This is a genomic window from Leclercia sp. GLN_9 (assembly GCF_043105735.1).
In the GTDB taxonomy this organism is placed as follows: Bacteria; Pseudomonadota; Gammaproteobacteria; order Enterobacterales; family Enterobacteriaceae; genus Enterobacter; species Enterobacter adecarboxylatus.
Window position 1 is genome coordinate 57,672 of sequence record NZ_JBICLV010000015.1, and the last position, 56,024, is coordinate 113,695.

Sequence of the window (56,024 nt, forward strand, 5' to 3'; positions counted from 1 at the left end):
CATGTCGGACAAAAATTCGAAGATGTTCACCGTGGAAAAGGGTAAAATAACGGATTAACCCAAGAATAAATGAGCGAGAAACGTTGATGTCGAATTCTTATGACTCCTCCAGTATCAAAGTCCTGAAAGGGCTGGATGCGGTGCGTAAGCGCCCGGGTATGTATATCGGCGACACGGATGACGGCACCGGTCTGCACCACATGGTATTTGAGGTTGTGGATAACGCTATCGACGAAGCGCTCGCGGGTCACTGTAAAGACATCGTGGTGACGATCCACGCCGACAACTCCGTCTCCGTAACCGATGATGGCCGTGGCATCCCGACCGGTATCCACCCGGAAGAGGGCGTATCTGCAGCGGAAGTTATCATGACCGTCCTGCACGCAGGCGGTAAGTTCGATGATAACTCCTATAAAGTATCCGGCGGTCTGCACGGTGTGGGTGTCTCTGTGGTTAACGCCCTGTCGCAGAAGCTGGAACTGCTGATCCGTCGCGAAGGCAAAGTGCATCAGCAAACCTACGTGCACGGCGTACCGCAGGCTCCGCTGGCGGTTACCGGTGAAACTGACGTAACCGGGACTCAGGTCCGTTTCTGGCCAAGCCATGAAACCTTCACCAACGTCACCGAGTTTGAATACGATATCCTCGCCAAACGTCTGCGCGAGCTGTCATTCCTGAACTCCGGCGTCTCTATCCGCCTGCGCGACAAGCGCGACGGCAAAGAAGACCACTTCCACTACGAAGGTGGCATCAAGGCGTTCGTTGAGTATCTCAACAAGAACAAAACGCCAATTCACCCAAATATCTTCTATTTCTCTACCGAAAAAGACGGTATCGGCGTGGAAGTTGCGCTGCAGTGGAACGACGGGTTCCAGGAAAACATCTACTGCTTTACCAACAACATCCCGCAGCGCGATGGCGGTACACACCTGGTTGGCTTCCGTACGGCGATGACCCGTACCCTGAACGCCTACATGGATAAAGAAGGCTACAGCAAAAAAGCGAAAGTCAGCGCCACCGGCGACGATGCCCGTGAAGGCCTGATTGCTGTTGTCTCCGTGAAGGTGCCGGATCCGAAATTCTCCTCTCAGACCAAAGACAAGCTGGTCTCCTCCGAGGTGAAATCGGCGGTTGAACAGCAGATGAACGAACTGCTGAGCGAATACCTGCTGGAAAACCCATCCGACGCCAAAATCGTGGTCGGCAAAATTATCGACGCGGCGCGCGCCCGTGAAGCGGCACGTAAAGCCCGTGAAATGACCCGTCGTAAAGGCGCACTGGACTTAGCAGGCCTGCCGGGCAAACTGGCAGACTGTCAGGAACGCGACCCGGCGCTGTCCGAACTGTACCTCGTGGAAGGGGACTCCGCGGGCGGTTCTGCGAAGCAGGGCCGTAACCGTAAGAACCAGGCGATCCTGCCGCTGAAGGGTAAAATCCTTAACGTTGAGAAGGCGCGCTTCGACAAGATGCTCTCTTCTCAGGAAGTGGCGACGCTGATCACCGCCCTGGGCTGCGGCATTGGCCGTGACGAGTACAACCCGGACAAACTGCGCTATCACAGCATCATCATCATGACCGATGCGGACGTCGACGGCTCGCACATCCGTACGCTGCTGTTGACCTTCTTCTATCGTCAGATGCCGGAAATCGTTGAGCGTGGCCATGTCTACATTGCCCAGCCGCCGCTGTACAAAGTGAAGAAAGGCAAGCAGGAACAGTACATCAAAGACGACGAAGCGATGGATCAGTACCAGATCGCTATCGCCCTTGATGGCGCGACCCTGCACGCTAACTCAAGCGCCCCGGCGCTGGCGGGTGAACCGCTGGAACGTCTGGTCTCTGAGTACAACGCTACCCAGAAGATGATTGGCCGCATGGAGCGTCGCTTCCCGCGCACACTGCTGAAAGCGCTGGTCTATCAGCCGACGCTGTCCGAAGCCGACCTCAGCAGCGAGCAGGCCGTGACCCGTTGGGTGAACACCCTGGTGACCGATCTGAACGAGAACGAGCAGCACGGTAGCCAGTGGAAGTTCGACGTGAACGAGAACAGCGAACTGAATCAGTTCGAGCCGGTGATCCGTGTGCGTACCCACGGTGTGGATACCGACTACCCACTGGATCATGAGTTTGTGACCGGTGCGGAATACCGTCGTATCTGTACTCTGGGCGAGAAGCTGCGCGGTCTGATTGAAGACGATGCCTTTATCGAGCGTGGCGAACGCCGTCAGCCGGTTGCCAGCTTCGAGCAGGCGCTGGATTGGCTGGTGAAAGAGTCCCGTCGTGGCCTCTCCATTCAGCGTTATAAAGGTCTGGGTGAAATGAACCCGGATCAGCTGTGGGAAACCACCATGGATCCAGAGAGTCGCCGCATGCTGCGCGTTACCGTAAAAGACGCGATTGCAGCGGACCAGCTGTTCACTACCCTGATGGGCGATGCGGTTGAACCACGTCGTGCCTTCATCGAAGAGAACGCGCTGAAAGCGGCGAACATCGATATCTAAGTCTGCCTCCGCGCTTTCCTTACGGGAAGGCGCGGATTAGCTTGCTTCACACTATCATCGGGTTGAATTGTCGGTTTTTTATAGGCGTAAGCATGGAACAGGCGATCACTAAAAGGCGCTATTATGATGTTGGTCTCCAGATAGAGGAGCTGCTCTATTCTGGGGTGTTTAAAGCAGGAGAGCGGCTTCCTTCGGAAAGAGAGCTCGGAGAACGTTTTAACACCAGTCGAACCACAATCCGTGAAGCTATTATCATGCTTGAGCTGAAGGGCGTGGTGGAAGTTCGTCAGGGCGCTGGCATCTATTTCATTGATAGCCCTGAAAAGTTAAATCAAAAAGCTCTTTTGCCCTATTCTGATATCGGCCCTTTCGAACTGCTTCAGGCCCGGCAGGTTATCGAGAGCAATATTACCGGTTTTGCCGCAACGCAGATCAGGCTGAATGAGCTACGCGAGCTTAAGCGAATCATTGCCCAGCAGGTTAAGCTGATTGACGGTGATAGCGACAAATTCGAAGAGCTGGATCGGCAGTTCCACAATATTATTGCCGAGGCGACGCAAAACCGCGTGCTGATGAAGCAATCCGCAGAGCTCTGGCGAGCCGTCAGAACGGAAAACCCCCGCTGGAAACGCCTGAATTACCACTACCTGCATAAAAAAGAGTTACGCATGATGTGGGTTGAGGATCACCGCTCTATCTTCCTCGCTCTACAGAAGCGTAATGCTGAACAAGCCCGTCAGGCATCCTGGAACCACCTTGAAAACAGCAAAAACGAACTGGTGAAAATCTTCCATCAGGACGAGTCGCTGGATGATTTTGACGACTTTTTCTTTGCCACCTGATTCTGCGCCGGGCCTGCATGGTGGCAGGCCCGGCAACCATCAGACTTCATATGGGTTGAGTTTATCCCAGTCAAATTCAACGCCAATTCCGCATTCATCTGGGGCGACGGCCCGGTAGTTCTCTACCACTAACGGACGTTTCGTATAGCGATCGATAGGGAAACTATGTACTTCCAGCCAGCCGGTATCAAAAGCGGATACCAGGCTAACGTGTAATTCCTGCATGCCGTGCGAGCAAATCGGCAGACCATAATTGGTCGACAATCTGGCAGCTTTCAGCCAACCGGTGATCCCACCACAGTTCGAGGCATCTGGCTGAATGAACCCTAACCTGGCGCGATCCAGCGCGTACCCAAACTCATGAATAGTATGCAGATTTTCCCCCATCGCCAGTGGGATAGTGGTGTTTTCAGCAATGCGGGCGTAGCCGTCGTAATCATCAGGAATGGTTGGCTCTTCAAACCAGCTAATATCGCACGACTCAACCGCCTTCGAGAGCGCAATAGCCTGTTCAACAGAGAGCGAGTAGTTAGCATCAATCATAAAGGTTACGTCAGGGCCAATAAACTGGCGAACCGCCTTGATACGGTCGATATCATCCTGTGGATTTTTCTGTCCCACCTTTATTTTCACGGCGTTAAAGCCGCTGTCCAGATAACCCTGGATGCTACGCAGCAGCTTATCGAGTGGAAACGCCAGATCAATGCCACCGCAGTAGGCCTTACAGCTGTTATTGGCACCGCCTGCCATTTTCCAGAGCGGTAATTGCTCACGTTTGCCCTTCAAATCCCATAACGCAATATCGACCGTTGAGGTTGCAAACGAGGCAATTCCTCCCCGTCCAACATAGTGAATATGCCACTCCATAAAGTCGTAAATGGCATCGATCTCCGCCGCGTCTTTACCTACAAGGACCGGAGCCAAATCGTGATCAATCATCGCCTTAATGGCATAACCCCCTTTACCGCCGGTATAGGTATAACCGGTGCCGGTCGCGCCATTTTCCAGGGTAATCGTGGTCGTGATGAGTTCAAAATGGCTGTGATCGCCATGTTTCGCATCCACCAGTATTTCCGCCAGCGGCACTTTGAACAGTCGGGTTTGAACGTGTTTGATAAGCGTATTCATTTCTTGGTCCTCTTAATTCCCATTATTCAATTCATTTGCTCAATGCTTTGGTATGCCTGTTTTGCTAATTCTGTAAACCAGATTGACGCGTTTTGATGAACGACTTTGGTTTAAACCATTTAAATTCAATGGATTGCTCATGTTTAGCTTGTAACTTATTTAATGGTACACCAATTTTTCTGACGGCTCATTCGATGCTTATCACACTTTTAAATAAGCATGCTCTTTTCTTGTCTCTTATTTTAACTATCTTATTGATATTAATGGTATTTGGTTTGAGGTCTGAATTTAATTAGGATTTTATTCATGTTCTTTGTTTACCATTTGAGATCATTATCACTGTTTTGGTAAACCTGTTTGGCATTATTGGTCGACGATTTGTGGAGGGTTTCTAATGGAAAAGACAACGTACGACAGACAAGCGCTGAAAGCCGATATCGTACATATCGGACTCGGGGCGTTTCATCGCGGGCACCAGGCGGTTTATACCGATCTCTGCAATGAAAGCATGGAACAACGCTGGGGAATTTTTGGCATTAATATGTTTGGCAGCGCGGAGCTGGTGGATGAGTTGAATGCCCGGGAATGCCTGTTCAGCGTGGTGGAAAAATCCGCTACCTCAACCACCTGCCGCCAGGTGCGGTCGATGGCTGGCGCACTTCATACGCCTGCGAGCGGTATTCAGGCCGCGATCGATAAACTGGCTGAACCGCAGGTAAAAATCGTCTCGCTGACCATCACTGAAAAAGGGTACTGCACCGATCCGCAATCACGCAGACTGGACCTCGGCAATCCGCTTATTCACCATGATGTCACATCACCCCGCACGCCTCAGTCGGCCATCGGTTTGCTGGTGGAAGCGTTGCGTATACGGCGCGAACGAAAACTCTCACCCTTTAGCGTTCTTTCCTGTGACAACATTCCGGAAAACGGCTTGCTGACCAGACACGCGGTGCTCGACTTCGCGCGGCAGATTGATAGCGATCTGGCTGAGTGGATCGAAAGCAATGTGACCTTTCCCGGTACCATGGTTGACCGCATCGTTCCCGCCATGACGGCAGAACAGTTTGCCGTTATTGAAGAAGAAATGGGTTATGCCGATCCCTGCGGCGTGGTCTGCGAAGATTTTCGGCAGTGGGTGATCGAAGACAACTTTGTTGCCGGAAGACCAGAATGGGACAAGGCCGGAGCAATGTTCGTCAGCGACGTATTGCCCTACGAAGAGATGAAGCTGCGGATGTTAAACGGCAGCCATTCGTTTCTGGCCTATAACGGCAGCCTGGCAGGCTATGAATTTATCTATCAATGCATGGCCGATCCCGTTCTTAATGCCGCGGTATTCCATCTGATGGTGGAAGAGCAAGCCAAATCCCTTAACCCGGCATTAAACCTGGATGTGGAACAGTACGCCCGGCTGCTGGTTGCCCGCTTCAGCAACCCGCATATCAAACACAGAACCAGCCAGATCGCCATGGATGGTTCGCAGAAGCTTCCGCAACGCGCCATAGATCCATGGCGTACGCTACAGGCGCGCAAGGTAAAAGGGACGGCACTGGCGGTGCTGATCGCCGGTTGGCTTCATTACATTATTGGTGCTGTTTCTCGCGGCCAGGCCATCGCCGATCCCCTGAATGCAGAGTTTCATGCGCGGGTGAGCCAGTTTGACTCCTCATGGAAACAGGCCCACGCCTTGCTACAGATCGAAAGCATCTTCGGCACGCTTGCCTGTGACAACACCTCATTTTTGCACGAAATCCGTCTCGCTTTTCTTACCATCGAATCTGAGGGCGTTCGTGACGCCATCAAAAATCTATTGCTGCAGGAAAATCCATGAAAACGCTTATTTGCCAACAACCGCACCAGATTGAGTACATCGAAAGAGACATTCCTTCATTAAAAGAGGGTGAGGCGCTTCTTAAAACCCGCGCGGTGGGGATTTGCGGCACCGATATCCATGCTTTTGCGGGCCGGCAGCCCTTCTTTTCCTACCCACGGGTACTGGGCCATGAAATTTGCGGCGTAGTAGAAGAGACAGGCAGCGCATGCACTCGCGTCAAAAAAGGACTGCGCTATAGCGTTATTCCGTGCATTCCCTGCGGTAGCTGTGCCGCCTGCCAGGAGGGCAAGACTAACTGCTGCGAAAACGTCTCTTTGTATGGCGTGCATCAGGACGGCGGTTTTAGCGAATATCTCGCTGTTCGCGAAGAGAATCTGGTCGAGTTGCCGTCCAGCCTGAGTGATAACGCCGGGGCGCTGGTAGAGTGTTTTGCCATTGGCGCCCATGCGGTTCGTCGGGCCGATATCAGGCCGCAGCAAAATGTGCTGATTGTGGGTGCTGGCCCGATTGGACTGGCGGCGGCTGCGATAGCCAAAGCGAAGGGCGGGCGCGTGGTGGTTGCCGATATTGATGCGGGCCGCCGTCAGCAAATCAGTGAAAAACTGGCGGTAGCCACCCTGGATCCGACCCTGCAAAGCTATCCAGAAGATCTGAAAGCCTGCTTTGACGGCCAGTTAGCCTGTGTCCTGATGGACGCTACAGGAAATAAAGCGTCAATGTCACGTTCGGTCGACCTTATTCGACACGGTGGGAAAATTGTCTTTATTGGACTCTATATTGGCGAACTGCAGCTTGATGACCCGACATTCCATAAAAAAGAGACCACGCTTTTAGCCAGCCGTAATGCCACGCGCGAAGACTTCGAGTGCGTTATCGCATTAATGGCGGACGGGGTATTACACGAAGGTTTAATGGTTAATAAAGAATATGACTTTTACAGCTTCGGTGACGGTTATAAAGAAGACGTTGTCGAAAATAAAAAATTAGTTAAAGGCGTCATTAAATTTTAAGGAAGATTTCGATGTCCAGCGTATTAATTAAAGAAGATGAATTAAAAGCGTTAGTCTTAACAAAATTAACTCGTGCCGGTCTGGATGACAACACGGCAAGAGAGGTCACCGATGTACTGGTGCATGCCGACATGACGGGTGTCCATTCGCACGGCGTTATGCGAGTTGAACACTACTGCACGCGCCTGCAGGCGGGGGGGTTAAATCCGGCTGCCGTAATGGCATTCCAGTCGATTTCACCTTCTGTCGCCGTGCTGGATTCAGATGATGGTATGGGGCATTCAGCGCTGCTCGCCGCCACGGATCGTGCGGTACAGCTGGCAAAAGAGACTGGGGTAGGTTTTGTTGGCATCAAAAACACCTCTCACTGCGGCGCGCTCTCCTATTTTGCCGAACGTGCGACCCGCCAGGGGGCTATCGCCATTGTGATGACGCAGACAGACACCTGCGTAGCGCCTTATGGCGGTGCGGAACGTTTTCTGGGGACCAACCCTCTGGCCTTTGGTTTTCCGGTAAAAGATGAAGCGCCAATGATTGTCGACATGGCCACCAGCGCCGTTGCCTTTGGCAAAATTTTACATGCCAAGGAGACCGGACAGCCTGTTGGTGAAGGGCTGGCGCTGGATAAAGAGGGCAACGTGACAACTGACCCGCACAAAATAGAAAACCTCCTGCCTTTTGGTAAGCATAAAGGCTCCGGGATTGCGCTGGCGATAGATGCCCTGACCGGCATCTTAATGGGGGCCAACTTCGGCAACCATATTGTACGTATGTACGGTGACTACGACAAAATGCGTAAGCTGGCGAGCCTGGTCATTGCCATCGATCCAGACAAACTGGGTAATGCCTTTTTTGCCGCGACGATGAAGACCATGAGGGATGAATTGCGGGCGGTAAGACCGGTTCCTGGTGTGGAAAAAGTCCTTGCTCCGAACGATCCGCAGATGGCTTATAAAGCCAAATGTCAGCGCGAGGGCATTCCGGTAGCTGAAGGTATTTACCAGTATTTAACCAGTGAGAATTAAAAACGATACAATCGACAACATGGAGAGGATGATATCTATCTTATTTATTATTAATCCTGAATAAATATAACTGGACGTACCCTACATCATGGAGAGAAATATGTATACCAATAGAAGGTATTTTATACTCGTTCTGCTTTTTATTGCATCGATGATAAATTATATCGATAGGGCGGCTTTATCTATTCTCGCCCCTTATATAACCGCCGATCTCAATGTCAATAAAGCTGAGCTGGGCCTTATTTTCAGTAGCTTTGCTATTGGTTATGCTGTTTTTTGTTTTATTGGCGGCTGGCTGGCTGATAAATATGGCCCACGGCGCATTTTTGCTGGAGCCATGGGGCTATGGTCGCTTTTTGCAGGCTTAACCTGCATGGCGTTCAATTTTGTTTCGCTGTTTGTCATCCGCGTGATATTTGGTGCCGCTGAAGGCCCGATGGGGTCAGTCACCAATAAAACGATTGTTAAATGGTTCCCTGCGAAGGAGCGCGCCCGCGCCGTGGGCGTCTCTTTTTCCGGCAACCCAATGGGTGGGGCAGTATCAGCGCCTATTGTTGCTGCCGCTGCGCTGGCATTTGGATGGCGGATGACCTTTATCGGCATGATGCTGATCGGTTTTGTCTGGGTGGTGATCTGGCTGGCTGCGACAAGAAACCGTACCGGCGATCAGAGCGATACGCAGCACCAGGCTTCCCCCGTTGATAGCGAAGAGAGCTGTCTGCCGGATGAAAAGCTCTCTTATTATCTGAAGCAGCCGATTATCCTCTTCACCGCGCTGGCCTTTTTCGCTTACAGCTACATACTCTTTTTCTTTATGACCTGGTTCCCCAGCTATCTGCTGGATGCGCGCGGGCTGAATATGCACGATATGAGTATCGCTAACGTCCTGCCGTGGTTGTTGGGGTTCGTCGGGCTGATCTCGGGTGGTTTTATCTCTGATTATATTTATAAAATCACCAATAATCTGCTGTTTTCCCGAAAGGTTATTATTGTCGTTGGGCTGATTATCGCTGCTGTCTGTATTACCGCGTCGGCGCTGGTGGCCAGCCTGTATAGCGCAATTGGTCTGATGTCCGTCGGTATGTTTGCCATGTATGTCACCACCTCCTGCTACTGGGCCATTGTGCAGGATACGGTAAAAGGCAACAACGTTGGTGCAGTCAGTGGATTTATCCATTTTCTGGCGAACCTGGCCGGGGTGTTTGCGCCTATGTTGACTGGTTTTATTGTCCAGGGCACCGGGCAATATTATTCGGCTTTCTATCTGGTTGGAGCGCTGGCCATTATTTCAGCCGTGCTGTTAATGTTTGGCGGTCGAAAGAAAGCGGCAATCTAAATAAAGACGTAGCAATCCGGTAGCCAAAGCTGCCGGATTGCTGCCGCCTAAACGGGGAATATTTCCTGTGCTTTCAGCCCCGTTTTCCTTCTCCGGTGTTGCTGTTTTTTGAGCGGAATCGCGTTAGCATGAAGTCAGACTCATTCCAACCGGGGATCCCATGGCTATCAAACTCATTGCAATCGATATGGACGGCACGCTGCTGCTGCCAGACCACACTATCTCTGCTGGCGTTAAAGACGCAATTGCCGCAGCCCGTGCGAAAGGCGTGAACGTGGTGCTGACCACCGGTCGTCCATACGCAGGTGTTCACAGCTACCTGAAAGAGCTGCACATGAATGAACCGGGTGATTACTGCATTACCTACAACGGCGCACTGGTCCAGAAAGCAGCCGATGGCAGCACGGTGGCGCAAACGGCGCTGAGTTATGACGATTACCGCTATCTGGAACAACTCTCCCGCGAGGTCGGCTCGCACTTCCACGCTCTCGACCGTAATACGCTCTACACCGCCAACCGCGACATCAGCTACTACACGGTTCATGAATCCTTCGTCGCCACCATTCCGCTGGTGTTCTGCGAAGCGGAGAAGATGGACCCCGCCACTCAGTTCCTGAAAGTGATGATGATTGATGAACCAGAGATCCTGGACAAAGCCATTGCCCGTATCCCGGCAGAGGTGAAAGAGAAGTACACCGTGCTGAAAAGTGCGCCGTACTTCCTCGAAATCCTCGATAAACGCGTCAATAAAGGCACTGGCGTGAAGTCGCTGGCCGACGCGCTGGGGATCAAGCCGGAAGAGATCATGACCCTGGGCGATCAGGAAAACGACATTGCGATGCTGGAATATGCCGGCTTAGGCGTGGCGATGGAAAACGCGATCCCGTCGGTGAAAGAGGTGGCTAACTTCGTCACCAAATCCAACCTCGAAGATGGCGTGGCTTACGCTATTGAGAAGTTTGTTCTGAATTAAGACCCGGCAAAACCCGCGCTCTCCTACATCCTGCTGGTGGGCGACGTGAAACGGGTAGGCTAATTCCCGGCAATGCTATACCCTGATGCGACATCCGCGCATCAGGGTATCCTCATGAAACAAATCACCTTCGCTCCCCGCAACCATCAGCTCACCAACACCCGCACCTGGACTGCAGACAGCCAGTGGCTGGTCTTTGACGTCCGCCCGTCCGGGGCATCGTTTACCGGCGACACCATTGAGCGGGTTAACGTCGAAACGGGTGAGGTAGAGGTGATTTATCGCGCCACAAACGGCGCGCATGTTGGGGTCGTGACCGTACATCCTGCGGAAGATAAGTACGTCTTTATCCACGGCCCAAACCATCCTGATGCCCACTGGCAGTACGACTTTCATCACCGTCAGGGGGTGATTGCTGCACAGGGGCAGATAAGCAATCTCGATGCAATGGATATCACCGCGCCCTTCACCCCCGGCGCGCTGCGCGGCGGCAGCCACGTGCACGTCTTCAGCCCGAACGGCCAGTTCGTCAGCTTTACCTATAACGACCATGTTCTGCATACGCTCGACCCGAAGCGCGATCTGCGCAACGTGGGCGTGGCCGCGCCCTATGGTCCGGTGACGCCTGCTGGCAACCATCCGCGTGAATATGGTGGAACGCACTGGAGCGTACTGGTCAGCCGTACGACCCCCACGCCGCAGCCGGGCAGCGATGAGATCAACCGCGCCTATGAAGAGGGCTGGGTCGGTAACGACAGGCTGGCCTTTATCGGCGATACCCTTTCCGCTCAGGGTGAAAAAGTGCCGGAACTGTTTATCGTGGATCTGCCGAAAGAGGAGCAGGGCTGGAAACAGGCCGGGGATTTACCGCTGCAGGGCACGGCGGAGTGCATGCCCGCCCCGCCAGCCGAGGTGGTGCAGCGCCGTTTAACCTTCACTCATAGCCACTCCTTCCCGGGCCTGGTGAACGTGCCGCGACACTGGGTGCGCAGCAACCCGCAGGCGACGCAAATCGCGTTCCTGATGCGTGATGATAAAGGTGTGGTGCAGCTGTGGCTCATCGCGCCGGAAGGGGGAGAGCCTCGTCAGCTCACCCATAATCAACGCGATATTCAGTCGGCGTTTAACTGGCATCCGGCAGGCCATTCGCTGGGGTTTGTGCTGGATAATCGCCTTGCCAGCTGTGATGCCGCCACGGGCGAAGTAACCTTTTTGACATCCGATCACGGCAACCCGCCGTCAGGTGATGCTGTGGTTTACTCGCCTGACGGGCATTATCTTGCCTGGATGGAAGAGATCGACGGCTTCCGTCAGCTCTGGGTGACAGAAACCGGGCGCTAATTAGCGAGAAGGCATCGCAGCGGGCGGGATGACGGCGTTGGTGGCCAGCGTCTTCTCCTCGCTTTGCTCCACGCGGGAGCGAACAGAACTGTCCTTACGAAAGAGATCCCACGGCAGCAGCAGGGTATCAACAACAGCAGTAAACGGCATATCCAGCACCACCAGGGATTTAGTCCCCCAGTTGGTGTCGTCATCCGCGATCATTTTCGCGCTGGCGCGCGTCCCGGGCCATGTCCCTTCTTTACCGCCGGTGTGAGACATCACGCTCGAACACCCGCAAAGCAAAACCACCGTGCTAAACATCGTCAGCTTTATCAGAACATTTTTCATTATCAGTCAGTCATCATCAATGGCCCAATACAGACCCGCAACCGGGTTTATAACGGGCCATGATCAAAATGAATAGTTGAAAAGTACCGCTCTGTGGTACCTATCGCATTTTAACCTTACGTGCTGTAGTCCCAGTCTATTCCAGTACCCGCAAAGTGCAAAAAATTCTCGCTACGTTGCTCTTGAAAAGGACGGAAGCAGACCCATTTTAAGAGTGTATCAATGAACAAACGTGCCTGAGGGGCGTTTGGGATACCCCAGCCTGTCCACGGTGGAAGGCGACAATTCTTGCTGATTTCAGGAGTTTTAACTGTATGCGTAACTTTGATCTTTCTCCGCTTTATCGTTCAGCCATTGGCTTCGATCGTCTGTTCAATCATTTAGAAAACAACCAAAGCCAGAGCAATGGCTACCCTCCATACAATGTTGAATTGGTTGACGAAAACCACTACCGCATCGCAATTGCTGTTGCCGGCTTTGCTGAAAGCGAACTGGAGATCACCGCGCAGGACAACCTGCTGGTGGTAAAAGGCGCTCATGCGGGCGAGCAGAAAGAACGTACCTACCTCTATCAGGGCATCGCAGAACGTAACTTTGAACGTAAGTTCCAGTTAGCTGAGAACATTCACGTTCACGGCGCGAACCTGGTAAACGGCCTGCTGTATATCGATCTGGAACGTGTGATCCCGGAAGCGAAAAAACCGCGCCGTATCGAAATTAATTAATTGTCCGGGTCGCATCTGCGGCCCATACCTGAATGCTTGCCGATATCGGGAGCATATGTGAATCCATCAGGATTTGCAGGAACAACTGCGCACAAAATTAAACTGTGCCGAACTCGCTTCTCAGAAGGAGATTTAGTATGCGTAACTACGATTTATCCCCCCTGCTGCGTCAGTGGATTGGTTTTGACAAACTGGCTAGCGCGCTGCAAAGCACCACCGAAAGCCAGACCTTCCCGCCGTATAACATTGAAAAGAGCGACGATAACCACTATCGCATTACGCTCGCGGTGGCAGGGTTCAGCCAGCAGAACCTTGATATCCAGCTGGAAGGCACGCGCCTGACGGTTAAAGGTACCCCGGAAAAACCGGAGACCGAAACCAAATGGCTGCATCAGGGGCTGGTCACTCAGCCGTTCAGCCTGAGCTTTACCCTCGCTGAACATATGGAAGTGACGGGCGCCACCTTTAACAACGGGCTGCTGCATATCGACATTACCCGCAACGTGCCGGAAGAAATTGCTCCGCAGCGGATCGCCATTAGCGAACGCCCGGCGTTGAACAGCTAATACCCGTGTATCGGGTGATGCGGCCTGATGTCCTCACCCCAACCCTTTCCCACAGGAGAGGGTAAAAACTCAAACGGTCACCTTCGGGTGGCCGTTTTGCTTTTAGCGCGGGCTTTTTGTGCGCCATCGCCCATACAACCCGCCTGCGCTCTGCGAAAATCCCTTCTGATAATAATGTTATTCACAGGGATGCCGTCATGAGTGATATAGCGTTAACGGTCAGTATTCTGGCATTGGTTGCGGTGGTCGGGTTGTGGATAGGCAATATCAAAATCCGCGGCGTCGGGTTCGGCATTGGCGGCGTGCTGTTTGGCGGAATTTTTGTCGGTCATTTTGCTGACCAGCTGGGCATCGTGCTCAGCGCGCAGATGTTGCATTTCATTCAGGAATTTGGCCTGATCCTCTTCGTTTACACCATCGGCATTCAGGTTGGGCCGGGGTTTTTCGCCTCGCTGCGTGTCTCGGGCCTGCGCCTCAACCTTTTTGCGATGGGGATTGTGGTGATGGGCGGGCTGGTGACCGCCTTGCTGCATAAACTCTTCGCCATCCCGCTGCCGGTGGTGCTGGGGATTTTCTCCGGTGCGGTCACCAACACCCCCGCGCTGGGAGCCGGGCAGCAAATCCTGCGTGATCTGGGTATCGAGCCAGGCATCGTGGATCATATGGGCATGAGCTACGCCATGGCTTATCCGTTCGGCATCTGCGGCATTCTGCTCACCATGTGGCTGATGCGTGTTTTGTTTCACATTAACGTAGAGCAAGAAGCTAAGCAGCATGAATCCACCCTTACTCAGGGTCAGGCGCTGATAAAAACCATCAACATCCGCGTCGATAATCCCAATCTCAACAACCTGGCGATCCAGGATGTGCCGATCCTTAATAGCGCCAACATTATTTGTTCCCGCCTGAAGCGCGAGCAGACCCTGATGGTGCCTTTGCCCGGCACCCTGATCCAGACCGGCGATCTGCTGCACCTCGTCGGTCAACCGGTCGATCTGCACAACGCCCAACTGGTGATCGGCCAGGAGGTCGATACCTCGCTCTCGACGCGCGGCACCGACATGCGCGTCGAACGGGTAGTCGTGACTAATGAGCAGGTATTGGGCAAAAAAATCCGCGATTTGCAGGCAAAAGAGCGTTATGACGTCGTGATTTCGCGCCTGAACCGCGCCGGGGTTGAGCTGGTGGCCAGCCCGGACGCCAGCCTGCAGTTTGGTGACATCCTCAACCTTGTCGGGCGTCCGGCCTCCATTGATGCCGTTGCCAATATGGTAGGCAACGCGCAGCAAAAACTGCAGCAAGTGCAGATGCTGCCGGTCTTTATCGGCATCGGTCTGGGTGTCCTGCTCGGCTCCATTCCGCTGTACGTGCCGGGGTTCCCGGTGGCGCTCAAGCTGGGGCTGGCAGGCGGGCCGCTGATTATGGCGCTGATCCTCGGGCGCATCGGCTGCGTGGGCAAGCTCTACTGGTTTATGCCCCCGAGCGCCAACCTCGCCCTGCGCGAGCTGGGGATTGTTCTGTTCCTGGCGGTGGTGGGGCTAAAGTCGGGTGGGGAGTTCATCGAGACCCTGGCCCGCGGCGATGGCATCAGCTGGATTGGCTATGGCATCCTCATTACTGCCATCCCGCTGATCACCATGGGCATTCTGGCGCGGCTGCTGGCGAAGATGAACTATTTAACCCTGTGCGGCATGCTGGCCGGTTCGATGACCGATCCGCCGGCACTGGCCTTTGCCAACAACCTGCACGCCACCAGCGGTGCGGCGGCGCTCTCCTACGCCACGGTCTATCCGCTGGTGATGTTTATGCGCATTATCACACCGCAGCTGCTGGCAGTGCTGTTCTGGGGGATGGGTTAAGGCGAGAAATACTGCCCTGGATACGTTAACATTGCCGCAGTTTTGTACAACGGGCAGTCAGACAGGAGTGGTCATGAAAATTTCCCGCCTCGGCGAAGCGCCGGATTATCGCTTCTCGCTGGCAAACGAGCGTACCTTTCTGGCGTGGATCCGCACCGCGCTCGGTTTTCTGGCGGCGGGTGTCGGCCTTGACCAGTTGGCCCCCGACTTTGCCACGCCGGTGATCCGCCAGCTGCTGGCGCTGCTGCTGTGCCTCTTTTCCGGGGGGCTGGCGATCTACGGTTACCTGCGCTGGCTGCGTAATGAAAAAGCCATGCGCCTGAAAGACGATCTGCCCTACACCCATAGCCTGCTGGTTATCAGCCTGATCCTGTTGTTCGTCGCGGTAATTGTGATGGGGCTGGTGCTGTATGGCGGATAGCCGTAAGGCGCGTCGGGTGGCCGATCCGGGGTTGCAGCCGGAGCGCACCTCGCTGGCCTGGCTGCGCACGCTGTTTGGCTACGGCGCGTTGATGGTGCTGGCGGTCAGGCACAACTGGCAACAGGCTGGCCCGCTGTTCTGGGTGGCGCTGGGCGTGCTGGCACTGGTAGCGCTGATCCTCTGGCATTACACCCGCAACCGCGCGCGGATGGACGTTTCGCTGTACGACTTTTCAGCATCCCGACCTGTATGTATTAAATTTTTGATCTCCCTCGCAGTGTTATCCCTCGCATTATTGTTTGCTGCTAGTCATGTTCACCATCTCATTATTTTTATCAGGGATTTTGCATGACAGGATGTCAGGCCAAAGTGCTCGTAACGCTCATCAACCGCCAGAACTGTTGCCAGCCGGAGCGGTTGTACCGCGATCTGCGCAGCCAAGGTTCGCGGTATCTACAGTTTATTCCCTTGCAGGCATGCGATAACCCGGCGTCCATCACCGACCAGCAGTGGGCCGCGTTCCTGACGGCGGTGTTTGATGTCTGGGTACGGGAAGATATCGGTCGTATCTCTGTACAACTCTTTGACTCGGCGCTGGAGATCTGGCGCGGCAATCCACCGCCGATCTGCGCTTTCCCCCTTCCCGACGAATGCCAGGCGTGCCCGGTTCGTTATCTGTGCAACAGTGACACCCCGCAGCCGTGGGTTGAGGGCAAAAACGCCCTCTGCGCAGGGTATCAGGCGTTCTTCCGCCACTCCGCCCCGCACATGCGGGTGATGCGCGATTTAATGCGTTATCGCCGTTCACCTGTCGAGCTGATGGCTCTGATGCGCCAGAGCCAACGGGTGAATTAACGTCCTTTCGCCAGGTACTTCGCCATTTCCTCTTCCGGCACCATGCCGCCGCCGGTTGCCCACACCAGGTGGGTGGCGTTATTCAGCGGATAGTGGCCGGAAGCGGCGATGCGTACCGGCCCGGCCATGCCCGCCAGCGCGGATGGCTCAAGACGAATATTTTCTTCCTGCGCCAGCCAGCCCAGCATGTCGTACATGCTCTGATCGGAGAGGGTATAGAACCCGTCGAGCAGACGCTCCATGGCACGGCCAACAAAGCCGGAGGCGCGACCCACCGCCAGGCCATCCGCCGCGGTAAGGTTATCGATCCCCAGATCCTGTACCGCAATCTCATCGTGCAGACCGGTATATACCCCCAGCAACATGCACGGGGAGTGGGTCGGTTCGGCAAAGAAGCAGTGTACGTGGTCGCCAAAGGCCAGCTTCAGCCCAAACGCCACCCCGCCAGGGCCACCGCCCACGCCGCACGGCAGATAGACAAAGAGCGGGTGATCCGCATCCACCACACGACCCTGTTCGGCAAACTGCGTCTTCAGGCGCTCGCCTGCCACGGCATAACCTAAAAACAGGGTGCGGGAGTTTTCATCGTCAATAAAGAAGCAGTTCGGATCGTTTTCCGCCGCTTTGCGCCCTTGCTCCACCGCCACGCCGTAATCCTGTTCATACTCCACTACCGTCACGCCGTGGCTGCGCAGTCTGGATTTTTTCCACTCGCGGGCGTCGGCAGACATGTGCACCGTCACCTTAAAGCCGATGCGGGCGCTCATAATGCCGATAGACATCCCGAGGTTGCCGGTAGACCCCACGGCGATGCTGTACTGGCTGAAGAACGCTTTGAAGCGCGGCTCAAGCAGGATGCTGTAATCGTCGTTGAAGTTGAGCAGTCCGGCGTCCAGGGCCAGTTTTTCGGCGTGGGTCAGCACTTCATAGATCCCACCGCGGGCTTTAATCGAGCCGGAGATCGGCAGATGGCTGTCTTTTTTCAGCAGCAGGGTGCCGGGAAGGGGTGCGCCAGATTCCTTCTCCAGCCGTCGGTGCATCGCCGGAATGGCAACCAGCTCAGATTCGATAATACCGTTGGTGGCTGCCGTCTCCGGGAAGGCTTTCGCGAGATAGGGCGCAAAGCGGTTCAGGCGCGCCCGGGCATCCTCCACATCGGCTTCGGTCAGCCCGACATGGGGAAGCCCTGCGGCCAGAGTGGTGGCTTTTGGGTTAAGCCAGGTGGTCTCTTGCAGGGCGATCAGCGCATTGAGCAGAGGGTATTGTCCGATTAACTTCAGGGTTTGTGGCGTCATAGGATCCTCACAGGCGTATTCCCTTAAGAAAACAGGAAACTGGCCTGGGGGCAAGATCCGCTTACACCGCCTGCTCGTGATGTGACGCGCGGGAGGCCAGCGGCAGCCAGCAGAGCAAAATCAGCAGACCCATTAGCGTCATCAGCAGCCCGAGGCTCGCCTGTCCGTTTTGCGGCAGCATTGCCGAAAGCCAGGCCAGCGCGCCGGAACCGATATTTTGCAGCCCCCCCACCAGTGCCCCGGCGGTGCCTGCGAGGAACGGGAACGGCTCCATCGCACCGCTGGTTGCCAGCGGGAACAGCATCCCCGCGCCAAAGAAGAACAGTGCGGCCGGGACGAGCAGGGTCCAGACGTTCATCACCCCGAACAAGCCCGGGATCCACATCATCAGCCCCGCCAGCAGGCAGCTCACCACCGACTGCCACATCAGGGTGGTGAAGCGTTTATTGGCGCGCCCGGCGAACCAGGCGCCGAAAAACGCCGCCGGGATCGGCAGAATAAACAGAATACTCACCACCATACTGCTGAGGCCCAGCCCGGCGCCCAACAGTACGCCCGAACTGGCTTCGAATACCGCGATCCCCGCCAGGCCACCCACCAGCATCAGCACGTAGCAGTTAAAGGCTCCGTTGCCGAAGAGGATTTTGTAGCTGGTGAGCAGTTTGGTGCGCGGCGCTTCCGCGGGCCGGGTTTCCGGCATCCAGCGCGCCATGCTGAAGGTGACGATAACGCACAGCACCAGCAGAAAGCCGTAGCAGGCGCGCCAGGACCACATGGTATCCAGCAGGCCGCCAATCAGCGGGGCCAGCAGCGGGCTGACCAGAATGCCCATATTGAGCAGGCTGTTGGCATGGCGCAGCTGGCTGCCTTCATACAGATCGCGCGGCAACGTACGCGCCATCACTCCGCCGACCCCTGTGCCGACGCCCTGTAATGCGCTGGCGGCAATCAGCACGCTCAGGCTGTGGGTGGTCATCGCGATCACCGTGGCGATCATAAAAATCGTCATCCCGGCCAAAATTACCGGACGGCGACCAATGCGATCCGAGAGCGGGCCGTAGAATAATTGCGACACACCATAGGTCAGCAGGTAGGCTGCCATTACGCTCTGGACGGCACCCTCACGCACCTGGAGTGCGTTTGCCATGTCGGCAATGGCCGGAATATAGATGGTTTGCGCCATCTGACCGACGGCGACCAGCAATACCAACATCAAGAGTAAATTAACGTTCCGTTGTCTTTTCATGTTGCTGAATACTTCTGCCAAAGTGATAAATAAAGAATAAGTGACTACGCATTCCCATAAATGCGCGTGGAATCTACCACAGTGAGATGACAAGTTAAGTATTGCGGTGATGAATGAATCGCGGCAGAAAGGCAGGATTAATAAACAACAACGGCAACTAAAGTTGCCACGGGATCGGGCCTGGCGCAGCCGCGATCCGTCGTGCCGCAAACCGATATGGCCCGCCCGTTACACTGCGCAGAATAACCGGTGCGTGACGCGCGGTTCATCCACAACCAGCGTGAAGCCAGCACGCTGGTAGAAGGGCCAGGCAGCCTCAGGCGCGTGGGTATTGAGAAAATCAAACCAGACGCTGGCATCGGCCATCACGACGGCGAGCAGTTGCTTGCCGATACCCAGCCCACGACAGCTTTCGCTGATATAGAGATGGCGGATGCGACCGGCCCGCGGCTGCTGGCTGAACGGATCGCGGTTTAACCCGCAAATCCCTACCAGTTTGCCGTTCAGAAACGCACCCAACAGTTTTTCACCGGGAGCGTTAAAGCGATTTTCACCCCGTTCCCAGCTCTCTTCCAGCCTGCGCAACATATTGAAATTGAGCGCGGTGCTCTCGGTTTTAAGCGCGATATACCCCGGTTCGTCCGGCGTGACAGGCTCAATTAACAAACGCAACATAGCATTCCCTCGTTATTAAAGAGGGGCGGTTTCCCGCCCCTCTTTGGTGCGGCTTGAACCTGAGTTACTTAACGTATTTCAGGACAGCATCAAGCAGTTGCAGTGCTGCAACAATGAGTTTGAGGATAAGTACAACCATATCCACTACGCTCATACGCGTCTCCTCTGGTTAAGGAGCACGATGCTGGCGTACCTTTCCGCCGCCTGTGACCAGCACCTTTGTTGACGTAACACAGTGTGCTCAGGTGGGGAGTGGAGGCGCTGACGGCACCACCCGTTTCAGCCAGGACTTCGTTGCGCCGGTGTACTACGAGCGGCTCCCCTCACACCCTGTGAACACACCCAGTATAGATAAATACTGTATATATGAACAGTAATTTATGGACAAAACGTGAAGCGGGAGCCATACTCAAATGCGTCAAAATCCGTGCCGTAAATTGCGCGTTCCTGTGCGATCGCGTATACTTCGTGCGTTGACGTAACACAGTGTGCTCTGCGGTCACCAGCCGCAAACACTGAAAAAAAACCTCGCTCCGGCGGGGTTTTTTGTTTTGTGGTCTCAAAAACATCTGTCTACTTATTAGCCACGCACACGGCTGGTATGCAGCATGTTTAAACCATCCATTTGATAATTGTTATATATAAATTTGATATAATTATAATATTCAACCAACCGCTGGAAAGTAGTGGTTCCGCTGTTTAGCCCCGCTGCTGATTGGTTAGGATCGCTTAAGGAACACTATTTTTATGAAGAGGTAGGTGTCTAATTTTTCATGCCAACGCCACTAAGTTCGTAAATTAATATAAGTCATCCATACCCCATGAAAAATTAAAAGTGCATCACGTATTATCATAATAAATAGTAATGAACCAAATTATGTTTTATGTGAATATCTATGTGAATCAATCTCACTAATTTGAATTGCTCGGCTTTTCAATGTATACCTATATAATCGCAGTAATCGTATGGATACATTATGCAAGCATCTGATTATTTAAAGATGAAGTTCCAGAGCGACAGGCAGTTGGCTATTTATGGACAGCAAGGCGTTGCAGGGACATGGCAAGTATTAAAGGGGATCGGCTCTGATATTTACTCAGGAATGGAGCGTGTAAGTTGGTACTCATCATGCTTAATTCCCATCTATCATGATGCATGTGATGAGCTTCTCTCAGAAGAAAAGAGGATGTATCTCTCTATTATGTCTATTTATCGTTATCGCGATGTAATAGCCTATATGCTCTATCTTTATTTCGAAAGTGTTATAGCTGATTCTGAAAATGGAAATGAACAAAATCGTGTTCGTAAGATGGATTCAAAAGTAACCGGCCTTGTTAAAAATATACCTACAAGTAAGGCTGCACGTTTAACAATAGCTTGGGGACTGGCAAAATCCCTTTCCGAATCTGGCTTACTCTCAGAAATCGTCATCGAACGGCTTGCACGTCGCGTACCTAACGTCGTCATGGCACTGCAATTGATTGGCACAGAACAGAAGTGCGCTCTTGCTGCCCGTCGCCTGAAAACTCTGGATCCTGAGTATTACGCGACTCTCTATGCCGCACAATTAGAAATGCTTTACTACTTTTTTGAGCCTTTTCTGTCTGAACTTATTAAGAAGGTGCGAATGGGATTCTACAAAGATTTCGAGTCAATTTCTAATGACTTAAAGGACAAGGGGTATGTTTAAGAGTCTGCTATCAATTTTATTTTCGGATGTTTTATTCCCTATTTATATTTTTGCGTGCGCCTCTTTGTTACTGTGGTTGGTGCCCGACTACTGGGTATTACTAACATTTATTGCTATCGTGATATTTATTATCGTTCATCCGATCATTTTCGGTCGCTTTGATAAGTACGATTGAATTTTATAAAAAGGAGTTTTTATGTCAAACCCGGCTTATTTATTTCTAACTGATGAAAATGGTTCTCCCATGGTTGGCCCTTGCCTTGTGTCAGGGCGTGAAGGTGCAATTGAACTTAAATCTTTCACGCATAATGTAAACATCCCCGTCGACGGGAACACCGGGAAATTGACGGGTACGCGCATACACATGCCCGTCATGTTTCAGAAGGAATTTGATCGCGTAACTCCGCTTTTATTTCGGACGTTGAGTATGGGGAAAACACTCCAGTCTGCCACCATTAAGATGTATCAGATTAATCAGGCTGGTTTAGAACAGGAGTATTTTAATATCCTCTTGGAGAATGTAAAAATAACCTCAATCACACCAGATCTGTATCCAGGTGCAAACACCGGAACACACCTTGAAACGGTTCTCATACGTTATGAGAAAATTACCTGGAAGCATTGCGAGGGCAATATTATTTATAGTGACTCCTGGAATGAGCGAGCAACATACTGAAACGGGATTTACAACAAAGCTATCTGGCAAATTTTAAAGTTCCACCTGATAGGTTTATGTCATACACATGCAGTAAGTCTTTGGAATGCATATAAAACCACCAAAATAAGCGGTGGTTTTTGCTTTTGTTAACATTGCGAAGTAGTCAGATGTCGCTTATCAGAGTAATAAAACGCGACTAATTTCTAAGAAAGCTGGTTTATATGCGGTACCCAACCTTCCGCAGCACACGCAAGAACGCCATTTTTAGGCGAACCATAGCAAAAGGTCATTTTCCGTACCCTGCAGCATTGAAAATTTTTTCCGACGCTGGATACCTTACGTGCAAGAATTAGTCGCTATGAAGCATATAGCCCCGACATGGTTGCGTTACGCCTGTAAATGGAATCCGTTCTTGTAAGTATTGCGGCTGTAAAACCTTGATGGATTCTCAACCATATCAAAACATTGGTGACCAGATTCGGTGTAACACCTGCACTGTTGATTGGGTGAGTTACATTCCCCTTTTGAGCGTCATCACTCGACAAGCGAAACGTGATCTTTGACGCATTTTCGGCCAGATGAAAATAATTCCGTTGTCACGCCTCAAAACCTGTGCTTGTATAAATCCACTTAATGATTCCAGAAACAGGTTCCTAATGAACGCTTCCATGCTGACCTCGACCCTACTAAAAACTGCGCACCCAGCCGCAGTGGTCGTCGTGCGTGTGGTGGTGGTCGTCGGCAATGCGCCGTAGGGACTGAATCAACACACGATTCCAAACCCCGCCGGCGCAAACCGGCGGGGTTTTTGTTTAAAGGCCCCCCGGAAACCTGGCTCAGAATAAAAGGACTGGAGCATGGCAAGTTCGGGCACAACATCACACAAGACGCGTTTTACTGGCGCGCAGTTAATCGTTCATTTGCTGGAACGTCAGGGCATTACCACAGTAGCGGGTATTCCCGGCGGGACGGTACTTCCGCTGTATGACGCTTTAAGCCAAAGCACGCAGATCCGCCACGTGCTGGCGCGTCACGAGCAGGGCGCAGGCTTTATCGCTCAGGGCATGGCGCGTACCCAGGGCAAACCGGCGGTCTGTATGGCCTGTAGCGGGCCGGGGGCCACCAACCTGGTGACCGCCATCGCCGATGCCCGTCTCGACTCTATCCCGTTGGTCTGCATTACCGGCCAGGTGCCTGCCTCGATGATCGGCACCGATGCGTTTCAGGAAGTGGACACCTACGGCATCTCTATCCCCATCACCAAGCACAACTATTTAGTGCGCGATATCAGCGAATTACCGCAGGTTATCAGCGATGCGTTCCGTATCGCCCAGTCCGGCCGCCCTGGCCCGGTGTGGATAGACATTCCTAAGGATGTGCAGACCGCTGAAATTGAGATCGACGTGCTGCCAGAACCCGGCACGCGTGCACCATCGCCTGAATTCAGCGTTGAGAGCGTGCGCGAGGCGGCGGCGATGATAAACGCTGCACAACGTCCGGTGCTCTATCTGGGCGGTGGAGTCATCGATGCGCCTGATGCGGTGCGCGCCCTGGCCGAAAAAGCCAGCCTGCCGACCACCATGACCCTGATGGCACTGGGCATGCTGCCAAAAGCGCACCCCCTGTCGCTGGGAATGCTCGGCATGCACGGCGCGCGCAGCACCAACTTTATTCTGCAGGAAGCGGATCTGCTGATTGTTCTTGGGGCGCGTTTTGATGACCGGGCGATTGGCAAAACCGAGCAATTCTGCCCGAACGCCAAAATTATCCATGTGGATATTGACCGCGCAGAGCTGGGCAAAATCAAACAGCCGCACGTAGCGATCCAGGGAGATGTTAACGAGGTGCTGGCGCAGCTGCTGCCGCACATTGATGCTACCCCGCGCACCGCGTGGCATCAGCAGGTGACCGGCCTGCAACAGGAGTTCCCGGGGGCTATTCCGACCGGGGGCGATCCGCTCAGCCATTACGGGCTGATTAACGCCGTGGCCGCCTGCGTGGACGACAGCGCCATCATCACCACCGACGTGGGCCAGCATCAGATGTGGACCGCCCAGGCCTATCCGTTGAACCGTCCACGTCAGTGGCTGACCTCCGGCGGATTGGGAACGATGGGCTTTGGTCTGCCTGCGGCAGTGGGCGCGGCGCTGGCAAACCCGGACCGGAAAGTGATCTGCTTCTCCGGCGACGGCAGCCTGATGATGAATATTCAGGAGATGGCCACCGCGGCGGAAAACCAGCTGGATGTGAAAATTATCCTTATGAACAACGAAGCGCTGGGGCTGGTGCATCAGCAGCAGAGCCTGTTCTACAAGCAGGGCGTCTTTGCTGCCACCTATCCGGGGATGATTAACTTTATGCAGATTGCCGCCGGTTTTGGCCTGCACACCTGCGATCTGAATGCCGAGGAAGACGCGCACGCGGCGCTGCAGGCGGCGATCTCACGCCCTGGCCCGGCGCTGATCCACGTGCGTATCGATCCACAACAAAAAGTCTATCCGATGGTCCCACCCGGTGCGGCCAATACTGAAATGGTGGGGGAATAAGCCATGCAAAAACAAAACGATAACGTCATTCTGGAGCTTACTGTCCGCAACCACCCCGGCGTCATGACCCACGTCTGCGGGCTGTTTGCCCGCCGCGCTTTTAACGTGGAGGGCATCCTCTGTCTGCCGATTCAGGGAAGCGAACACAGCCGCATCTGGCTGCTGGTGAATGACGATCAGCGACTGGAGCAGATGATGGCCCAGATCGACAAGCTGGAAGATGTGGTGAAAGTGGTGCGTAACCAGTCCGATCCGACCATGTTTAACAAAATTACGGTGTTCTTCGAGTAAATCAGTCCCCGGCAGCGTCCGGGGTTATGATCTTCACAAAGCCGTTCCGGCAGTGGGCCGGATAGTCTGCCGGAAGCGGGCGGTCGCTGATCAGCACATCAAAGGCCGACAGCGGCCCGATGCTGGCGGGGGCCACTTCATCAAACAGGGCGTAGCGGGCCAGCAGGATTTTGCGGATGCCGTGCTGCATGGCTTTGCGCTTGGTGGCCAGGTCGTCCAGGTTAAACCAGGTCACGCCGTAGTGCTCATGCACGCCGCTGGCGGATATAAACACCTTACGCGGGTTCAGGGAGTCCAGCACCGAGGGATTGCTGGTGTCATAAAACGCATCGCTTTTTGCCCGATAGGTGCCGCCACACAGAATGGCGGTGGCGTTGGGCTTTTCATTGAGCGCCATAAATACGCGATGTGAATAACAGATACCGGTAAAGGTGATGTCGTCGGGGATCATGCTAATCACCAGCGGCATTTCCGGGCCGTTATCGAAAAAGACCAGATCGTTTTCTGCCACCATGCCAGCCGCCAGAATGGCGATGGGCAAGTCGTCAGGATGGTGTGTCTGGCTGCGAACGACGGGGGTCGCAGGCGCGGAGGCCGGTTTGTTGACCATCACGATATAGCCGCCCAGCAGGGTCAGGGGGAGCACGGTTTCATGGTTATCCGGGCTGAGATCGCGACGGATGGTCATGACGGAGACTTCAAGCATCCTGGCGGCATCTTTCAGGTGAATGCGGTCGGTTTTCTTTAATAGCTCCACCAGACGCCGGATTCGTTCTTTTTGCTTCGTCTCCATTCACCCTCTCCGCACTTTATGATGTTCCGATAAACACATTTATGATGCGTCAGGAACATTCTTGTTGCGCCATACTATACTGCCGCCCGGCAGGAAAGAAAAGTCACTTCTCAAACTGTTTACCCATCTCAACTCATTGTAATAAATGATTTAATTAACAAGCATCAATCCTGGATCACATTTCTATCGCCGCATAACGCTTAAACAATAAACAGCGGGAGGGATCCTGTAATCGCGATCACAGTCACAAATGATACGAAAATAACATGATAATGTTACGATAATATCATTGTTGTGTGATTGTTTCAGAGAGGTAGTAAAGATGGATATCGCGGTTATCGGCTCCAACATGGTGGATCTCATCACCTACATTAATCAGATGCCGAAGGAGGGCGAAACCCTCGAAGCCCCGGCATTTAAAATTGGCTGTGGCGGCAAAGGCGCGAATCAGGCGGTGGCGGCGGCCAAGCTCAATTCGAAGGTGATGATGCTGACCAAGGTCGGTGACGATATTTTTGCTGATAACACCATCCGCAATCTGGAGTCCTGGGGTATCAATACCACCTATGTGGAAAAAGTGCCCTGTACCAGCAGCGGCGTGGCACCGATCTTTGTTAACGCCAACTCCAGCAACAGTATTCTGATTGTGAAGGGCGCCAATAAATTCCTCTCACCAGAAGATATCGACCGCGCGGCAGACGATCTGAAAAAGTGCCAGTTAATTGTTCTGCAACTTGAAGTGCAGCTGGAGACGGTTTATCACGCCATCGAGTTTGGTAAAAAGCACGGTATTCAGGTGCTATTAAATCCAGCCCCTGCATTACGTGAATTAGATATGTCCTATGCCTGTAAATGTGATTTCTTTGTGCCGAACGAAACCGAGCTGGAAATTCTGACCGGCATGCCGGTGAATACCTACGAAAATATCTGTCTCGCGGCGCGATCGCTGGTAGAGAAAGGGCTGAATAATATTATCGTCACCATGGGTGAAAAAGGCGCGCTCTGGATGACGCGCGACCGGGAAGTCAAGGTTCCGGCATGTAAAGTCAATGCAGTAGATACCAGCGGGGCCGGTGATGCCTTTATCGGCTGCTTCGCCCATTACTACGTCCAGAGCGGCGACGTTGAAGCCGCGATGAAAAAAGCCTCCCTCTTTGCCGCCTTCAGCGTCACCGGGAAAGGCACCCAGTCGTCTTACCCCAGCATTGAACAATTCAATGAGTATCTGGCATTGAACGAATAATAAAACCCTGCGAAATAAAAGGTAGCACTATGAACGATAAAAACATCATTCAGATGCCTGACGGCTATCTGAATAAAACCCCTCTGTTCCAGTTTATTTTGTTATCCTGCTTATTCCCGTTATGGGGATGCGCTGCTGCTTTAAATGATATTTTAATTACGCAGTTTAAAAGCGTCTTTGCACTCAGTAATTTTGCCTCAGCACTGGTGCAAAGCGCGTTTTATGGCGGCTATTTCCTTATTGCTATTCCGGCCTCGCTGGTCATTAAAAATACCAGCTATAAAGTGGCGATCTTAATCGGATTAACGCTCTATATCGTGGGCTGTACGCTCTTTTTCCCCGCTTCGCATATGGCAACCTACACCATGTTCCTGGCGGCAATTTTTGCCATTGCCATTGGTTTGAGCTTCCTTGAAACGGCGGCCAACACCTACAGCTCAATGATTGGCCCCAAAGCCTATGCCACGCTGCGCCTCAACGTCAGCCAGACCTTCTATCCGATAGGTGCGGCGGCGGGCATCCTGCTGGGTAAATATCTGGTCTTCTCCGAAGGCGACAGCCTGGAAAAACAGATGGCGGGCATGAACGCTGAGCAGATCCATAACTTCAAGATCCTGATGCTGGAAAACACGCTTGAGCCATATAAGTACATGATTATGGTGCTGGTTGTGGTGATGGTTCTGTTCCTGTTGACCCGCTTCCCAACCTGCAAAGTGGCGCAAACCGCAGAACGTAAGCGCCCGTCGGCAATGGATACGCTGCGTTACCTCTCTACCAATGCCCGCTTCCGTCGCGGTATCGTGGCGCAGTTCCTCTATGTGGGCATGCAGGTCGCGGTGTGGTCGTTCACCATCCGTCTGGCGCTGGAGTTAGGGGACATCAACGAACGCGACGCCTCTAACTTTATGGTGTACAGCTTTGCCTGCTTCTTCATCGGCAAGTTTGTCGCCAACATTCTGATGACCCGCTTCAACCCGGCGAAGGTGCTTATTCTGTACTCGGTTATCGGTGCGCTGTTCCTGGCGTACGTGGCACTGGCTCCGAGCTTTAGCGCGGTCTACGTGGCGGTGCTGGTGAGCATTCTGTTCGGGCCGTGCTGGGCGACCATCTATGCAGGCACGCTGGATACCGTGGACAACGAGCATACCGAAATGGCAGGCGCGGTCATTGTGATGGCGATTGTCGGTGCGGCGGTCGTCCCTGCGGTGCAGGGCTATGTCGCGGACCTGTTCCATTCGTTACAAGCCTCGTTCCTGGTCTCCATGCTGTGCTTTGTCTACGTCGGGGTTTACTTCTGGCGTGAGAGCAAAGTGCGCCGTGAATTGACCGAAGCCACCGCTTCCTGAGGAGAATCATGATGACGCAACTTCCCCTGTGGCGCGCGCTCTTTACTGAACAGCCGCGCACTCTGCTGCAAAATGATGACTTCACGGTGACGGCGTTTCGCTACGCCAGCGGCGTGGAAGGGCTGCGGGTGCAAAACAGCCGCGGCCACCTGGTGATCCTGCCCTGGCTGGGGCAGATGATCTGGGATGCGGAGTTCGATGGCCGCGACCTGACGATGCGCAATATGTTCAGCCAGCCAAAAGCGGCAAAAGAGGTTATCGAAACCTATGGCTGCTTCGCCTTTCACTCTGGCCTGCTGGCAAACGGCTGTCCGTCGCCGGAGGACGCCCATCCTCTGCACGGCGAAATGCCCTGCGCGCCAATGGATGACGCCTGGCTGGAGCTGGACGGCGATAGCCTGACGGTGACCGGTCGCTATGAGTATGTGATGGGTTTCGGTCATCATTATCAGGCGCAGCCAGCGGTGACGTTACGTAAAGAGAGCGCCCTGTTTGATATCGCCATGTCGGTGACCAATCTGGCGACGGTTCCCATGCCGCTGCAGTACATGTGCCATATGAACTATGCGTATGTTGAAGGGGCGACATTCAGCCAGAACGTTCCGGATGAGGCTATTCAGCTGCGCGAGTCGATTCCGGCGCACGTGAAGCCGACCGAACAGTGGCTGGCGTTTAACCAACGGCTCCAGCAGGGCGAAGCCACCCTGAAGACGCTCTCTGAGCCGCACTTTTACGATCCCGAGATTGTCTTTTTCGCCGACCGGCTCGATCGCTACACGGATAGCCCGGAATTCCGCATGATCGCACCCGATGGCACCACCTTTGTTACGCGCTTTAGCAGTGCTGAGCTGAACTACGCCACCCGCTGGATCCTCTATAACGGCGATCAGCAGGTTGCGGCCTTCGTGCTTCCGGCCACCTGCCGCCCGGAAGGATTCCTGGCGGCGCAAAGCAGTGGCAGCCTGATCCAGCTTGCGTCCCGGGAAACCCGCCATTTCCGGGTGACGACCGGTATTTTGTAAGAGTCGAACCCCGCCCGGCCTCGCGCCGGGTTTTTCACCAGGGAAAACCCGCAAACCTTTACCCCGCTTTACACCCTCTATCTGCCCCATGCTCTACAGTTTTTTTGCTGCCGCCTTTCGTGCAGCCTTAGCCCCTTTTGCTAATGGAGAGCTTGCATGTTGACCCGACGATTGTCCTGCCTTGCGCTGCTGGTGGCGCTGGCCTCACCCGCCATGGCTGCCGATACCCCCACCTATGGCGAAAAGCTGGAAGGTTTTGACTACGCCTGGCCGGTGAAACATTTCACCTTTACCTCGCAAAACCAGTCGCTTGATATGGCCTATCTGGATGTTAAGCCGGAAAAAGCCAACGGCCGTACCGTGGTGCTGATGCACGGTAAAAACTTCTGCGCCGGAACCTGGGAAGATACCATCCGCGCGCTCACCGCCAGCGGCTATCGCGTGGTGGCCCCCGATCAGATCGGTTTTTGCAAATCCACTAAGCCGGAACGCTATCAGTACACCTTCCAGCAGCTGGCAGACAATACCCATGCGTTGCTGAAAGCGCTGGGCATCGATCGCGTCACCGTTATTGGGCACTCCACCGGCGGCATGCTGGCAACCCGCTATGCGCTGATGTGGCCGCAGCAGGTAGAACAGCTGGTGATGGTGAATCCGATTGGCCTGGAAGACTGGAAAGCACGCGGCGTGCCGCATATCACCGTGGATAAGTGGTATCAGCGGGAGCTGAAAACCAGCGCCGACGGCATTCGCGAGTACGAGAAAAACACCTACTATGCCGGGGAGTGGAAGCCGGAATACGAGCGCTGGGTCACCATGCTCGCCGGGCTGAATAACGGGCCGGGCAAAGAGCGTGTCGCCTGGAACTCGGCGCTACTCTACGACATGATTTATACCCAGCCGGTGATCTATGAATTCAGCGAGCTGAAGATGCCGGTATTATTGATGATCGGCACGAAGGACAACACCGCCATCGGCAAAGATCTCGCCCCGCCGGAGGTGCGCAAGACGCTGGGCAACTACGCGGTGCTGGGCAAAGAGACAGCAAAACGCATTCCCCAGGCGACGCTGGTTGAGTTTAACGACATGGGCCACGCCCCGCAGATGCAGGATCCGCAGCGTTTCCACGAGGCGCTGCTGAAGGGGTTGCAGACACGCTGATCTGACTTTCATTGCACGCTGATATTCGCCTGGATGCTTTGCCGGGCGGATATCTGTTTTCATGGCCCCGATCCACTGTTTCTCCGTTTATTAATCCGATGTTGTCTGCTGTCGATACACCGCATTTCCCGATATCATGCACGGCTAACCGTAAGGAGAGTTCATGGTCTGGATAATGCTGGCTACGCTTGCCGTGGTGTTTGTGGTGGGCTTTCGCGTCATGACGTCGGGTCCCCGACGCGCCATTCGTCGTCTCAGCGAACGTCTGGGGATCACCCCTGTGCCGCTGGAGTCGATGATCGATCAGTTTGGCAAAACCACCGGCAATGAGTTTATCCGCTACCTGGAGCGCCCGGACGAGGCGCACCTGCAAAATGCCGCTCAGGTGCTGCTGATCTGGCAGGTGTGCATTGTCGACAGCAGTGAAAACAACCTGCTGAGCTGGTATCGCCTGCTGCGCAAAGCGCGTCTCGCTGCGCCGATCACTGATGCCCAGATTCGCCTGGCGCTCGGCTTTATGCGCGATATGGAACCCGATCCGTACGAGCTTAACGCCTTCCAGCAGCGCTATAACCAACTCTTCCTGCCGGAAGAGGGGGTCTTCTTTCTGCATTGATTCCACATCGCCCGGTGGCGCGACGCTTACCGGGCCTGCCTGACCTGTAGCCCGGTGCATGCGCCGCCCGGCAAAAAATGCCAAAAGTGGTCTAAACGTTAAATAGATCACACTTTAGCTGTTAAACTGCACGGCTTTCTCGCTCGTTTTCTCCTCAGGTGATGCCATGACAGAACAGATCCAATCCGCCCCTTCGCCCCATGTTGAAGCGGTCTCCCGCCCGAACTGGTCGGCGGTTTTTTCCGTGGCGTTTTGCGTCGCCTGCCTGATTACCGTGGAGTTTTTGCCGGTCAGCCTGCTGACGCCGATGGCGCAGGATCTGGGCATTTCTGAAGGGCTGGCGGGTCAGTCGGTCACCGTCACCGCCTTTGTTGCCATGTTTGCCAGCCTGTTTATTACCCAGGCGATTGGCACCACCGATCGCCGCAAGGTGGTGATCCTCTTTTCTGTCCTGCTGACGCTCTCGTGCCTGCTGGTCTCCTTTGCCGATAACTTTATGTTGCTGCTGCTGGGGCGCGCCTGCCTTGGGCTGGGGCTGGGCGGATTCTGGGCGATGTCGGCCTCGCTCACCATGCGGCTGGTACCGGCGCGTACCGTGCCAAAAGCGCTCTCGGTTATCTTTGGTGCGGTCTCCATTGCGCTGGTGATCGCCGCGCCGCTGGGCAGCTTCCTCGGCGGGATCATCGGCTGGCGCAACGTCTTTAACGGTGCCGCGGTGATGGGGTTGCTGTGCATTCTGTGGGTGTGGAAAGCGCTGCCATCGCTGCCGGGCGAAGCCGCACACCATAAGCAGAACATGTTCAGCCTGCTGAAGCGCCCCGGCGTGTTGGCGGGGATGACGGCCATCTTTATGTCCTTCGCCGGGCAGTTTGCGTTCTTTACCTACATCCGCCCGGTATTTATGACCATGGCCGGGTTTGACGTTGACGGCCTGACGCTGGTGCTGCTGAGCTTTGGTATCGCCAGTTTTGTCGGCACCTCGCTGTCGGCGCAGTTCCTGAAACGCTCGCTAAAATTTGCGCTCGCAGGTGCGCCGCTGGTGCTGGCAATCAGCGCTGCCGTGCTTATTCTGTGGGGCAGCGATAAGTGGGTGGCTTCGGCGATTGCGATTATCTGGGGCTTTGCCTTTGCGCTGGTACCGGTGGGCTGGTCGACGTGGATCACCCGCTCGCTGGCCGATCAGGCCGAAAAAGCCGGGTCGATTCAGGTAGCGGTGATCCAGCTGGCAAACACCTGCGGTGCAGCGGTGGGCGGCGTGGCGCTCGACCATTTGGGCCTGACGTCACCGCTGGTGATTTCCGGCACGCTGATGCTGCTGACGGCGCTGCTGGTGGCAGCCAAGGTGAGGGCGAAGTCGTAAATTCGCCCCTCTCCCCGGCCCTCTCCCCAAAGGGGCGAGGGTGAAAAGCCTGCACCGGGCAATTCCCTGCCCCCCTGGGGAGAGGGTGAAAAGACCGCCCCGGACAATCCCCTTGCCCCCTTGGTGAGAGAGCGAAAAGACCGCACCAGACAGTCCCCTCGCCCCTTTGGGGAGAGGGTTAGGGTGAGGGGAAATCAGGCTGATGTCTGAACCCGTCTTCTCGAATCCATCGAAATCAACACCACCGACGAGACAATCAATAGCGTGCCCAGCCAGTCAGGCAGGGTAAACGCCACGCCCAGTAAAATAACCGACAGCAGGGCGCTGCTCAGTGGCTCGGCGCAGCTCAGAATGCTCGCCTTCGGCCCGCCAATCATCTGCGCGCCTTTCAGATACAGGCTGAAGGTCACCGCCGTGCCAATCACCACCAGGTAGAAGAATGCCAGCAGCAGGCTACCGTCGATCACAAAGGTGGTCCCGCGCCCGGCATAGAACGGCGTTAACATCAGTCCGGCCAGCAGCATACTCCAGCCGACGATCGGCAGGGTGCCGTAGCGGGCAATCAGCGTGGAAGGGTAGGTGGTATAAAACGCCGCGGCGAAGGCGGAGGCGATGCCCCAGCAGAGCGCTGCCGGAGAGATGGTCAGCGAGGTGGGATCGCCGTGCGTGACCAGTAAAAAGGTGCCGATCAGCGACGTCATGATTGCCGCCAGCACAAAAATGCCCGGGCGCTTTTTGCGCGCCAGCGCGAACCACGCCACGATAATGGTCGGCGACAGGAACTGCAGCACGGTGGCGGTGGCGGCGTTGGATTTCTCAATGGTGACCAGGAAAGTAAGCTGGACGATCAGCGCCCCGAACAGGGAGAAAATCAGCAGGCTGATGGCGTCCTTACGATTTTTGATGACCGAGAAAATCTTGTCGCCGTGGACGAATGAGAGCGTCAGCAGGATCACGCCGGTAAACAGCAGGCGGATCATGGTGAGATAAGGTGAAGAGATCTGACTTTTCTCCATGATGTACTGCGCGCAAACGCCTGAGCTGCCCCATAAAATGGCGGCGATCAGGACGTTCAGCATTCCTTTACGTGTGGAACCCATGTTCTCCCCTGCGATGTTGGTTTTTATTCGGCCAACAGCATAGCATGGTTGTGTACAGCCTGATGCCCTCACCCTGACCCTCTCCCACGGGGAGAGGGGGCAAAAACGAAAAACGGCAACAGACGTTGCCGTTTTGTTTTTGTCTTACCTAGAACCAGGCTTCCCACATCGCGCCAACGTTGAAGTCGTCCAGTGTCTCATCCCGGGTGTTGTTCACGCGGGCGGTGCGCTCGTTATCCACCTTGCCGCCGGTGACGTAGAAGCGCAGCATCGGACGGAACTCCGGCCCCATGGCAATGGACATGTTCTGCGACAGGGTCAGCTTCCAGCCCTTGTTATCCCCGCCGTTGTCGTAATCCACATGCTGCCAGCCCGCCTCCAGCCAGGTGGAGTGAACGTCGTTCCACCAGTGCATCGGACGCACGATGGCGTTGTAGTTTTTACGGTTGTCGGTATTGTCCCGGCTGTTGTCATAGTCGTGGAAGGCCAGCAGGTACTCCACCTGGGTCGCCTGGGTGAACTTGTACAGCCCTTCGAAGCTGGCGTAGACCGTGGTCAGATCCTCGGTTTTGTTGTACACGCTGTTATCTGAGTTATCAGAGTAACGGGCGATGACCTTGTTCACGCCGCTGTCATTAGTGTGGCTCAGGACCACGCCACCCTGCCAGGCGTTGGTCCGCTCTTCGGTATCGATGGCTTTCGAGTCAAAGCCGTAGTTGGCGTACAGCTCCAGGTCGATCGGGCCGAGCTTCATGCCGTGAATTTTGGAGGTGGCCGCGTAGTTGCCTTTGTCCCCGGTGCCGGAGCCGCCGGTACAGGTGATGCGCGACGGGTTAGCTTCGTCGTCCATCACTTCCGGGCTGCAGGATTCGACTGCCGCCACGGTGGCCACGTCAAACTGCACCCCGCCGATGTCGAAGTTCTTCACCCCGGCACCCTGGCCGTCGTGGTTCATCCAGAAGTAGTCGTTGATGCCCTGCTGCGGACGCTGGTGGAAGTCACGCCCGGCCCAGATATAGGCGTTCGGGTTGGATGCCAGAATGTTGGTCACCCCGGCGTAGGCTTTTTTCAGGTTCACCTCGTCGCCCCAGTGGTCGATCATCACGTTGACGTCCCAGATGGCACCGTTTTCGCCCTTAAAGGCTTTCGAAAGCTGGAACTCGCCGCCGTTGCCTTCGTTCCCCAGACGGCCAATGGCCGAGGCGCCGTTGTAGGAGCCGTCCACCGCAACGTATTTCTGGTCGGCAGCCTGGAAGTGCGCGCCGTAGCGGGCATAGCCGGTAAATTTAATGCCGAACGGGATGGCCATATCCGGGGACTGGGCGGCGCTCTGCGGCTCGGTCACCACGTCGGCCTTTTTCGCCACCGCAGCATCCATTTTTGCCTGGCGCTCGGCCAGGGCTTTGTCCACCGCTTTGGCCACAATGGCGTCGATTTGCTCCTGCGTGAATTCCTGGGCGAGGACAGAAACCGGGCAAAGCGCGGCGATAACCGCCATTGTTAATGGAAGTTTTTTAATCATATTCATGGTTATCTCAATATAGTTAAATTTTATTCAGACAATAACCACCCCGTTCCGCATTGACAGAATATGTCGCTGTCATCAGAACAAGTTGATTTTTATTTTTTAGGGTACAGAGGCTTTACACTATTATCGTAACATTCACTCCATGGCTAATATTTACTATTAACGCTGATACAGGTGAATAATTTCTTCGGATAATTCACGGGCCAGCAGCGAGTTCATTAAATGATCCTGGGCGTGTACCATAATTAACGTCATCGGCTGGCGGGCTTCACCCGCGTCCTGCTCGATCAGTTTGGTCTGCATATGGTGCGCCTGGCGCGCGTAGCCATCGGCTTCGCGCAGCAGGCTTTTCGCTTCGTCAAAGTTGCCCTGCCGCGCAGCATGCAGTGCTTCAAAGCACAGGCTGCGCGACTGACCAGCATTGACGATGATTTCCATTACGGCTTCTTCTAAGGCAATCATCATCTATTACTCTATTTATCGAAACTATTATTCAGAGAGGTTTCGGCAAACCATTCTCCGCTCTTTTTAATGGTGCGCTGCTGCGTGGTTAAATCCAGCTGGATAAAACCGTAGCGGTTTTTATAGGCATTACACCATGACCAGTTATCAATAAATGTCCACATATGATAGCCAAGACAATTACAGCCTTCGCTAATTCCTTTATGTAGCCATTTAAGATGTTCAGAAATAAAATCGATACGGTATTGATCGTTAATCTGACCGTTCTCAATAAAACGCTGCTCGTTTTCGACGCCCATGCCATTTTCAGAAATAAAACAGCGAGGGTTGCCGTAATTATCGCGCAGGTTAATGAGAATATCGTAAATACCCGGCTCGTAAATTTCCCAGCCACGATACGGGTTCATTTTACGGCCCGGCATTTCGTAGCTGTCGAAGAACCACTCCGGCATAAAGGGTGCCTGTGGATTGATGGCCGTATCACGACACTTCACCCGACGCGGCTGGTAGTAGTTAACCCCCAGCAGGTCGATTTTGCCGTCGGCAATCAGCGCGCTGTCTTCCGGCAGACAGGCAGGCAACTGATCGTGTGCCTTCAGCATCACCACCAGATCCGCCGGGTATTCCCCGCACAGCACCGGGTCGAGGAAGCTGCGGTTAAACAGCAGGTCGCAATGGTGCGCGGCCTTCACATCCGCCGGATTCTGCGAGCGCGGATAGGACGGCGTCAGGTTCAGCACGATGCCAATCTCACCGGCGAAATGCCCGGCGCGGAAGGCACGAACCGCCTGCGCATGGGCCAGCACGTTGTGATAGGCCACGGTTGCCGCGCGGCGGAAATCAACCACGTTCGGGTAGTGGAAGTCATACAAATACCCGCCCTCTACCGGCACAATCGGCTCGTTAAAGGTAAACCAGTGCATTACCCGATCACCAAAAAGCTCAAAGCAGGTTTCTGCGTAGCGGGCATAGGCCGCGACCACATCACGGTTTTCCCACCCGCCGATCTCCTGCATCGCCATCGGCATGTCGAAGTGGAACAGGGTGATAAACGGCGTCACGCCCTGGGCAAGCAGTTCGTCGATCACCTGATTGTAGAACGCGACCGCCTCCTGGTTTACTTCACCCACGCCGTCCGGGATCAGGCGCGCCCAGCTTATCGAGGTGCGAAAGCTATTGTGGTTCAGCTGCTTTAACAGCTGAATGTCGGCTTTCCAGTGCTGATAAAACGTGGAGGTATTTTGCGGTCCTATCCCATTGTGAAAGCGATTCGGCTCAGTAGCGAACCAGTGATCCCAGGTGGTTAATCCCTTACCACTGCCCTGGCTTTCCCCTTCGGTTTGCAGTGCAGAACAGGCGCTACCCCACCAGAAGTTTTCGGGAAATGCATATTTCATAAAACGTCCTCTTTGACTTAATTGCCGACGGTCTCTGCTGCACCTACGGTTGCCTGCGCTTTTTGTTCTTCGGTTTTCAGCAAAGAACGCTCATAAGCACGCAGGAACGGTAAATACATCAGCGCCGACATCACCATACATATGACGCACATCACCACCGGACTGAGTGCCCAGTTTGCCGCCCAGGAGGCACCAATTGGCGCCGGAGTGGTCCACGGCGTCAGCGAGACGACCTGTGCCAGCCAGCCGAGTTTGGTGGCGGTATACGCCAGACAAGCGTTGATCATCGGAACGAACACGAACGGAATAAACAGCATCGGGTTCATGATGATCGGCGCACCGAACAAAATAGGTTCGTTGATATTAAAGAAGCTTGGCACCACGCCCATTTTGCCGATGGTACGCAGGTGGGTTACGCGGCTGCGCAGCAGCAGGAAGGCCAGCGGCAGGGTAGAACCCACACCACCAATCAGCAGGTAGTGATCCCAGAAGCCCTGCAGATAGACGTGCGGCAGCGCAGCGCCGGCAGCCAGTGCGGCCTGGTTGGCAGAGAGGTTAGCCATCCAGAACGGGTTCATGATGCCGGTGACAATCAGCGCACCATGGATACCGGCGAACCAGAAGATCTGGCACAGCAGCACAGAGAGCAGAATGGCAGGCAGGGAGTCAGAGGCAGAAACCAGCGGCTCCAGCAGGTGCATAATGGCCTGCGGAATGATCATCCCGGTTTGCGCTTCGATAAACAGGTTCAGCGGGTGCAGCGTACCGATGATCACCACGACCGGGATCAGGATTTCAAACGAGCGCGCCACGCCGGTGGGCACTTCTTTCGGCAGACGGATGGTGACTTTATGATCCTTCAGCCAGGCGTAAACGCGGGTGGCATAGATGGAGGTGATCAGCGCGGTGAAGATCCCCTGGCCCGACAGATACTGAGTAGAGATTTTACCGTCGGCATACGGCGCGGCCACCAGCAGGAACGCCATAAAGGCCAGCAGGCCGGACATCACCGGGTCGAGATTAAACTGACGGCCCAGACTGGCACCAATCCCTACCGAGATGAAGAACGTCATCACGCCCATGCTGAGGTTAAATGGCAGCATCAGCTGTTCGCGGTACGTCTCAGAGAAATCGAGCCAGCCGCGGGCAAAGCTGTTAGTGGTATCTGCGGAGAACGGCGGGAAGATAAATACCAACATAAACGAGCCGATGATCATAAACGGCAGCGCGGCGGTAAAGCCGTCACGGATGGCAATCACGTACTTCTGCTGGCCCAGCTTGCCTGCCAGCGGCGCGATGGACTGCTCAATGACGGCAACCATAGATTGATATAACGAACTCATGAGAACACCTTCTTAGTGTGCCGCTTCGATGAGCGACAGAGCATAGTCCAGCACTTTATCGCCACGTTGCATACCGTAATCCATTGTATCGATGGACTGTACGGGTATGCCCTGGGTGGCAGCCTTGTCTGAGAGCGTTTTTAACATGTATTTGACCTGGGGTCCGAGAAGCACCACCTGGTATTGCGGAAACTGTGTATCAAATTCTGAAACACCGTACGCATCGATTTTGACCGGTAAACCGCGTTCGTTCGCGGCTTCGACCATTTTCCGAACCAGCAGGCTGGTGGACATCCCGGCAGAACAGCACAGCATTATCTTGAACATCGACAACCATCCTCAAAATGTAAATAGTTATTGCGGGGATGATTGGATAACATATGGAAACCGGTTTCCATTGGTATAAGACAGAAGTGTGACAGCCATCAAGATCCCTTACTTATCGCGCCTTATTATCGGATTCAGGTCACGTATTTTGACTGTTTTTGCAGCATATGGAGTGGAAACGGAAAATCGGTTTCCATGGAAAACGGAAACAGATATACTCCTCAGTGGCTATAATATGAGCCGAAGTGGATTCAGGAATTACAGGTGCCTGGAGCGACCTGTCAGGGGATAAAGATGTCTACAATCAACGATGTATCACGTCTGGCCGGGGTGTCCAAAGCCACGGTATCACGGGTGTTGAGCGGATCGCGCGGCGTAAAGGAAGCCAGCCGCCAGGCCGTACTAAAAGCGGTGGAAGAGCTGAACTATCGGCCAAATGTCATTGCCCAGTCGCTGCTGAGCCAGTCTACCGGCTGTATCGGCGTCATTTGCGCGCAGGACAACATTAATCAAACCACGGGTTACCTGTACGCGCTGGAAAAACACCTTAGCCAGCACCAGAAGCACCTGCTGCTTCGCTTCGCCAACACCAAAGCCGAAGTCATGGGCGCGCTGGATGAACTCTCCTGCGGATTATGCGATGACATTCTGATTATCGGCGCCCGTTTCCCGCTGCACATCGATCAGGAGAATGTCATCCTGGTGGACTGCATGGAAACCAACAACGTCAACAGCATCCAGTACGACCATGCTTTTGCCGCGGAAACCGCCTGTAACTTCCTCGCCAGCCAGGGCCGACGCCAGATTGCCCTGATCCACCCGCACGGCAGCGGCTTTGCCGATCAGGTACTGCTGGGCTACAAGCATGGGCTGGAGAAGAACTTCCTGCCGTTTAATCGCAACCTGGTGTTTATGGAAGCCACGTCATCCTCCGTGGCCCTGCAGGAGCTGCTCAACAACGCCAGCACACTGAATTTCAATGCCTTACTGGTCGCCGACGAACAGGAAGCACAGCGGGTGATCCCGCAGCTGCAGGCGTTCAACAGGTCAGTACCGGGCGACATCATGGTGTTCAGTCTGGCGGGATCGCTGCATCTGCCAGGCATTCCGACCATCCCGGCGATTGAATACTCGATGGATGCCATGGCGGCACGTATCGTCACCTGGCTGAATGAGAAGACCCAGATGCTGGGTTCGTATGTGCTGCGTGGGGATTTGATTATTCCAGACGTGCGGCGATAAAAAAATTAAGGGGGCTGTATGGCCCCTTAATGCGTAATCAGTAATCCTCCATGCAGTCCACCTGACTCACGGCATCCCAGTAACCCTCCTGGTTGTTCCGCTCCATCGCCACGACCGCATTTTTGACCAGCATCTGATTGGCTTCCGAGGCCATGATCATCGCCTGCCACTCTTTATCACTTTGCTTGCGTTGCGGGGCACAGGCTTTCTTCACATCCTTCAAAACCGACTGTTTCATTTGTTCTAATTTTACCGGGTCGTTCAGTTCCTGAGCATGAACGAAGGCGGCAAAAAGCAAGCAGACTACCAGGCAAAACAGGTGCGCTGACTTCATGGAAACCTCCGGGAAAACCACACACGTTTATGAAATATATCGTTACATCCCTGTTTTCGACCCCAGCCGAAAGTATTAATTTTGCGAATAGTTGCTCCAGGGTATGAATAAGCGTAGCCACAGAACTGACCAGGCAGATAAGCGCAAACGAAAAATTTGTGACGGCGGGTGACAGTCACGCCACAAAAGGTGATGATGTTCGCAAAGGGAATTTGGCATTGATTGCACTTACATTTTTTAGCGCGCGTTACGCCAGATTTTGGTGTTTTTATCGTCGGCAGAATGTGGGATAGTCGAGAAGCAACGTAACGGGAGAATGATATGCAACTGAGTATTACCGACACCATTACCGAACAAGAACAAGAAGAGTTACTGCAGCAGTTGCGGATCTACAACAGCCAGTTTATTGATTTTTCCCGCGTGGGGAATGATATCGCCGTGTATGCCCGCGATGAGGGCGGCAAAATGCGCGGCGGGCTTATCGGCAATCGCCAGGGCGAGTGGCTGAACATTAAATATCTGTGGGTCAGCGACGAGAAGCGCGGCAGCGGGCTGGGACGACAACTGATGGATGCCGCCGAAGGCGAAGCGCGACGTCAGGGGTGCCGCCATGCGCTGGTGGATACCTTCAGTTTCCAGGCGCGTCCGTTTTATGAAAAGCAGAGCTATAAGCTTGAAATGACGCTGAACGATTTTCCTTACCCGGGCATACAGCGCCATTACCTGTCGAAGGCGCTTTAAGCGCCAATACCGCTACCGATCACCGCCAGCGCATGGCGCACGATGCTGTCAGGCGAGAGGGTATGTAACCTCTCGTCATTCCGCATCCGTGAAAAGGGCACCAGCACCAGGCTTAACAGGGTGGTAAACAGCAGCTCGGGTGCCAGGTCGCGGTTCAGTTTCCCCTCCTGCTGCCAGCGGGCAATAGTTTCCAGCGTCGCCTGATATTTCTCATCACCAAACCGGGCCTGCAGATGCGTCCGCAGCACCGGCATTTCCCCGATCACTTCCTGCATCCACAGCGGTGCGAACCAGCGGTGTTCGACGGCCAGATCGGCCAGCTTTTTCACCATTAACGTCAGGGCGGTCACCGGATCGTCCGGGTGGGCGCTGAACAGTGCGCCAATGGCGCTGCGCAGCGGCAAAAAACGCTCCTCGATCATGGCATCGAGCAGTTGCTCCCGGGAGTTGAAGTAGTAGTGCAGCATCGCCGGCGTCACGCCCGCCTCTTTGGCAATGGCGTTGAGGGAGGTGCGGGCAATCCCCTGACGCGAAAAGAGATCCAGCGCGATATCCAGCAATTGTTCCCGGCTTGTGGCGGTGGGTTTGCTTCCGCGCGGACGCCCCGGGCGGCGGGCCTGTGGCCTGGGTTCAGAATTATCTTTATGTGCTGACATGCGCGGAGCATCCCTTGACCTGATTCATAACTTCATTAAATATTAATTACCCAATTAATTAATTTCAAGCGGTGTTTTATGGCGTCCGAATCGACAACGCAAACCAAAAACGCGCCTTCTGTCCGGCTGCTGTTCAGCGCGCTCTTGCTGGTAATGCTGCTGTCGGCCCTCGATCAGACCATCGTCTCCACGGCGTTGCCCACCATTGTGGGCGAGCTTGGCGGGCTGGATAAGCTCTCCTGGGTGGTGACGGCGTATATCCTGAGTTCCACTATCGTGGTGCCGCTGTACGGCAAGTTTGGCGATCTCTTTGGCCGCAAAATCGTACTGCAAATCGCGATAGTCTTGTTTCTGCTTGGCTCCGCCCTGTGCGGGCTGGCGCAGAACATGACCCAACTGGTGCTGATGCGCGCTTTACAGGGGTTAGGCGGCGGCGGGCTGATGGTGATCAGCATGGCGGCGGTGGCTGATGTCATCCCGCCTGCCGATCGTGGCCGCTATCAGGGGCTGTTCGGCGGGGTTTTTGGTCTGGCGACGGTGATCGGCCCGCTGGTCGGTGGTTTTCTGGTGCAGCACGCCTCCTGGCGCTGGATCTTTTACATCAACCTGCCGCTGGGGCTGTTTGCCCTGCTGGTGATCGGCGCGGTATTCCACGGCAGTGCGAAGCGTAATAAACATGAGATCGACTATCTGGGGGCGATTTACCTCAGCATGGCGCTGCTGTGCATTATCCTGTTTACCAGCGAAGGGGGCACGGTACGCGAGTGGAGCGACCCGCAGCTGTGGTGCATTCTGGCCTTTGGCCTGACGGGCATCGCCGGGTTTATCTATGAGGAGCGTCTGGCGTGGGAGCCGATTATTCCGCTGTCGCTCTTCCGGGATCGTAGCTTCCTGCTGTGCAGTCTGATTGGCTTTATCATCGGCATGTCGCTGTTTGGCTCGGTGACGTTCCTGCCGCTCTATCTGCAGATTGTCAAAGACGCCACCCCGACCGAGGCCGGGTTACAGCTGATCCCGTTAATGGGTGGACTGCTGCTGACCTCGATTATCAGCGGTCGCATTATCAGCCGCACCGGGAAATACCGCCTGTTCCCGATCCTTGGCACCCTGTTGGGTGTGATCGGCATGGCGTTGCTGACGCGGATCACCATTGATTCACCGGTCTGGCAGTTGTACCTCTTTACCGGCGTGCTGGGGGCGGGGCTGGGTCTGGTGATGCAGGTGCTGGTGCTGGCGGTGCAGAACAGCGTGTCTGCGGATCAGTATGGTGTGGCGACCTCCGGCGTGACGCTGTTCCGCTCTATTGGTGGGGCGATTGGCGTGGCGCTGTTTGGCGCGGTCTTCACTCACGTGTTGCAGTCGGGCCTGATGGCGCGGATACCCGAGGGCACCGAGCTGCCGCGGGAGATGAACCCCGCCGCCATTCACCATCTGCCTGACGCCCTGCGCCTGAACTATCTGGATGCCTTCGGCTCCGCCATTCATGCGGTGTTCCTGATGGCGGCAGGGATTATGGTGCTGGCGTTTGCGCTGTCGTGGTTTTTGCGCGAAACGCCGTTACGGAAGAAACAGGCCTGATACCCATGCCCGGTGGCGCGACGCTTACCGGGCACTACCCGCATATAACTTATCCTTCTTACTGATGCCATTTCGTTTTTTAGCCTGCCGCTGCGTTGCCGATATAGTCGGGAAAACAGTTATCAAAAGGATATGACGGGTGAAACTTCGATTGGGTGCGCTTCTTCTCGCTGGCCTGCTGCTGGCGGGCTGTGACCAAAACGGCAGCGATGCTAAACACATTAAAGTCGGCGTGATTAACGGTGCCGAGCAGGACGTGGCGGAAGTCGCCAAAAAAGTGGCGAAAGAGAAATTCGGTCTTGATGTCGAGCTGGTGGGCTTTAGCGGCTCGCTGCTGCCGAACGATGCCACCAGTCACGGGGAGCTGGACGCCAACGTCTTCCAGCATCGCCCGTTCCTGGCGGAAGATAACAAAGCACACGGCTACAAGCTGGTGGCCGTCGGCAACACTTTTGTCTTCCCGATGGCGGGCTATTCCCGCAAGATCAAATCCGTGACCGAGCTGAAGGACGGCGCAACTGTCGCCATTCCCAATGACCCGACCAACCTGGGCCGCGCGCTGCTGTTGCTGCAAAACGAAAAGCTGATCACCCTGAAACCGGACGTGGGCTTGCTGCCGACATCGCTGGATATCACCGCTAACCCGAAAAAGCTGAACATCATGGAGCTGGAAGGGGCGCAGTTGCCGCGCGTGCTGGACGATCCGAAAGTGGATGTGGCGATTATCAGTACCACCTATCTCCAGCAAACCGGGCTGTCACCGGTGCATGACAGCGTCTTTATCGAAGATAAAAACTCGCCGTACGTGAACATCGTGGTGGCGCGGGAAGACAATAAAGATGCCGAAAACGTGAAGGAATTTGTTCAGGCGTATCAGTCGCCAGAAGTGGCGAAGGCGGCAGAGACGATCTTCAACGGTGGGGCAGTGCCGGGTTGGGAATAGCAGGCATGCGGGGCGCGCCCCGCATTTACTCCAGCTATCCCAGCTTCTCCATCTTCGTCTCTCCCTCCACCATCGACAGCTGATACAGCGAAAATGCGCGGTGCTTTTCAATCAACCTTGCCAGCTCTGGCGAGTGGCTGGTGAGCCAGATCTGCGAGTAACGGCTGGCCTCCGCGATCAGGCTCGCCAGCGCGGGCAGCATCTGCGGATGCAGGCTGTTTTCCGGTTCGTTGAGCGCGATAAACGCGGGCGGACGCGGGCTTAACAGTGCCACCGCCAGACACAAAAAACGCAGCGTGCCGTCGGAGAACTCCGCAGGCTCCAGCGGTCTGCTTAAGCCTTCGCGCTGCATCATCATGCGAAAACGCCCGCCGGTATTGTCGCTGTAAAACACGCAGCCAGGAAAAGCCTGGTCGAGAATACGCATCAGCAGCATCTCGTCGCCAATCTCAACAATGGTCTGAAAGGCCGCGGCCAGGTTTGCGCCGTCGCTGGCCAGCACCGGGGAGCGGAACCCCACCTGCGGCGCACGCATCGCCGAGCCGGTTGCGACCGAAAACTCATGATAAAAGCGCCAGTTACGCAGGGACTCACGCATTTGCGACACCTCCGGGTAGAGGTGCGGTTCACCCAGCTGTCCGAACACCGATTCGTTCTCGTAAAGCGTGCCGCTGTGGGTCACTTTTTCGTGGTGCACATTATTGAGAAACACGGCCTGATTCTTGCGCTTCATCAGCTGTGACGACGGGCGTCGGTGCTGACCGCTCAGCCAGATGGACTCCTCTTTGATCACCGGATCGAGCTGGAACTGCGAGGGATAAGGCAGTTTTTCGACAAAGCCCACCTGAAGCTCATATTCGTAAGTCTCGGTTTCTACTGCGAGGTTCATGCGTCGCAGCTGATCGCTGCGGGTTTTGCCCGCCCAGAAGACCTTTAAAATCCCGCCCTCATTGGCCAGCGCCTGGGAGAATTGCCCCTGTGCGGCGCTGTGCATCAGGTGGATCGCCTTGTAAATATTGGATTTTCCGGTGCCATTCGGGCCGAAAACGATATTGAGCTGCTCCAGCTCCAGGGAGAGATCGCGAATCGAGCGGTAGTTTTGGATATGCAGGGTAGTGATCATAAGCGAACCCAATTTTGCGGACTAAACCTGTACAAAGTTACAGTGTTTCAGGCAAAGTGCAAAAAAAAAGACGACAGTGAGGTGTCGTCTAAACGGGGTAGTGCTTCGGGCCTTTCAGGGTCAATGGGGCCTCGCGTTTGAATTCAGATCACGGCCAGACGTAAACCCAGGTCATCTGGATAGGGATCAAAATAATTTTGCGTCATCAGATACCGGTCAGGGTATTCGGCCAGATAGTGTTTCAGGAGCGTCAGCGGGGCGAGAATAGGCAGTAATCCGTCACGGTAATGCAGGATCACATCGCGCAGTTCGCCGCGCTGGCGGCTGTTCAGCTGGTTACGGAAATAGCCCTGAATATGCATCAGCACGTTGGTGTGGTTTTTCCGTGAGGCGGGTTTCCTGAGGATCGCCATCAGTTTTTCGCGGTACGCCTCGAAGAAGGCTTCCAGATCGTCCCACTCGTGCAGCGAGGCGACGAAGGGGCCAATTTCGCGGTAGCCCGCCTGATGGTGTGCCAGCAGCTGGAGTTTGTAACGGCTATGGAAGTCGAGCAGCGCGTGGCGCGTCAGGCCGTTTGCCCGCAGCGTATTCAGCTCATGCAGAGCAAAAACCCGCTCAACAAAGTTTTCCCGCAGCACGGGGTCGTGCAGGCGTCCATCTTCTTCCACCGGCAGCCAGGGCCATTTTTCAAGCAGGGCAGCGGTGAACAGCCCGACACCCTCCTTTTGGCCCGCATTGCCTTTTTCGTCATACAGACGCACGCGCTCCATGCCGCAGCTTGGGGATTTCGCGCAGACGATAAAGCCGCAGAGATCGCCCATTTTCGGCACATAACCTGCCGCAAAATCGGCCATTTTTTGGGTGACATCTTCATGAGGTGCTTTGCTGAACCGCATCTGGATCTCACCGCTGGTGGTCTTCGTCAGACGCAGTGCCGGACGGGGCGTCGGCAGGCCGATCGCCATTTCCGGGCAAACAGGCCGGAAGTTAACCCACTCAGCCAGCTCATCCATGACAAAGCCCATACGCTTATGCCCGCCGTCGAAGCGAACGGCGGAGCCGGTCAAACATCCGCTAATACCCAGTACAGGTTTCGTTGTCATGATGTGCACCTCCAGAGTCTCTCTATAAAAGTTACACAAAATGATTATTTTGTCCAAGTATTGGCGGAGTTATTTTTTATTGTTTAACGATATCAATAGCTTTTAGCTGCCTTTGTAAGTCGAATAACCGTACTGGCTGAGCAGCAGTGGAATGTGCAGCTTTTCGTTGGTGCGGGTGACGGTAAACAGCACCGGGATCTCCGGGAAGAACGACTCCAGCTTGTTGCCGTGGAAGTACTCTGCCGTTTTGAAGGTCACTTTATAGACGCCTGGCTGCATATCCTGATCCGCCGGATAGAGCGACTTGATGCGGCCATCCTGGTCGGTTTTGCCGCTGGCCAGCGGGGTCCATTTATCCTGCTGCTGCTTTTCCAGCGTGACGGTCACGCCCGGTGGCGGCGTGCCGGTTTGCTGATCAAGGATATGCACGCTCAGGGTGCCAACAGGGGCGCTAAAGGCGACAGGGGCGCTAAAGGCGACAGGGGCAAAGGCCATAGAGGCCAGCAACAGCAGAGGGGCAGTTTTTTTCATCATCTTTTCCTGTGGAGTGATAAGTCACAGGAAAACGTTAGCATTTGCCGCGCGGGAAAATATTCAACTTTTCGTGAACATTCCCGCAGGACAAAATAATCAGAGGATAATCACCTCAAGGGCAACCTGCTGTTGCCACTGTTCCACCTGTTTTCGGCGCGCGGCGGTGAGTTTAGCGCTGGTGACCAGCAGCCATTGGCGGTCGGGGAAGATTTCCGGTGCCAGTGCGGCAGGGGGAATGGGCAGGAGGTTGATACGGTGGCCCTGGCCGGTACGCGCTAAGGCTTCGAGCCAGATCTCGCACGGGTCGTTCAGGTGCCAGCCGCTAATCAGGAGGTTATCGCCCGGCGCTTTTTTATCGGCTTCAAGGCAAAACGAGGTGTAGGAGATGATAATGCCATCAAGGATTTCGCGCAGGGTCATGGCGGCGGGAACGTTGGCCGACACCAGGCTGCGCAGCGGGCGTAACACGTTCACGACCAGCGCCGGGCGCGGGTACTCACGACCGGCATCGTAGATCATCTGGCGCAGGGATTCGATTCTGCCCGCCTGCAAACGTTCCAGCATGTTCTGTTGCAGCGTCTGCCAGTTGTTGGTACGGCTGGGAACAGGGCGTTCCAGCAGCGGCTTTACCTGGCCGATGGGCACGCCTTTTTTCACCCAGTCGAGGATTTTTAATGCCTGCTGGACATCCTCGTCGCTGTACTGGCGATGGCCGCCCTCGGTGCGCAGCGGCTTGAGTAAACCGTAGCGACGCTGCCACGCCCGCAGCGTGGTAGGAGTGATGCCACTGAGTCTGGCGAATTCGCCAATGGAGTAAGCCATGTCTGCGTCCGAAGAGGATTAATCTCAATATTCTACGAATATTTTCCCATGGGATGAAGCGCCAGAGCGCTGCACTACACTTTAATTCCAACCGTGCAAAATGACAGGAGTTATCATGAAACTATGGCCCGTTGTGACCGGTGTCGCCATTGCGTTGACCCTGGTAGCCTGCAAATCCCCTACGCCACCGAAAGGTGTACAGCCGATTACGGGCTTTGATGCCAGCCGCTATCTGGGTAAATGGTACGAAGTCGCCCGTCTGGAAAACCGCTTCGAACGCGGTCTGGAGAAGGTGACCGCCACCTACGGCAAGCGCAGCGACGGCGGGATCAGCGTGCTTAACCGCGGATACGACCCCCTGAAACGCAAGTGGAATGAGAGCGAGGGTAAAGCCTACTACACCGGCGCGCCAACCACCGCGGCGCTGAAGGTGTCGTTCTTCGGCCCGTTCTACGGCGGTTATAACGTGATCAAGCTGGATGATGATTACCAGTACGCGCTGGTCAGCGGCCCGGATCGCGACTATCTGTGGATCCTGTCGCGCACGCCAACCATCCCGGACGCGGTGAAACAGGATTACCTTAATACCGCGCGCAGCCTGGGCTTCCGGGTGGATGAGCTGGTATGGGTCAGACATTAAAGATCGTGCTTTCTTCCTGGGGTAATGCGCGGGCAAGAGAATAGACTTGCGTCATGGGCACACGGGAGATGACATATGCACTGGCAACCCTTTCGCGGCACCGCGCCGACCTCCATGACCATCTACAGCGCGTCGTTTCCCGATGTCAGCGACAACTGGCCGATGAAAGACGAGGTGACGCGTGAGCTGAACGCCGTTGATCGGGCCTTAAAAGCAGACCCGCAGCTGATGCCGCCGCTCATCGAAAAGGATGCCAGCGGCGGGAAGACGATTAAATGCCAGCATCACTGGTCTGAAAAGGCGTTTGCGTCACGCCCGGCGGTTGTCGCCTGGCGTACCCGGCTGGTGCCTACCGCCCTGGCCCTGTACGCCATCCAGAACCCGCTGGATGATCATCTCCCCGACGGCACGCGAATGGACAGCCGCAGCCGCCAGTGGTTTATCCACGCCAACGATGCGATCGGCATCCGTTCCCGCGCGAAGGTGCTCTCCGTGCTGGCGGCACAGTATCTGGGTAACGATATCGACAACGTGTGGGTCAGCCTGGCCAGCGGTGCCGCCGTGCCGGTGCTGGAGGCGCTGCGTGGTGCCCAACTGGACGGGCAAAAAGTGCATTTAACCCTGGTGGATTACGATCCCGTCTCCCTGCGCTGGGCAGAGAAAATGGCCGCCGCCGAAGGGCTGAAGGTCGGTGAGCAGGTGACGATACTGCCGCGCGATCTGATCGAGGGTCTTATCCGCAGCGATAAACTGATCCAGGAGCTGGGTGAAGGCAACGTCGAGCTGGTGGATGCGCTGGGGATCTTCGAATATTTCAACGACACCGACGCGGTGATTTTCCTGAAACATGTCCTGCGCCTGCTTAAACCCGGCGGGGCGCTGATTATCTCGAACATGCTGACCAGCAGCCCGCAGATTGATTTCGCCCTGCGCTGTATTGGCTGGACACCTATCTTCCCGCGCACGTTGCAGCAATTGCAGGATATTCATCTCGCGGCAGGTATCCCGGCGGAAAACGTCACGGTGATTGTGCCGAAAGACGGGGTGTATGCGGTGATGGAGGTGCGGGCTTAGGTTCCCTCTCCCGTTGGGAGAGGGGAAAAAGCGCTACGACCTTTTCAACGCGTCGCGCAGAATTTGCTGGCGCGTTTCCTGGATTAACTTATCGGCGGCTATTTTGATGCGCTGTTGGCTTTCTGGTGAACAGGACGCTATCAATTCATTCAGCGTACGCAAATTAATGTTTTCGGGCAGGGAAAATGAGCCGTTAATAGAATGGTCTGTCATTACGTGTATCGTCCTTGTTTATCAGTGCAATGGCTACGCTTGATATCGCTCCGGTATTTAACGATGATCGCTTTATGAAAATCGAACCCGCAGTCCCTTCATACTTTGAACGTCTTGTCGCGATCTGGGAATCATCCGTTCGTGCTACCCACCACTTTTTGCAGGAGAGTGATATTGCGGCCTTACGCCCACTCCTGCTCAATGCATATTTGCCGAATTTAAACGTTGTGATTGCCCGGGATGAAACGGGCGCTATTCACGGCTTTTTGGGTGTGGATGAGAACCGCATTGAAATGCTGTTTGTTGATGATGCAAGCCGGGGAAAAGGCGTTGGCTCGTTGTTGCTGAGGTACGCCATTGACCATTTCGGTGCTAACGAGGTGGACGTTAACGAGCAAAACCCGCAGGGGGTGGGGTTTTATCAGCATAGGGGGTTTGTGCAGATCGGGCGGTCGGAACTGGACGGGCAGGGCAATCCGTTTCCGTTATTGCATATGCGGTATGGGGGTTGATGGCCGCACATTCTGCCCCCTCTCACTGAGAACTGAGGGAGCACCACAAAAAAACACTGGAACGATCAACTCCCTCTCCTCTTTGGGGAGAGGGGTGGGGTGAGGGGGAACATGTCGCACCTGGTTTAATCCCTGCTTATGATGCCAGCGCCCCTTCAATGCCTTTCAGTTTCTGCTGCGCCAGCGTTAACTCCGCGAGCAGCGACTTCTCATACGGGTTGTGCGCCATCACCACGATACAGCTGTCCATGACTTTCACCGTGACCTTATCCCCGGTATCAAATCCGTCTTTTTGCGAAAAGCCATGCATACATAAGGTGCATGATTTTGCATGTGTTTTAACGACACCGAACCTCCCGCCAATATTAGCAGTGGCGCGCCCTAAGACCGTTCATGCATCTACATTATAAGCGCCTCATTAAGCGGGTAGACGTTTAGGGGAGGGCATTGCGCGCGGCACATGCAGGAAAATTAACCCTGCACTAAACAAATCAGTACGTTGTATTCGCTCAAGTGTAGACAGACTAGTACACCTCCCCTATTTTCCTTATGATTATAGGAAGTTACAAGGACTTGAGAAATGAGAAAGATGTTACTCAATGAAAAGTAACGTAATATTGAAAAAAGAAGATAATAAATTATAATACACAAAAAATATTAAAGGTAATAAAATGAACAATCTTGTATTAAATGATAAAGAGTTAAGGGGGGCGCTGAAAGACTGGCTTTTTCGTAAGCCTATGAAACCAAGAAAAATAATAGAAGAACTTTCCGTTAATAACGGACTTGCGATTGCAGATGTGGTAGCTATTTATAAGGACTTACATTGCTTCGAAATTAAAGGCGACAATGACAAAATAGAAAGAGCCTTAAGGCAAGGTGTATCATATGATCTTTCTTTTAGAAAAATCACATTACTCACTACTGAAAAACATAAACTAAAAGCTCTGTCTCTCGCGCCTAGTCATTGGGGTATTTTGATTGCTCGAATTGATAAAGGTCAGATAAAATTAACATATGCACGAAAAACAAAAGCAAATGCAGGATTCAATCCGACAGTTGCTTTAAGTACGCTATGGAAAAGTGAAATGCTCGAAATTTTGACTAAAGAAAACATCTCTATTTTAAGTAAAGACAAAAACAGAGATACTATTTCGCTGCGAATCTCAGGTCATCTTGACAAACTTAGTGTAAGCAGCGAAATCAGTGATCAATTGCTTCATCGCTCAAGAATCATATATGATAAATGAAGATTTACTAGAGGCTTAACTATTGAAGCAGCCGTAACAGACTTACCTTCATAATTTGCTTTCTGGAATAAATATAAATCACCCGAAGAATATTCCTTGCCTCTATAAAATCCACTTCTGGAGACAATATACTCAGCAAACTCGTTGTATTGATGCTTATCACTTTTTACTCGCCCTCCCCTCTTAATAAAAAGACGGTCATGGTAAGGATATATTACCTTTGCAGTAGTCACATTTTGCATATCTTCATCAAACAATTCTATATCAGAGTATTCGGGGCTTACACATCCATAGTCACCAAACACTAATTTATAATCTGATTTATAACTTTCAAAGACAGTATTATAAATTTTTATTTCTTCTCGGGTAATATCCAGTTCAGCCTGAGTTTCCAGCAATTCACTTATTGAGGACGGGATCATTGATCCAGTGGTAATTACTTTATGTAACTTATTATACTTAGAATTAAATTTTAGGTTTGACACAAAATTCAGTATTTGCTTTGAAAGTTTATCAGCATCACCTTCCTTGCAAACCCTACAATCAAATATTATATCAAATGAATCAATGTAAGACTCTAATGTTTCAAGAAGTTCATCTATCTCTTCTTTAAAAAGGGAATAATTGCAGAAATAATCTTTTGTTAATCGAAGTGCGACTTTTTTATATTTAAAAAAGCCATTTTCAAAACCATGAATAACGGATAAAAGGTGATGTGGATTTCTGTCGAGGGCAACAACAGGAATCATTCCAAACTTTGAAAAATTACTAATTATGTCGTAATAGTGATATTTATTCCCTAAAGATATTTCATCTTCGACATCATAGTTATCTAGATAAAATTCGTTTATCCATTTCAAAGAACTATTGAATTTTGCTTCAAGTCTATCTAAATCATTAGCAAATAATTGATTTTTATCAGTTTTCTTCTCTCCGGAGTAACGGCTTTTTTTCGGTTTTTTTCGAGGAAAATCAAAAAAAGGAATAAGATTATTCTTTTTATTTGCACCAAGTTCTTTAAGTGCACTTATTTCACTAACTTTTAACTTCAGAAAAGGTGTGTAGTTATACATTAAAATATCATCTCCCTGACATTAATTTGGTTAACAATCTTAGAGAAAACTTTATAGCTCCCTGTTTCCTTTCTTATTCTGCCGGCAACTATTGCTGGATGTATTTCAACTTCCTGAGAAAATGAAAAGAGATCATCTTCTCTAAGCGAGCGTTTAGCTGCACATCCTCGCCACATACTTCTTGGTATTAATAAATCTAAAGCCATTCTGTCTGCCTGAGCTTCAACTAAATCCTCAGGGTCAAACTCTCTTTCAGTATCATCAATGATTGGAGAACCTAACTGATTGTAATGTAATAATACATGAGATAATTCATGCATTAAAGTAAACCAGTAGTTGTCAATCCTACTAAAGCGGAGACTCATACCTATAACGGGATTTCCATAATCGTTAACATAAACAACACCATCTACCTTTGCCGACGGAATAGATTCTTCATATACTAAAATTATACCAAGCTCAAGTAGAGCTTTAGGTGCAGCTAGTGGAAAATTGGCATCAATACTATTTTTTGTGAACTCGCTTAAAACATCGCTCGTAATCGGAGTATATTGCGGCACATTTAACATTGAGCAAATAAACGATTCTTTTTCATAAACAAATGATAACCAAGAATTTATGAGACTATCATCACACGAGGCCCCTCTCCTAAACAAAGTCGTGTTCTTTGCATCAGAATTGCAGAATGATGAAAAAAGGGTGGAAATGTTTTTATAATTTTTTTGGCTACCCGTGATTTTTTTTGAGCGTTTTACTTCTATTGGCAATGATTCGACGTAATCACTGAATCGCAAGAAATTATCGTATTCTTGGTGAAACGATGTAGAAGAATATTTACCGAAAGAGAAATCAATATCATCAATATTATCTTTCACAGAACCCCCGCAAATCTCATAGAATTATTATCATCAATTTCATAATACTGCAATGGTGATTTATCAAGCGCGTCGATATGAATCATACCAATATGCTCGTAAAATCCTTGTGCTTGGGGTAAAGAATGTAAACAGAAACCATATGTATAGCCTAGTGTGGCTGCGGAGTATTTTATAACTGCTTGTAATAATTTTTTCCCGACTCCATTATAACGTTTTTTTTCAAGAGGGGTAAATCTATTCCATGGAGCTACAGCAATAAACTCAACATAAAAAATGCTATTGTCGTTTAATGCGCTTTTTTTAGGGAAAAATATTAAACAAGCTGCTTCAACGCTGTCACCACTTTTTAAGAAGAACCATTTATATTCCTCAGTGTTATAGCAGGTCGATTTATTAAACCAGTTCCAATGAAAATCTTCTGTTTGAATTTTAGATAAATATTCATCCCGTTCTTCATCGTCGCATTCATCTTTAAGGTAGGCGAGCATTTTAAACGGTACTCCTTCCATGCCTGATCGCAAACAATAGCATTGGGAAGGCTCCAGCCAAATAATACTGAATAGGGATCTTCGGTGTTATTGTTACTTATAAGATTGCCTTGTTCAATCACGACTTCATCATCAGGAGCTGGAATAATCCCAAGCTTAACTAACTGATTTATATCAATATTCATATCCATACCCCAGATATACGCACTTTACATTGTGCGTAACAACCGATTAACTTTTACTTATTGGATATAAGTTACAAGAGTACCATTGTATCATTTCTTTCGCTGCAAATAGTATTGCGCATGATTGTAGGTATCACGAATACTATTCTTCTCTACATGAGCAATCTGCAATTCACTCCATGCGCTATCAAACCCTTTTTCATGCAATATTGTCGATATTGTATGCCTAAATCCGTGATCTGTAGCACGTCCTTTGTAACTAAGTAACTCAGTTAATTGTGACACACTTTCTTTTGAGATCGGCTTGCTACGGTAATTCTTACCAATAAAAATGTATGGGTAATGACCGATGATAAGTTTGAATTGTTCAAAGAGGCAAACTATCTGAGTAGACAACAGAACGATGTGTGGCCTACGCATTTTCATCCTTTAGGCTGGTATTTCTCATATACCTTTCTCAAGGTTGACTTCATCCCATGTAGCAAAGCGCATTTCCTGAGTTCTTAAACCGGTTAGCATGACTATTTTAGTAGCATTTTTCGTGATGATGCTGCCGGTATAGGCTTCAAGGTCTCTAACGAAATGAGGCAACTCTTCAGCAAATAGAAAAAGATAGTGCTTCTGCTTCGGAACGGTCAGAGCGATGGCTAAATCAGGCGCAGGGTTGTATTCAGCACGGCCAGTTATAATTGCATAGCGATAGACCTTACCGCACCTTTGTCGCACTTTTCTGGTTTTCTCCAGAGTTTCACGTTTCTCTATTCGTCGTAACACTTCAAGCAATTCTAAAGGTTTGTTTTCACTGATAGAACGTTTGCTAATGAACGGGAACACATCTTGCTCGAATATCTTAATAATTTCTTCGCTGTAGGCCGCTGTCCAGCGGTCCGCTTTGTTGGCTTGCCATTTCCTACATATGGCTTCGAATAAGTTCTCTGTTGAGAGTTGCAATGCCATCTTTTGAGCTTTCCGTTTCTCAACGGGGTCAATGCCACTAGCAACTTGCCTACGGGCGGTGTCACGTTTCTCACGGGCTTCTGCAAGGCTTACCAAATCGTAACTACCAAATGAGATTAACCGCACTTTCCCGGCAAAGAGGAAACGGAAACGCTAGCCCTTCGAGCCATCGGGGTTGATAAACGATGACAAGCCTTACCTATTGTTCAATATGTATGGCTTGTCTTGAGACCTTACTCATTTGATTTGTATATCTGTAAGTGCCAAATGTATAAGCCAAAAATAGGTATAAAAATCTATACACATCACTATATATTTTTCATGGATTTGAGGAGAACTTATCAGGCTGCTACGGATGTTTAACCCGTTATCATGATTGAAAATAAAGGGTTTCTAGGACTTGCTTGGATGGGTGCGGAGGAACTTTGGCGGAAGATCACAGGAGTCGAACCTGCCCGGGAACGCTGGCGTCCCCAACTGGATTTGAAGTCCAGCCACCTCACCGGAGATGACGATCTTCCGCGCCTCGATTGCTACATGGAGGCGGGGCGCATTATAGCTACTTTCAAACATTTACCCCATCTTTTCGCACACTTATTTCACCCCTTTTTTGACCTGTGTTACCTCTTCAACTTAAATCTTAAGAAAATCCTCATGTTACGATTTCCTTCGCACTTTTACCGCGATCACAAAAAACAAGAATCGTAAAAACGTAACCAGAAAACGCAATACCTGACGAGTAGGGGATGGTTTACAAAACATGTAATCGGTCTCAGCGCCCCTACGCGTGAAGGAATAACAATGAAAAGCGAAGTTTTGTCTGTCAAAG

At 53.1% G+C, this 56,024-nt stretch carries 58 protein-coding genes, 1 tRNA gene and 1 pseudogene (2 of these 60 cut by a window edge); 35 read left to right on the forward strand and 25 right to left on the reverse strand.

From position 1 onward, the window contains the following. The 3 genes from recF to ACF8PE_RS09160 all read left to right on the forward strand — a co-directional run. Positions 1-58, forward strand: partial view of a DNA replication/repair protein RecF gene (gene recF / locus ACF8PE_RS09150; protein ID WP_032615541.1) — the 3' portion only. The gene continues 1,016 nt to the left of window position 1, outside the view; only the last 58 of its 1,074 coding nucleotides appear in the window; its start codon lies beyond the left edge, outside the window; it ends in the stop codon at positions 56-58. A gap of 28 nt (positions 59-86) precedes the next feature. Next, positions 87-2,501 carry a DNA topoisomerase (ATP-hydrolyzing) subunit B gene (gene gyrB, locus ACF8PE_RS09155; protein WP_032615543.1) on the forward strand — a complete coding sequence of 805 codons (2,415 nt, stop codon included), beginning with the start codon at positions 87-89 and terminating at the stop codon, positions 2,499-2,501. 92 nt (positions 2,502-2,593) lie between these two features. Beyond that, positions 2,594-3,343, forward strand: coding sequence for a FadR/GntR family transcriptional regulator (locus tag ACF8PE_RS09160; protein ID WP_130588044.1), 750 nt, complete (start codon positions 2,594-2,596; stop codon positions 3,341-3,343). 39 nt (positions 3,344-3,382) lie between these two features. On the opposite strand, the gene ACF8PE_RS09165 is transcribed toward ACF8PE_RS09160, so the two are convergent. Next, positions 3,383-4,471 carry a mandelate racemase/muconate lactonizing enzyme family protein gene (locus ACF8PE_RS09165; RefSeq protein ID WP_392494785.1) on the reverse strand — a complete coding sequence of 363 codons (1,089 nt, stop codon included), beginning with the start codon at positions 4,469-4,471 and terminating at the stop codon, positions 3,383-3,385. 394 nt (positions 4,472-4,865) lie between these two features. On the opposite strand from ACF8PE_RS09165, the gene ACF8PE_RS09170 reads away from it, so the two are divergent. The 6 genes from ACF8PE_RS09170 (at position 4,866) to ACF8PE_RS09195 (ending at position 11,993) form a co-directional block, all read left to right on the forward strand. Continuing rightward, complete coding sequence (locus ACF8PE_RS09170; protein WP_051916095.1) at positions 4,866-6,305, forward strand: mannitol dehydrogenase family protein; 1,440 nt, start codon at positions 4,866-4,868, stop codon at positions 6,303-6,305. Further along, positions 6,302-7,318, forward strand: a complete 1,017-nt coding sequence (locus ACF8PE_RS09175) for a zinc-binding alcohol dehydrogenase family protein (RefSeq protein WP_032615551.1) — start codon at positions 6,302-6,304, stop codon at positions 7,316-7,318. The genes ACF8PE_RS09170 and ACF8PE_RS09175 overlap by 4 nt, the downstream gene beginning before the upstream one ends. Positions 7,319-7,329: 11 nt before the next feature. Further along, positions 7,330-8,343 (forward strand): Ldh family oxidoreductase, encoded by a 1,014-nt coding sequence (locus ACF8PE_RS09180; protein ID WP_032615553.1) that lies wholly within the window; start codon positions 7,330-7,332, stop codon positions 8,341-8,343. A 100-nt stretch (positions 8,344-8,443) separates the two neighbouring features. Further along, positions 8,444-9,679, forward strand: coding sequence for an MFS transporter (locus ACF8PE_RS09185; RefSeq protein ID WP_150869980.1), 1,236 nt, complete (start codon positions 8,444-8,446; stop codon positions 9,677-9,679). Between the two features lie 160 nt (positions 9,680-9,839). Continuing rightward, the gene (yidA, locus tag ACF8PE_RS09190) at positions 9,840-10,652 is read left to right on the forward strand and encodes a sugar-phosphatase (RefSeq protein WP_032615557.1); all 813 of its coding nucleotides are present in this window, start codon (positions 9,840-9,842) and stop codon (positions 10,650-10,652) included. A 114-nt stretch (positions 10,653-10,766) separates the two neighbouring features. Further along, positions 10,767-11,993, forward strand: coding sequence for a DUF3748 domain-containing protein (locus ACF8PE_RS09195; RefSeq protein WP_392494786.1), 1,227 nt, complete (start codon positions 10,767-10,769; stop codon positions 11,991-11,993). Here ACF8PE_RS09195 and ACF8PE_RS09200 read toward each other — a convergent pair whose 3' ends face one another. After that, complete coding sequence (locus ACF8PE_RS09200; protein ID WP_032615561.1) at positions 11,994-12,326, reverse strand: YceK/YidQ family lipoprotein; 333 nt, start codon at positions 12,324-12,326, stop codon at positions 11,994-11,996. 311 nt (positions 12,327-12,637) lie between these two features. On the opposite strand from ACF8PE_RS09200, the gene ibpA reads away from it, so the two are divergent. From ibpA to ACF8PE_RS09230, 6 genes are all read left to right on the forward strand, one after another. Continuing rightward, on the forward strand, positions 12,638-13,048 hold the full coding sequence (gene ibpA / locus ACF8PE_RS09205; RefSeq protein ID WP_032615564.1) for a small heat shock chaperone IbpA: 411 nt from the start codon (positions 12,638-12,640) through the stop codon (positions 13,046-13,048). Between the two features lie 137 nt (positions 13,049-13,185). Continuing rightward, positions 13,186-13,614: a small heat shock chaperone IbpB gene (gene ibpB, locus ACF8PE_RS09210; protein ID WP_059309044.1), complete on the forward strand. Its 429-nt coding sequence runs from the start codon at positions 13,186-13,188 to the stop codon at positions 13,612-13,614. A gap of 197 nt (positions 13,615-13,811) precedes the next feature. Beyond that, positions 13,812-15,473 carry a putative transporter gene (locus ACF8PE_RS09215; protein ID WP_144883718.1) on the forward strand — a complete coding sequence of 554 codons (1,662 nt, stop codon included), beginning with the start codon at positions 13,812-13,814 and terminating at the stop codon, positions 15,471-15,473. A 73-nt stretch (positions 15,474-15,546) separates the two neighbouring features. Next, positions 15,547-15,894: a YidH family protein gene (locus tag ACF8PE_RS09220; RefSeq protein WP_032615571.1), complete on the forward strand. Its 348-nt coding sequence runs from the start codon at positions 15,547-15,549 to the stop codon at positions 15,892-15,894. Beyond that, positions 15,884-16,246, forward strand: coding sequence for a DUF202 domain-containing protein (locus tag ACF8PE_RS09225; protein WP_165718497.1), 363 nt, complete (start codon positions 15,884-15,886; stop codon positions 16,244-16,246). Before ACF8PE_RS09220 ends, ACF8PE_RS09225 begins: the two co-directional genes overlap by 11 nt. Beyond that, positions 16,243-16,749: a radical SAM protein gene (locus ACF8PE_RS09230; RefSeq protein ID WP_165718498.1), complete on the forward strand. Its 507-nt coding sequence runs from the start codon at positions 16,243-16,245 to the stop codon at positions 16,747-16,749. Before ACF8PE_RS09225 ends, ACF8PE_RS09230 begins: the two co-directional genes overlap by 4 nt. Here the strand turns inward: ACF8PE_RS09230 and dsdA are convergent. From dsdA to tisB, 4 genes are all read right to left on the reverse strand, one after another. Next, a complete protein-coding gene (gene dsdA / locus ACF8PE_RS09235; RefSeq protein ID WP_392494787.1) occupies positions 16,746-18,044 on the reverse strand; it encodes a D-serine ammonia-lyase in 1,299 nt (432 codons plus the stop codon). The two genes, ACF8PE_RS09230 and dsdA, sit on opposite strands and share 4 nt — an antisense overlap. Positions 18,045-18,105: 61 nt before the next feature. After that, entirely contained in the window at positions 18,106-19,290 is a 1,185-nt protein-coding gene (gene emrD / locus ACF8PE_RS09240; RefSeq protein ID WP_059309041.1) for a multidrug efflux MFS transporter EmrD, read from the reverse strand. A 228-nt stretch (positions 19,291-19,518) separates the two neighbouring features. After that, positions 19,519-19,965 (reverse strand): GNAT family N-acetyltransferase, encoded by a 447-nt coding sequence (locus ACF8PE_RS09245; protein WP_059309040.1) that lies wholly within the window; start codon positions 19,963-19,965, stop codon positions 19,519-19,521. A 64-nt stretch (positions 19,966-20,029) separates the two neighbouring features. Further along, positions 20,030-20,119, reverse strand: coding sequence for a type I toxin-antitoxin system toxin TisB (gene tisB / locus ACF8PE_RS09250; protein ID WP_039032257.1), 90 nt, complete (start codon positions 20,117-20,119; stop codon positions 20,030-20,032). 823 nt (positions 20,120-20,942) lie between these two features. Between tisB and ACF8PE_RS09255 the strand changes: the two genes are divergently transcribed. From ACF8PE_RS09255 to ilvN, 5 genes are all read left to right on the forward strand, one after another. Continuing rightward, the gene (locus ACF8PE_RS09255; protein WP_155166160.1) at positions 20,943-21,656 is read left to right on the forward strand and encodes a hypothetical protein; all 714 of its coding nucleotides are present in this window, start codon (positions 20,943-20,945) and stop codon (positions 21,654-21,656) included. 196 nt (positions 21,657-21,852) lie between these two features. Then, entirely contained in the window at positions 21,853-22,332 is a 480-nt protein-coding gene (locus ACF8PE_RS09260) for a type VI secretion system tube protein TssD (RefSeq protein WP_262658536.1), read from the forward strand. Positions 22,333-22,970: 638 nt separating this feature from the next. Beyond that, a complete protein-coding gene (gene ivbL / locus ACF8PE_RS09265; RefSeq protein ID WP_071886509.1) occupies positions 22,971-23,069 on the forward strand; it encodes an ilvB operon leader peptide IvbL in 99 nt (32 codons plus the stop codon). 102 nt (positions 23,070-23,171) lie between these two features. Then, positions 23,172-24,860, forward strand: a complete 1,689-nt coding sequence (ilvB, locus tag ACF8PE_RS09270; protein WP_032615595.1) for an acetolactate synthase large subunit — start codon at positions 23,172-23,174, stop codon at positions 24,858-24,860. 3 nt (positions 24,861-24,863) lie between these two features. Continuing rightward, positions 24,864-25,151, forward strand: a complete 288-nt coding sequence (gene ilvN, locus ACF8PE_RS09275; protein ID WP_032615597.1) for an acetolactate synthase small subunit — start codon at positions 24,864-24,866, stop codon at positions 25,149-25,151. Position 25,152: 1 nt separating this feature from the next. Here the strand turns inward: ilvN and ACF8PE_RS09280 are convergent, their stop codons facing one another. Beyond that, complete coding sequence (locus ACF8PE_RS09280) at positions 25,153-25,944, reverse strand: DeoR family transcriptional regulator (protein ID WP_077226447.1); 792 nt, start codon at positions 25,942-25,944, stop codon at positions 25,153-25,155. 322 nt (positions 25,945-26,266) lie between these two features. On the opposite strand from ACF8PE_RS09280, the gene rbsK reads away from it, so the two are divergent. The 6 genes from rbsK to nepI all read left to right on the forward strand — a co-directional run bounded on the left by rbsK (position 26,267) and on the right by nepI (position 32,692). Next, complete coding sequence (gene rbsK / locus ACF8PE_RS09285) at positions 26,267-27,187, forward strand: ribokinase (protein ID WP_059309036.1); 921 nt, start codon at positions 26,267-26,269, stop codon at positions 27,185-27,187. 29 nt (positions 27,188-27,216) lie between these two features. Beyond that, on the forward strand, positions 27,217-28,533 hold the full coding sequence (gene fucP, locus ACF8PE_RS09290; RefSeq protein WP_392494788.1) for an L-fucose:H+ symporter permease: 1,317 nt from the start codon (positions 27,217-27,219) through the stop codon (positions 28,531-28,533). 8 nt (positions 28,534-28,541) lie between these two features. Next, positions 28,542-29,555 (forward strand): aldose 1-epimerase family protein, encoded by a 1,014-nt coding sequence (locus ACF8PE_RS09295; protein WP_144839818.1) that lies wholly within the window; start codon positions 28,542-28,544, stop codon positions 29,553-29,555. Between the two features lie 156 nt (positions 29,556-29,711). After that, a complete protein-coding gene (locus ACF8PE_RS09300; protein ID WP_077226449.1) occupies positions 29,712-30,716 on the forward strand; it encodes an alpha/beta fold hydrolase in 1,005 nt (334 codons plus the stop codon). Between the two features lie 163 nt (positions 30,717-30,879). Next, positions 30,880-31,332 (forward strand): DUF1198 domain-containing protein, encoded by a 453-nt coding sequence (locus ACF8PE_RS09305; protein ID WP_392494789.1) that lies wholly within the window; start codon positions 30,880-30,882, stop codon positions 31,330-31,332. Positions 31,333-31,498: 166 nt separating this feature from the next. Next, positions 31,499-32,692 (forward strand): purine ribonucleoside efflux pump NepI, encoded by a 1,194-nt coding sequence (nepI, locus tag ACF8PE_RS09310; protein ID WP_032615611.1) that lies wholly within the window; start codon positions 31,499-31,501, stop codon positions 32,690-32,692. A gap of 194 nt (positions 32,693-32,886) precedes the next feature. On the opposite strand, the gene ACF8PE_RS09315 is transcribed toward nepI, so the two are convergent. The 6 genes from ACF8PE_RS09315 to ACF8PE_RS09340 all read right to left on the reverse strand — a co-directional run bounded on the left by ACF8PE_RS09315 (position 32,887) and on the right by ACF8PE_RS09340 (position 38,849). After that, positions 32,887-33,792 carry a DMT family transporter gene (locus ACF8PE_RS09315; RefSeq protein WP_032615626.1) on the reverse strand — a complete coding sequence of 302 codons (906 nt, stop codon included), beginning with the start codon at positions 33,790-33,792 and terminating at the stop codon, positions 32,887-32,889. A gap of 148 nt (positions 33,793-33,940) precedes the next feature. Next, the gene (locus ACF8PE_RS09320; RefSeq protein ID WP_130588032.1) at positions 33,941-35,320 is read right to left on the reverse strand and encodes a carbohydrate porin; all 1,380 of its coding nucleotides are present in this window, start codon (positions 35,318-35,320) and stop codon (positions 33,941-33,943) included. Between the two features lie 159 nt (positions 35,321-35,479). Further along, on the reverse strand, positions 35,480-35,782 hold the full coding sequence (locus tag ACF8PE_RS09325) for a PTS lactose/cellobiose transporter subunit IIA (protein ID WP_072250852.1): 303 nt from the start codon (positions 35,780-35,782) through the stop codon (positions 35,480-35,482). Between the two features lie 11 nt (positions 35,783-35,793). Continuing rightward, entirely contained in the window at positions 35,794-37,179 is a 1,386-nt protein-coding gene (locus ACF8PE_RS09330; RefSeq protein ID WP_392494790.1) for a glycoside hydrolase family 1 protein, read from the reverse strand. Between the two features lie 17 nt (positions 37,180-37,196). After that, entirely contained in the window at positions 37,197-38,522 is a 1,326-nt protein-coding gene (locus ACF8PE_RS09335) for a PTS sugar transporter subunit IIC (protein WP_032615636.1), read from the reverse strand. 12 nt (positions 38,523-38,534) lie between these two features. Beyond that, a complete protein-coding gene (locus tag ACF8PE_RS09340; RefSeq protein WP_032615638.1) occupies positions 38,535-38,849 on the reverse strand; it encodes a PTS sugar transporter subunit IIB in 315 nt (104 codons plus the stop codon). Positions 38,850-39,143: 294 nt separating this feature from the next. Between ACF8PE_RS09340 and ACF8PE_RS09345 the strand changes: the two genes are divergently transcribed. Beyond that, the gene (locus ACF8PE_RS09345) at positions 39,144-40,091 is read left to right on the forward strand and encodes a LacI family DNA-binding transcriptional regulator (RefSeq protein WP_032615640.1); all 948 of its coding nucleotides are present in this window, start codon (positions 39,144-39,146) and stop codon (positions 40,089-40,091) included. Between the two features lie 37 nt (positions 40,092-40,128). Here ACF8PE_RS09345 and ACF8PE_RS09350 read toward each other — a convergent pair whose 3' ends face one another. Next, on the reverse strand, positions 40,129-40,425 hold the full coding sequence (locus ACF8PE_RS09350; RefSeq protein WP_032615642.1) for a YicS family protein: 297 nt from the start codon (positions 40,423-40,425) through the stop codon (positions 40,129-40,131). A gap of 321 nt (positions 40,426-40,746) precedes the next feature. Here ACF8PE_RS09350 and ACF8PE_RS09355 point away from each other — a divergent pair, with 321 nt between their 5' ends. Further along, positions 40,747-41,166, forward strand: a complete 420-nt coding sequence (locus ACF8PE_RS09355) for a GNAT family N-acetyltransferase (RefSeq protein WP_392494791.1) — start codon at positions 40,747-40,749, stop codon at positions 41,164-41,166. Here ACF8PE_RS09355 and ACF8PE_RS09360 read toward each other — a convergent pair. Continuing rightward, a complete protein-coding gene (locus ACF8PE_RS09360; RefSeq protein ID WP_032615646.1) occupies positions 41,163-41,822 on the reverse strand; it encodes a TetR/AcrR family transcriptional regulator in 660 nt (219 codons plus the stop codon). The two genes, ACF8PE_RS09355 and ACF8PE_RS09360, sit on opposite strands and share 4 nt — an antisense overlap. A 78-nt stretch (positions 41,823-41,900) precedes the next feature. Here ACF8PE_RS09360 and ACF8PE_RS09365 point away from each other — a divergent pair, with 78 nt between their 5' ends. Together ACF8PE_RS09365 and nlpA are read left to right on the forward strand one after the other, a co-directional pair. Then, positions 41,901-43,400: an MDR family MFS transporter gene (locus ACF8PE_RS09365; protein WP_032615648.1), complete on the forward strand. Its 1,500-nt coding sequence runs from the start codon at positions 41,901-41,903 to the stop codon at positions 43,398-43,400. Between the two features lie 139 nt (positions 43,401-43,539). Continuing rightward, positions 43,540-44,343: a lipoprotein NlpA gene (nlpA, locus tag ACF8PE_RS09370; RefSeq protein WP_059309028.1), complete on the forward strand. Its 804-nt coding sequence runs from the start codon at positions 43,540-43,542 to the stop codon at positions 44,341-44,343. A 34-nt stretch (positions 44,344-44,377) separates the two neighbouring features. Here the strand turns inward: nlpA and ACF8PE_RS09375 are convergent, their stop codons facing one another. The 4 genes from ACF8PE_RS09375 to ACF8PE_RS09390 form a co-directional block, all read right to left on the reverse strand. Then, positions 44,378-45,466 carry an AAA family ATPase gene (locus ACF8PE_RS09375; RefSeq protein WP_059309027.1) on the reverse strand — a complete coding sequence of 363 codons (1,089 nt, stop codon included), beginning with the start codon at positions 45,464-45,466 and terminating at the stop codon, positions 44,378-44,380. Between the two features lie 143 nt (positions 45,467-45,609). Further along, a complete protein-coding gene (locus ACF8PE_RS09380) occupies positions 45,610-46,569 on the reverse strand; it encodes a DUF523 and DUF1722 domain-containing protein (RefSeq protein WP_032615654.1) in 960 nt (319 codons plus the stop codon). A gap of 102 nt (positions 46,570-46,671) precedes the next feature. Continuing rightward, positions 46,672-47,100, reverse strand: a complete 429-nt coding sequence (gene uraH / locus ACF8PE_RS09385) for a hydroxyisourate hydrolase (RefSeq protein ID WP_392494792.1) — start codon at positions 47,098-47,100, stop codon at positions 46,672-46,674. Between the two features lie 99 nt (positions 47,101-47,199). Further along, on the reverse strand, positions 47,200-47,925 hold the full coding sequence (locus ACF8PE_RS09390; protein WP_032615658.1) for a MerR family transcriptional regulator: 726 nt from the start codon (positions 47,923-47,925) through the stop codon (positions 47,200-47,202). 115 nt (positions 47,926-48,040) lie between these two features. On the opposite strand from ACF8PE_RS09390, the gene ACF8PE_RS09395 reads away from it, so the two are divergent. The 3 genes from ACF8PE_RS09395 (at position 48,041) to ACF8PE_RS09405 (ending at position 50,364) form a co-directional block, all read left to right on the forward strand. Further along, positions 48,041-48,565, forward strand: coding sequence for a lipocalin family protein (locus ACF8PE_RS09395; protein WP_032615660.1), 525 nt, complete (start codon positions 48,041-48,043; stop codon positions 48,563-48,565). 75 nt (positions 48,566-48,640) lie between these two features. After that, positions 48,641-49,639 carry a class I SAM-dependent methyltransferase gene (locus ACF8PE_RS09400; RefSeq protein WP_392494793.1) on the forward strand — a complete coding sequence of 333 codons (999 nt, stop codon included), beginning with the start codon at positions 48,641-48,643 and terminating at the stop codon, positions 49,637-49,639. Between the two features lie 287 nt (positions 49,640-49,926). Continuing rightward, positions 49,927-50,364 (forward strand): acetyltransferase, encoded by a 438-nt coding sequence (locus ACF8PE_RS09405; protein WP_103793379.1) that lies wholly within the window; start codon positions 49,927-49,929, stop codon positions 50,362-50,364. Positions 50,365-50,500: 136 nt separating this feature from the next. On the opposite strand, the gene ACF8PE_RS09410 is transcribed toward ACF8PE_RS09405, so the two are convergent. Beyond that, positions 50,501-50,674, reverse strand: coding sequence for a hypothetical protein (locus tag ACF8PE_RS09410; RefSeq protein ID WP_392494794.1), 174 nt, complete (start codon positions 50,672-50,674; stop codon positions 50,501-50,503). A 361-nt stretch (positions 50,675-51,035) separates the two neighbouring features. Here ACF8PE_RS09410 and ACF8PE_RS09415 point away from each other — a divergent pair, with 361 nt between their 5' ends. Continuing rightward, a complete protein-coding gene (locus ACF8PE_RS09415; protein WP_392494795.1) occupies positions 51,036-51,614 on the forward strand; it encodes a sce7726 family protein in 579 nt (192 codons plus the stop codon). Here the strand turns inward: ACF8PE_RS09415 and ACF8PE_RS09420 are convergent. The 5 genes and pseudogenes from ACF8PE_RS09420 to ACF8PE_RS09440 form a co-directional block, all read right to left on the reverse strand. After that, positions 51,584-52,687: a hypothetical protein gene (locus tag ACF8PE_RS09420; RefSeq protein ID WP_392494796.1), complete on the reverse strand. Its 1,104-nt coding sequence runs from the start codon at positions 52,685-52,687 to the stop codon at positions 51,584-51,586. The two genes, ACF8PE_RS09415 and ACF8PE_RS09420, sit on opposite strands and share 31 nt — an antisense overlap. Continuing rightward, positions 52,687-53,562 (reverse strand): ImmA/IrrE family metallo-endopeptidase, encoded by an 876-nt coding sequence (locus tag ACF8PE_RS09425; RefSeq protein WP_392494797.1) that lies wholly within the window; start codon positions 53,560-53,562, stop codon positions 52,687-52,689. The genes ACF8PE_RS09420 and ACF8PE_RS09425 overlap by 1 nt, the downstream gene beginning before the upstream one ends. Beyond that, positions 53,559-54,053 carry a GNAT family N-acetyltransferase gene (locus tag ACF8PE_RS09430; RefSeq protein ID WP_392494798.1) on the reverse strand — a complete coding sequence of 165 codons (495 nt, stop codon included), beginning with the start codon at positions 54,051-54,053 and terminating at the stop codon, positions 53,559-53,561. The genes ACF8PE_RS09425 and ACF8PE_RS09430 overlap by 4 nt, the downstream gene beginning before the upstream one ends. A 231-nt stretch (positions 54,054-54,284) precedes the next feature. After that, positions 54,285-55,408: pseudogene (locus ACF8PE_RS09435) on the reverse strand (tyrosine-type recombinase/integrase). Positions 55,409-55,621: 213 nt separating this feature from the next. Then, positions 55,622-55,716 (reverse strand) — tRNA-Sec (locus ACF8PE_RS09440). Positions 55,717-55,996: 280 nt separating this feature from the next. Between ACF8PE_RS09440 and ACF8PE_RS09445 the strand changes: the two genes are divergently transcribed. Continuing rightward, on the forward strand, positions 55,997-56,024 hold the 5' end (the start) of the coding sequence (locus tag ACF8PE_RS09445; protein WP_059309018.1) for a glycoside-pentoside-hexuronide family transporter. The gene runs 1,367 nt beyond the window's last position; 28 of the gene's 1,395 nt are visible here — the first part of the coding sequence; the start codon lies at positions 55,997-55,999; its stop codon lies beyond the right edge, outside the window.

Bases quoted from the DNA above. Each gene is read 5' to 3' on its own strand.
- gyrB (WP_032615543.1), top strand. From the start codon at position 87: ATGTCGAATTCTTATGACTCCTCCAGTATCAAAGTCCTGAAAGGGCTG.
- ACF8PE_RS09160 (WP_130588044.1), top strand. From the start codon at position 2,594: ATGGAACAGGCGATCACTAAAAGGCGCTATTATGATGTTGGTCTCCAG.
- ACF8PE_RS09165 (WP_392494785.1), bottom strand. From the start codon at position 4,471: ATGAATACGCTTATCAAACACGTTCAAACCCGACTGTTCAAAGTGCCG.
- ACF8PE_RS09170 (WP_051916095.1), top strand. From the start codon at position 4,866: ATGGAAAAGACAACGTACGACAGACAAGCGCTGAAAGCCGATATCGTA.
- ACF8PE_RS09175 (WP_032615551.1), top strand. From the start codon at position 6,302: ATGAAAACGCTTATTTGCCAACAACCGCACCAGATTGAGTACATCGAA.
- ACF8PE_RS09180 (WP_032615553.1), top strand. From the start codon at position 7,330: ATGTCCAGCGTATTAATTAAAGAAGATGAATTAAAAGCGTTAGTCTTA.
- ACF8PE_RS09185 (WP_150869980.1), top strand. From the start codon at position 8,444: ATGTATACCAATAGAAGGTATTTTATACTCGTTCTGCTTTTTATTGCA.
- yidA (WP_032615557.1), top strand. From the start codon at position 9,840: ATGGCTATCAAACTCATTGCAATCGATATGGACGGCACGCTGCTGCTG.
- ACF8PE_RS09195 (WP_392494786.1), top strand. From the start codon at position 10,767: ATGAAACAAATCACCTTCGCTCCCCGCAACCATCAGCTCACCAACACC.
- ibpA (WP_032615564.1), top strand. From the start codon at position 12,638: ATGCGTAACTTTGATCTTTCTCCGCTTTATCGTTCAGCCATTGGCTTC.
- ibpB (WP_059309044.1), top strand. From the start codon at position 13,186: ATGCGTAACTACGATTTATCCCCCCTGCTGCGTCAGTGGATTGGTTTT.
- ACF8PE_RS09215 (WP_144883718.1), top strand. From the start codon at position 13,812: ATGAGTGATATAGCGTTAACGGTCAGTATTCTGGCATTGGTTGCGGTG.
- ACF8PE_RS09220 (WP_032615571.1), top strand. From the start codon at position 15,547: ATGAAAATTTCCCGCCTCGGCGAAGCGCCGGATTATCGCTTCTCGCTG.
- ACF8PE_RS09225 (WP_165718497.1), top strand. From the start codon at position 15,884: ATGGCGGATAGCCGTAAGGCGCGTCGGGTGGCCGATCCGGGGTTGCAG.
- ACF8PE_RS09230 (WP_165718498.1), top strand. From the start codon at position 16,243: ATGACAGGATGTCAGGCCAAAGTGCTCGTAACGCTCATCAACCGCCAG.
- dsdA (WP_392494787.1), bottom strand. From the start codon at position 18,044: ATGACGCCACAAACCCTGAAGTTAATCGGACAATACCCTCTGCTCAAT.
- emrD (WP_059309041.1), bottom strand. From the start codon at position 19,290: ATGAAAAGACAACGGAACGTTAATTTACTCTTGATGTTGGTATTGCTG.
- ACF8PE_RS09245 (WP_059309040.1), bottom strand. From the start codon at position 19,965: ATGTTGCGTTTGTTAATTGAGCCTGTCACGCCGGACGAACCGGGGTAT.
- tisB (WP_039032257.1), bottom strand. From the start codon at position 20,119: ATGAGCGTAGTGGATATGGTTGTACTTATCCTCAAACTCATTGTTGCA.
- ACF8PE_RS09255 (WP_155166160.1), top strand. From the start codon at position 20,943: ATGCAAGCATCTGATTATTTAAAGATGAAGTTCCAGAGCGACAGGCAG.
- ACF8PE_RS09260 (WP_262658536.1), top strand. From the start codon at position 21,853: ATGTCAAACCCGGCTTATTTATTTCTAACTGATGAAAATGGTTCTCCC.
- ivbL (WP_071886509.1), top strand. From the start codon at position 22,971: ATGAACGCTTCCATGCTGACCTCGACCCTACTAAAAACTGCGCACCCA.
- ilvB (WP_032615595.1), top strand. From the start codon at position 23,172: ATGGCAAGTTCGGGCACAACATCACACAAGACGCGTTTTACTGGCGCG.
- ilvN (WP_032615597.1), top strand. From the start codon at position 24,864: ATGCAAAAACAAAACGATAACGTCATTCTGGAGCTTACTGTCCGCAAC.
- ACF8PE_RS09280 (WP_077226447.1), bottom strand. From the start codon at position 25,944: ATGGAGACGAAGCAAAAAGAACGAATCCGGCGTCTGGTGGAGCTATTA.
- rbsK (WP_059309036.1), top strand. From the start codon at position 26,267: ATGGATATCGCGGTTATCGGCTCCAACATGGTGGATCTCATCACCTAC.
- fucP (WP_392494788.1), top strand. From the start codon at position 27,217: ATGAACGATAAAAACATCATTCAGATGCCTGACGGCTATCTGAATAAA.
- ACF8PE_RS09295 (WP_144839818.1), top strand. From the start codon at position 28,542: ATGATGACGCAACTTCCCCTGTGGCGCGCGCTCTTTACTGAACAGCCG.
- ACF8PE_RS09300 (WP_077226449.1), top strand. From the start codon at position 29,712: ATGTTGACCCGACGATTGTCCTGCCTTGCGCTGCTGGTGGCGCTGGCC.
- ACF8PE_RS09305 (WP_392494789.1), top strand. From the start codon at position 30,880: ATGGTCTGGATAATGCTGGCTACGCTTGCCGTGGTGTTTGTGGTGGGC.
- nepI (WP_032615611.1), top strand. From the start codon at position 31,499: ATGACAGAACAGATCCAATCCGCCCCTTCGCCCCATGTTGAAGCGGTC.
- ACF8PE_RS09315 (WP_032615626.1), bottom strand. From the start codon at position 33,792: ATGGGTTCCACACGTAAAGGAATGCTGAACGTCCTGATCGCCGCCATT.
- ACF8PE_RS09320 (WP_130588032.1), bottom strand. From the start codon at position 35,320: ATGAATATGATTAAAAAACTTCCATTAACAATGGCGGTTATCGCCGCG.
- ACF8PE_RS09325 (WP_072250852.1), bottom strand. From the start codon at position 35,782: ATGATTGCCTTAGAAGAAGCCGTAATGGAAATCATCGTCAATGCTGGT.
- ACF8PE_RS09330 (WP_392494790.1), bottom strand. From the start codon at position 37,179: ATGAAATATGCATTTCCCGAAAACTTCTGGTGGGGTAGCGCCTGTTCT.
- ACF8PE_RS09335 (WP_032615636.1), bottom strand. From the start codon at position 38,522: ATGAGTTCGTTATATCAATCTATGGTTGCCGTCATTGAGCAGTCCATC.
- ACF8PE_RS09340 (WP_032615638.1), bottom strand. From the start codon at position 38,849: ATGTTCAAGATAATGCTGTGCTGTTCTGCCGGGATGTCCACCAGCCTG.
- ACF8PE_RS09345 (WP_032615640.1), top strand. From the start codon at position 39,144: ATGTCTACAATCAACGATGTATCACGTCTGGCCGGGGTGTCCAAAGCC.
- ACF8PE_RS09350 (WP_032615642.1), bottom strand. From the start codon at position 40,425: ATGAAGTCAGCGCACCTGTTTTGCCTGGTAGTCTGCTTGCTTTTTGCC.
- ACF8PE_RS09355 (WP_392494791.1), top strand. From the start codon at position 40,747: ATGCAACTGAGTATTACCGACACCATTACCGAACAAGAACAAGAAGAG.
- ACF8PE_RS09360 (WP_032615646.1), bottom strand. From the start codon at position 41,822: ATGTCAGCACATAAAGATAATTCTGAACCCAGGCCACAGGCCCGCCGC.
- ACF8PE_RS09365 (WP_032615648.1), top strand. From the start codon at position 41,901: ATGGCGTCCGAATCGACAACGCAAACCAAAAACGCGCCTTCTGTCCGG.
- ACF8PE_RS09375 (WP_059309027.1), bottom strand. From the start codon at position 45,466: ATGATCACTACCCTGCATATCCAAAACTACCGCTCGATTCGCGATCTC.
- ACF8PE_RS09380 (WP_032615654.1), bottom strand. From the start codon at position 46,569: ATGACAACGAAACCTGTACTGGGTATTAGCGGATGTTTGACCGGCTCC.
- uraH (WP_392494792.1), bottom strand. From the start codon at position 47,100: ATGAAAAAAACTGCCCCTCTGCTGTTGCTGGCCTCTATGGCCTTTGCC.
- ACF8PE_RS09390 (WP_032615658.1), bottom strand. From the start codon at position 47,925: ATGGCTTACTCCATTGGCGAATTCGCCAGACTCAGTGGCATCACTCCT.
- ACF8PE_RS09395 (WP_032615660.1), top strand. From the start codon at position 48,041: ATGAAACTATGGCCCGTTGTGACCGGTGTCGCCATTGCGTTGACCCTG.
- ACF8PE_RS09400 (WP_392494793.1), top strand. From the start codon at position 48,641: ATGCACTGGCAACCCTTTCGCGGCACCGCGCCGACCTCCATGACCATC.
- ACF8PE_RS09405 (WP_103793379.1), top strand. From the start codon at position 49,927: ATGAAAATCGAACCCGCAGTCCCTTCATACTTTGAACGTCTTGTCGCG.
- ACF8PE_RS09410 (WP_392494794.1), bottom strand. From the start codon at position 50,674: ATGCATGGCTTTTCGCAAAAAGACGGATTTGATACCGGGGATAAGGTC.
- ACF8PE_RS09415 (WP_392494795.1), top strand. From the start codon at position 51,036: ATGAACAATCTTGTATTAAATGATAAAGAGTTAAGGGGGGCGCTGAAA.
- ACF8PE_RS09420 (WP_392494796.1), bottom strand. From the start codon at position 52,687: ATGTATAACTACACACCTTTTCTGAAGTTAAAAGTTAGTGAAATAAGT.
- ACF8PE_RS09430 (WP_392494798.1), bottom strand. From the start codon at position 54,053: ATGCTCGCCTACCTTAAAGATGAATGCGACGATGAAGAACGGGATGAA.